Annotated in this window: 51 protein-coding genes (2 of these 51 cut by a window edge); 27 read left to right on the forward strand and 24 right to left on the reverse strand. The window is 39.3% G+C overall.

Features of this window, described 5'->3' with window-relative positions; genetic code table 11:
* The 11 genes from ACE1B6_RS09205 to ACE1B6_RS09255 all read right to left on the reverse strand — a co-directional run.
* On the reverse strand, positions 1-843 hold the 5' portion of the coding sequence (locus ACE1B6_RS09205) for a glycosyltransferase family 4 protein (protein ID WP_413256958.1). The gene continues 171 nt to the left of window position 1, outside the view; only the first 843 of its 1,014 coding nucleotides appear in the window; its start codon is at positions 841-843; its stop codon lies beyond the left edge, outside the window.
* 17 nt (positions 844-860) lie between these two features.
* Positions 861-1,676: an FkbM family methyltransferase gene (locus tag ACE1B6_RS09210; RefSeq protein WP_413256959.1), complete on the reverse strand. Its 816-nt coding sequence runs from the start codon at positions 1,674-1,676 to the stop codon at positions 861-863.
* 21 nt (positions 1,677-1,697) lie between these two features.
* Positions 1,698-2,354 (reverse strand): class I SAM-dependent methyltransferase, encoded by a 657-nt coding sequence (locus ACE1B6_RS09215; RefSeq protein WP_413256960.1) that lies wholly within the window; start codon positions 2,352-2,354, stop codon positions 1,698-1,700.
* Positions 2,355-2,393: 39 nt separating this feature from the next.
* On the reverse strand, positions 2,394-3,488 hold the full coding sequence (locus tag ACE1B6_RS09220) for a hypothetical protein (RefSeq protein WP_413256961.1): 1,095 nt from the start codon (positions 3,486-3,488) through the stop codon (positions 2,394-2,396).
* Between the two features lie 57 nt (positions 3,489-3,545).
* Positions 3,546-4,112 carry a class I SAM-dependent methyltransferase gene (locus ACE1B6_RS09225; protein ID WP_413256962.1) on the reverse strand — a complete coding sequence of 189 codons (567 nt, stop codon included), beginning with the start codon at positions 4,110-4,112 and terminating at the stop codon, positions 3,546-3,548.
* A gap of 42 nt (positions 4,113-4,154) precedes the next feature.
* Complete coding sequence (locus tag ACE1B6_RS09230; RefSeq protein WP_413256963.1) at positions 4,155-5,234, reverse strand: glycosyltransferase family 9 protein; 1,080 nt, start codon at positions 5,232-5,234, stop codon at positions 4,155-4,157.
* Positions 5,235-5,302: 68 nt separating this feature from the next.
* The gene (locus tag ACE1B6_RS09235; protein ID WP_413256964.1) at positions 5,303-6,040 is read right to left on the reverse strand and encodes an FkbM family methyltransferase; all 738 of its coding nucleotides are present in this window, start codon (positions 6,038-6,040) and stop codon (positions 5,303-5,305) included.
* 49 nt (positions 6,041-6,089) lie between these two features.
* Positions 6,090-6,938 carry a glycosyltransferase family 2 protein gene (locus ACE1B6_RS09240; RefSeq protein ID WP_413256965.1) on the reverse strand — a complete coding sequence of 283 codons (849 nt, stop codon included), beginning with the start codon at positions 6,936-6,938 and terminating at the stop codon, positions 6,090-6,092.
* On the reverse strand, positions 6,929-8,083 hold the full coding sequence (locus ACE1B6_RS09245) for a glycosyltransferase family 4 protein (RefSeq protein WP_413256966.1): 1,155 nt from the start codon (positions 8,081-8,083) through the stop codon (positions 6,929-6,931). The genes ACE1B6_RS09240 and ACE1B6_RS09245 overlap by 10 nt, the downstream gene beginning before the upstream one ends.
* Positions 8,067-10,319 carry a CHASE2 domain-containing protein gene (locus ACE1B6_RS09250; protein WP_413256967.1) on the reverse strand — a complete coding sequence of 751 codons (2,253 nt, stop codon included), beginning with the start codon at positions 10,317-10,319 and terminating at the stop codon, positions 8,067-8,069. Before ACE1B6_RS09250 ends, ACE1B6_RS09245 begins: the two co-directional genes overlap by 17 nt.
* 30 nt (positions 10,320-10,349) lie before the next feature.
* The gene (locus ACE1B6_RS09255; RefSeq protein ID WP_413256968.1) at positions 10,350-11,141 is read right to left on the reverse strand and encodes a DUF928 domain-containing protein; all 792 of its coding nucleotides are present in this window, start codon (positions 11,139-11,141) and stop codon (positions 10,350-10,352) included.
* A 136-nt stretch (positions 11,142-11,277) separates the two neighbouring features.
* On the opposite strand from ACE1B6_RS09255, the gene ACE1B6_RS09260 reads away from it, so the two are divergent.
* Entirely contained in the window at positions 11,278-12,174 is an 897-nt protein-coding gene (locus ACE1B6_RS09260; RefSeq protein WP_413256969.1) for an alpha/beta fold hydrolase, read from the forward strand.
* A 74-nt stretch (positions 12,175-12,248) separates the two neighbouring features.
* Here ACE1B6_RS09260 and ccmS read toward each other — a convergent pair whose 3' ends face one another.
* Positions 12,249-12,689: a beta-carboxysome assembly chaperone CcmS gene (gene ccmS / locus ACE1B6_RS09265; protein ID WP_413256970.1), complete on the reverse strand. Its 441-nt coding sequence runs from the start codon at positions 12,687-12,689 to the stop codon at positions 12,249-12,251.
* Positions 12,690-13,190: 501 nt separating this feature from the next.
* Between ccmS and aroC the strand changes: the two genes are divergently transcribed.
* From aroC to argZ, 5 genes are all read left to right on the forward strand, one after another.
* On the forward strand, positions 13,191-14,303 hold the full coding sequence (gene aroC / locus ACE1B6_RS09270) for a chorismate synthase (protein ID WP_413256971.1): 1,113 nt from the start codon (positions 13,191-13,193) through the stop codon (positions 14,301-14,303).
* Positions 14,293-15,147, forward strand: coding sequence for an MBL fold metallo-hydrolase (locus ACE1B6_RS09275; protein ID WP_413256972.1), 855 nt, complete (start codon positions 14,293-14,295; stop codon positions 15,145-15,147). The genes aroC and ACE1B6_RS09275 overlap by 11 nt, the downstream gene beginning before the upstream one ends.
* 81 nt (positions 15,148-15,228) lie before the next feature.
* Positions 15,229-16,554 carry a cytochrome P450 gene (locus tag ACE1B6_RS09280; protein WP_413256973.1) on the forward strand — a complete coding sequence of 442 codons (1,326 nt, stop codon included), beginning with the start codon at positions 15,229-15,231 and terminating at the stop codon, positions 16,552-16,554.
* A 427-nt stretch (positions 16,555-16,981) separates the two neighbouring features.
* Complete coding sequence (locus tag ACE1B6_RS09285; protein WP_413256974.1) at positions 16,982-17,572, forward strand: arylesterase; 591 nt, start codon at positions 16,982-16,984, stop codon at positions 17,570-17,572.
* Between the two features lie 235 nt (positions 17,573-17,807).
* Positions 17,808-19,922: a bifunctional arginine dihydrolase/ornithine cyclodeaminase gene (gene argZ / locus ACE1B6_RS09290; RefSeq protein WP_413256975.1), complete on the forward strand. Its 2,115-nt coding sequence runs from the start codon at positions 17,808-17,810 to the stop codon at positions 19,920-19,922.
* A 99-nt stretch (positions 19,923-20,021) separates the two neighbouring features.
* Here argZ and ACE1B6_RS09295 read toward each other — a convergent pair whose 3' ends face one another.
* Positions 20,022-20,483 (reverse strand): hypothetical protein, encoded by a 462-nt coding sequence (locus ACE1B6_RS09295; protein ID WP_413256976.1) that lies wholly within the window; start codon positions 20,481-20,483, stop codon positions 20,022-20,024.
* Between the two features lie 189 nt (positions 20,484-20,672).
* Here ACE1B6_RS09295 and ACE1B6_RS09300 point away from each other — a divergent pair, with 189 nt between their 5' ends.
* Together ACE1B6_RS09300 and ACE1B6_RS09305 are read left to right on the forward strand one after the other, a co-directional pair.
* Positions 20,673-20,960 (forward strand): type II toxin-antitoxin system TacA family antitoxin, encoded by a 288-nt coding sequence (locus ACE1B6_RS09300; RefSeq protein ID WP_413256977.1) that lies wholly within the window; start codon positions 20,673-20,675, stop codon positions 20,958-20,960.
* A complete protein-coding gene (locus tag ACE1B6_RS09305) occupies positions 20,947-21,462 on the forward strand; it encodes a GNAT family N-acetyltransferase (RefSeq protein ID WP_413256978.1) in 516 nt (171 codons plus the stop codon). Before ACE1B6_RS09300 ends, ACE1B6_RS09305 begins: the two co-directional genes overlap by 14 nt.
* Positions 21,463-21,478: 16 nt before the next feature.
* Here the strand turns inward: ACE1B6_RS09305 and ACE1B6_RS09310 are convergent, their stop codons facing one another.
* From ACE1B6_RS09310 to ACE1B6_RS09320, 3 genes are all read right to left on the reverse strand, one after another.
* Positions 21,479-22,036: an NUDIX hydrolase gene (locus ACE1B6_RS09310; protein ID WP_413256979.1), complete on the reverse strand. Its 558-nt coding sequence runs from the start codon at positions 22,034-22,036 to the stop codon at positions 21,479-21,481.
* Between the two features lie 112 nt (positions 22,037-22,148).
* On the reverse strand, positions 22,149-23,978 hold the full coding sequence (locus ACE1B6_RS09315; protein WP_413256980.1) for an N-acetylmuramoyl-L-alanine amidase: 1,830 nt from the start codon (positions 23,976-23,978) through the stop codon (positions 22,149-22,151).
* A gap of 16 nt (positions 23,979-23,994) precedes the next feature.
* Entirely contained in the window at positions 23,995-24,543 is a 549-nt protein-coding gene (locus ACE1B6_RS09320) for a pyridoxamine 5'-phosphate oxidase family protein (protein ID WP_413256981.1), read from the reverse strand.
* Positions 24,544-24,709: 166 nt separating this feature from the next.
* On the opposite strand from ACE1B6_RS09320, the gene ACE1B6_RS09325 reads away from it, so the two are divergent.
* The gene (locus tag ACE1B6_RS09325) at positions 24,710-26,443 is read left to right on the forward strand and encodes a CTP synthase (protein WP_413256982.1); all 1,734 of its coding nucleotides are present in this window, start codon (positions 24,710-24,712) and stop codon (positions 26,441-26,443) included.
* Positions 26,444-26,684: 241 nt separating this feature from the next.
* Complete coding sequence (locus ACE1B6_RS09330) at positions 26,685-27,107, forward strand: hypothetical protein (protein WP_413256983.1); 423 nt, start codon at positions 26,685-26,687, stop codon at positions 27,105-27,107.
* 385 nt (positions 27,108-27,492) lie between these two features.
* Here ACE1B6_RS09330 and ACE1B6_RS09335 read toward each other — a convergent pair whose 3' ends face one another.
* The 5 genes from ACE1B6_RS09335 to trxB form a co-directional block, all read right to left on the reverse strand.
* Positions 27,493-28,386, reverse strand: a complete 894-nt coding sequence (locus ACE1B6_RS09335) for an ROK family protein (RefSeq protein WP_413256984.1) — start codon at positions 28,384-28,386, stop codon at positions 27,493-27,495.
* Between the two features lie 33 nt (positions 28,387-28,419).
* The gene (locus ACE1B6_RS09340) at positions 28,420-29,304 is read right to left on the reverse strand and encodes an ABC transporter permease (protein WP_413256985.1); all 885 of its coding nucleotides are present in this window, start codon (positions 29,302-29,304) and stop codon (positions 28,420-28,422) included.
* Positions 29,305-29,327: 23 nt separating this feature from the next.
* Positions 29,328-30,488, reverse strand: a complete 1,161-nt coding sequence (locus ACE1B6_RS09345; protein ID WP_413256986.1) for a glycosyltransferase — start codon at positions 30,486-30,488, stop codon at positions 29,328-29,330.
* Between the two features lie 86 nt (positions 30,489-30,574).
* Positions 30,575-31,171, reverse strand: coding sequence for a class I SAM-dependent methyltransferase (locus tag ACE1B6_RS09350; RefSeq protein ID WP_413256987.1), 597 nt, complete (start codon positions 31,169-31,171; stop codon positions 30,575-30,577).
* A 101-nt stretch (positions 31,172-31,272) separates the two neighbouring features.
* A complete protein-coding gene (gene trxB, locus ACE1B6_RS09355; RefSeq protein ID WP_413256988.1) occupies positions 31,273-32,643 on the reverse strand; it encodes a thioredoxin-disulfide reductase in 1,371 nt (456 codons plus the stop codon).
* A 357-nt stretch (positions 32,644-33,000) separates the two neighbouring features.
* Between trxB and ACE1B6_RS09360 the strand changes: the two genes are divergently transcribed.
* The 8 genes from ACE1B6_RS09360 to ACE1B6_RS09395 all read left to right on the forward strand — a co-directional run bounded on the left by ACE1B6_RS09360 (position 33,001) and on the right by ACE1B6_RS09395 (position 42,885).
* Positions 33,001-34,326 (forward strand): class I SAM-dependent methyltransferase, encoded by a 1,326-nt coding sequence (locus tag ACE1B6_RS09360; protein ID WP_413256989.1) that lies wholly within the window; start codon positions 33,001-33,003, stop codon positions 34,324-34,326.
* A gap of 35 nt (positions 34,327-34,361) precedes the next feature.
* The gene (locus ACE1B6_RS09365) at positions 34,362-35,687 is read left to right on the forward strand and encodes a class I SAM-dependent methyltransferase (RefSeq protein ID WP_413256990.1); all 1,326 of its coding nucleotides are present in this window, start codon (positions 34,362-34,364) and stop codon (positions 35,685-35,687) included.
* A gap of 36 nt (positions 35,688-35,723) precedes the next feature.
* Positions 35,724-37,055, forward strand: coding sequence for a class I SAM-dependent methyltransferase (locus ACE1B6_RS09370; protein WP_413256991.1), 1,332 nt, complete (start codon positions 35,724-35,726; stop codon positions 37,053-37,055).
* Between the two features lie 113 nt (positions 37,056-37,168).
* Complete coding sequence (locus ACE1B6_RS09375) at positions 37,169-37,717, forward strand: type IV pilin-like G/H family protein (RefSeq protein ID WP_413256992.1); 549 nt, start codon at positions 37,169-37,171, stop codon at positions 37,715-37,717.
* Between the two features lie 242 nt (positions 37,718-37,959).
* Entirely contained in the window at positions 37,960-38,511 is a 552-nt protein-coding gene (locus tag ACE1B6_RS09380) for a type IV pilin-like G/H family protein (protein WP_413256993.1), read from the forward strand.
* 169 nt (positions 38,512-38,680) lie between these two features.
* Positions 38,681-40,897 carry an O-linked N-acetylglucosamine transferase, SPINDLY family protein gene (locus ACE1B6_RS09385; protein WP_413256994.1) on the forward strand — a complete coding sequence of 739 codons (2,217 nt, stop codon included), beginning with the start codon at positions 38,681-38,683 and terminating at the stop codon, positions 40,895-40,897.
* A gap of 5 nt (positions 40,898-40,902) precedes the next feature.
* On the forward strand, positions 40,903-42,054 hold the full coding sequence (locus ACE1B6_RS09390) for a glycosyltransferase family 4 protein (RefSeq protein ID WP_413256995.1): 1,152 nt from the start codon (positions 40,903-40,905) through the stop codon (positions 42,052-42,054).
* A gap of 18 nt (positions 42,055-42,072) precedes the next feature.
* Positions 42,073-42,885 carry a hypothetical protein gene (locus ACE1B6_RS09395; RefSeq protein WP_413256996.1) on the forward strand — a complete coding sequence of 271 codons (813 nt, stop codon included), beginning with the start codon at positions 42,073-42,075 and terminating at the stop codon, positions 42,883-42,885.
* Positions 42,886-42,926: 41 nt separating this feature from the next.
* On the opposite strand, the gene ACE1B6_RS09400 is transcribed toward ACE1B6_RS09395, so the two are convergent.
* The gene (locus ACE1B6_RS09400) at positions 42,927-43,646 is read right to left on the reverse strand and encodes an MORN repeat-containing protein (RefSeq protein WP_413256997.1); all 720 of its coding nucleotides are present in this window, start codon (positions 43,644-43,646) and stop codon (positions 42,927-42,929) included.
* A gap of 453 nt (positions 43,647-44,099) precedes the next feature.
* On the opposite strand from ACE1B6_RS09400, the gene psbO reads away from it, so the two are divergent.
* The 6 genes from psbO (at position 44,100) to ACE1B6_RS09430 (ending at position 50,097) form a co-directional block, all read left to right on the forward strand.
* Positions 44,100-44,927 (forward strand): photosystem II manganese-stabilizing polypeptide, encoded by an 828-nt coding sequence (gene psbO, locus ACE1B6_RS09405; RefSeq protein ID WP_413256998.1) that lies wholly within the window; start codon positions 44,100-44,102, stop codon positions 44,925-44,927.
* A gap of 525 nt (positions 44,928-45,452) precedes the next feature.
* Positions 45,453-46,229 carry an RNA polymerase sigma factor SigF gene (locus ACE1B6_RS09410; protein ID WP_413256999.1) on the forward strand — a complete coding sequence of 259 codons (777 nt, stop codon included), beginning with the start codon at positions 45,453-45,455 and terminating at the stop codon, positions 46,227-46,229.
* A 321-nt stretch (positions 46,230-46,550) separates the two neighbouring features.
* On the forward strand, positions 46,551-47,813 hold the full coding sequence (locus tag ACE1B6_RS09415) for a hypothetical protein (protein WP_413257000.1): 1,263 nt from the start codon (positions 46,551-46,553) through the stop codon (positions 47,811-47,813).
* A 39-nt stretch (positions 47,814-47,852) separates the two neighbouring features.
* Positions 47,853-48,110, forward strand: a complete 258-nt coding sequence (locus ACE1B6_RS09420; RefSeq protein ID WP_413257001.1) for a hypothetical protein — start codon at positions 47,853-47,855, stop codon at positions 48,108-48,110.
* Positions 48,111-48,205: 95 nt separating this feature from the next.
* Positions 48,206-49,486 (forward strand): histidine--tRNA ligase, encoded by a 1,281-nt coding sequence (hisS, locus tag ACE1B6_RS09425; RefSeq protein WP_413257002.1) that lies wholly within the window; start codon positions 48,206-48,208, stop codon positions 49,484-49,486.
* A 128-nt stretch (positions 49,487-49,614) separates the two neighbouring features.
* The gene (locus ACE1B6_RS09430; RefSeq protein ID WP_413257003.1) at positions 49,615-50,097 is read left to right on the forward strand and encodes a KTSC domain-containing protein; all 483 of its coding nucleotides are present in this window, start codon (positions 49,615-49,617) and stop codon (positions 50,095-50,097) included.
* Here the strand turns inward: ACE1B6_RS09430 and ACE1B6_RS09435 are convergent.
* Both ACE1B6_RS09435 and ACE1B6_RS09440 read right to left on the reverse strand, forming a co-directional pair.
* A complete protein-coding gene (locus ACE1B6_RS09435) occupies positions 50,094-51,635 on the reverse strand; it encodes an FAD-dependent oxidoreductase (protein ID WP_413257004.1) in 1,542 nt (513 codons plus the stop codon). The genes ACE1B6_RS09430 and ACE1B6_RS09435 overlap by 4 nt on opposite strands.
* 217 nt (positions 51,636-51,852) lie before the next feature.
* On the reverse strand, positions 51,853-52,935 hold the full coding sequence (locus tag ACE1B6_RS09440; protein WP_413257005.1) for an ATP-binding protein: 1,083 nt from the start codon (positions 52,933-52,935) through the stop codon (positions 51,853-51,855).
* A gap of 343 nt (positions 52,936-53,278) precedes the next feature.
* Here ACE1B6_RS09440 and ACE1B6_RS09445 point away from each other — a divergent pair, with 343 nt between their 5' ends.
* The 3 genes from ACE1B6_RS09445 to ACE1B6_RS09455 all read left to right on the forward strand — a co-directional run.
* Entirely contained in the window at positions 53,279-54,298 is a 1,020-nt protein-coding gene (locus ACE1B6_RS09445; protein WP_413257006.1) for a hypothetical protein, read from the forward strand.
* A gap of 731 nt (positions 54,299-55,029) precedes the next feature.
* Positions 55,030-57,495, forward strand: coding sequence for a CHAT domain-containing protein (locus ACE1B6_RS09450; protein ID WP_413257007.1), 2,466 nt, complete (start codon positions 55,030-55,032; stop codon positions 57,493-57,495).
* A 5-nt stretch (positions 57,496-57,500) separates the two neighbouring features.
* Positions 57,501-57,671: the 5' end (the start) of a hypothetical protein gene (locus ACE1B6_RS09455; RefSeq protein WP_413257008.1), read on the forward strand. The gene runs 243 nt beyond the window's last position; 171 of the gene's 414 nt are visible here — the first part of the coding sequence; it begins with the start codon at positions 57,501-57,503; its stop codon lies off the right edge, out of view.

The raw sequence follows: 57,671 nt of genomic DNA on the forward strand, positions 1-57,671 counted from the left end.
AGTTATGCCACAAGAGTTAATTGCGTCCTTTAATCCTCCTTGCTCTGACCCAACGATAACACAACCACAAGCAATACCTTCTAAAGCTACAATACCAAAAGGTTCTTGCCATCGAGAAGGAATTACCATAATTTTATGAGCATTTAATAGTTTAGTTAATTCTTGCTCAAGTTTGACACCAACAAATTCTACTTGTTCGTTAATTTTTAAATGCTTTACTTGTTGGCGTAAGCGAGTTTCTTCTATACCAGTGCCAATAATTGTTAACTTCGGAAATAAACCTAAATTTTTAAGATTAGCCACAGAATCTAATAATAAATCTACTCCTTTATCGGAAACTAACCGCCCTAGAAAAACCAATTCTCGATCGCGAGAAACTTCTGGCATTTCATAGAATATATCTTCTTGGTAAGGATTATTAATTACAGTTGACGGGGTAGAAACATGATTTGCGATCGCCTGACTAACGGAAATACCAGTAGCAAATCGCAGCAAAAATTGTTTGAGGCGATCCTGCCAAGCTATTCTACCATCTGGGCGGGTATACCAGTTATTATGAGAGACAACCCAAGGTTTAGGGAAAATTAGCAACGGCCAAATTCCTTTTAAACTAATTGTTGGCTGAAAATATACTTCACACCACTGTATCAACTGTAAGAATTTTTGAGGTTTCGGATAACGAATAACTTCAAAAGGGAAAGATTTTCCATCTGTTGCTGAAGTCTGACAGATTAATTTTACTTCATGACCTAAACTGACAAATTCTTCTGCTAAAATCGTCACTACTGTTTCTATGCCACCGACGCTAGGATAAAATAAAGGTGAATAAATTAAGATTTTCATTTAGTTTATTCCCCTAATCATGATGAAGTATTGATTAATTCTCTGTTAGCGACTAGGCGTAAAATACTTCTAGAGCAATGTTCATTATCTTCAGCAAAGCTAATTTGATGAGTTCCCCAACTCATTAATAACTCTAGTAGCTTTTCCAATGGATATGCTGGATGATATTCTAAAACAAAAGCATCTATTTTACTTAAATGTTTTCGATCCAACTCTTTTAAAATTTCTAATTCTGCACCTTCACAGTCGAGTTTACACAACCGTATTTTAGTAAGTTGAAATTCTTCTATGATGTGATTTAAGGTAAAGCACTGAACTTGAGATTTAGCCAGGGTATTAATACTTGTATTTTTAATAAAATCTGACTGAATTGTATTCATTCCACCTCCTAACCAATCGGTTGAAACAAGTTCAGCAAATCCGTTATACCCACTGATAGCCCAAGGTTTAGCAACTACGCGATCGCTCAACTTATTCAGTTCTAAATTCTCCAACATTGTTTGAAAACTTTCTGTAAAAGGTTCAAAAGCAAAAACTTTTGCTCCTTGATATGCTAGGTAACAAGTAAAAAAACCTTGATTAGCCCCAATATCAATAACCACATCACCTGGGTTAATCGAAAAATGGGGAATATTATAGTCCTTGTTATACCAAGTTTCACCAAACATTTGGTATGAAGGAATATTACATTTGCAGCGAATTCCGGTTTGGCGATCGACTACTATCATTTTCCCTTTTTTGACCACTAAACGTTGCCATAAAATTGATAAGGGGTTGCCATAATTGAGCCAAAATCTTGACCATCTAAACAATAACTTGAATAAAATTTGCATAATTTTTGCCAAAATCTTATATCATTCTACCTTTTGGATTAGTAAACAGAGGGTATCTCCCGGATCGGGATTGGGTAAAATTAACTCCATAATAGCAGTAATTAATTGCGTAGATTTGCGGGAAATCAAAGAACCTTTTGAGGGATAGCCCCATTTGTTGACAATTTTTAAGTTATAGCGAGGCAAAACCCTATTTAAGGCTGGTAAAAGTACTGGATAAATATGAGTCGGATCGCCTTTAGCATCAAAAGACTTAAGATTACCTGTGAGCAAAAATCTCAGCCTACAACCAACTGAATGAATATTGGGAGTAGTGATTAAAAAGTATCCTTTTGGTTGTAAATGCCGATCGACATGATAGAATAGCCGACCGGGATTTTCTAAATGTTCTATAACTTCTATAGCTGTGATTAACCCAAATTTCTGCTCGCCCAAACCTAAGTCATCATAATCTAAATTAGCTGAAGAACAAGTTGCCTTTTTTGTTTGAAATTGTGTAAGATCTTGGTCAATTCCATGTAAACAATAAAATCCCTGACCTGCTAAACGTTCTAACCATGCACCAGTACCACAGCCAATATCAAGAATTGGGGTATCATAACTAAAATTTGGCATTGCTTGAGTCAGCGCCTCATGTAAACCTGGTACGGTTCTTTCTAAAAATTGATTTTCGTTCAAGTAAAATTCTCCTAAATCGGATTGAAACTTGTCTATTAATTACAAGTTAAGACAAGTAAAAAATAATTTAGCCTGTGCTGACAAATTATGATTTTGGTACCAAGTGTATGCTTGGTGAGCGATCGCTTGTCCTCTCTCTAAATTTAGCTTACCAGTAGGACGATCGGCTAGCCAATAGTGTTTTCCAACTACCAAGCCATCCACTTGCAAATCACTATAAAATGTGCCAATAGGAATCAATCCGTGGGCGCAATAAGCGGCAAAAATTGTGGATTTACTCAAGTATTCTGTATGATAATCAAAGAAACCTGCTAAAGAATTTAACATAACTTGACTAATTTCAGTTGTTGTTCTTTTACCCATTTTCACTACTGGTATACCATTGATTGAAGAGAGAGCAATATCAATGGATGGCCCGATATCTAATATTTCCTCAATTTCTAATTCTTGGCAAATACTTTCCAGAGCATTGCGAGATCTCTGATAAACTCGTTGTCGATTGCTACTACCTCCAAATATTACTAAACGCTTGGAACGTGCTTTAAGTGGTGGTACTAATTCTGGTTCGCCAATATTAGAAAATACGGGTAAAGTAGGAATATTGATGTGTTTTCCTCCACTCAATTCACAAATCATTTGGGCGTAGCCTTGTTTGCTGGTGAGACAGCGATCGCTCGATCGAGAAAGGCGCATCGCCAAGTTTTTTTGCAGTGGTGACAACCAAAAAGAACTAGACCAAACTGGCCCAGTAGCATAAACTTCATGAAACATAGTTACTAAAGAGCTATTAAAAGTTGTATTGCGCCACTTTGATAAAGCATTAACTAACCAAAAAGGGCAACCCCTTTTAGCATAACCATAACCAACATAGTGCAGCAAAACTGTTGTAGTCGAATCCTTATTTACAATACTTTGGTCAGAAAGTACAGTTAATAAACTTGAAGCAGAACGTAATTTTAACTGAGCAACAGAAAAGCTGTGAATTTCTCTGTTATTAGACCAAACAGGATCGCCAACAATAAAATGTGTTACTATGCCGAAATCTTTACTGATTTGCTTAGCCAAATTTAAGGCATAATCTCCTACTCCATCAATAGCGGGAGGAAGGCGGGGAACAATAGAGATGATTTGCATTATTTCAAAAATTAATTAGAAATTTATGTTATTTTAACTTGATTATAATGATAATAGTTATTTGCTTTTGGTTACAGTACAAAAATTGTTCATCCATAGTTGAAAATAGCGGTGCTTAAATTCCGTGAAACCTATTGTTCTCACCAAAATTTTTTGCAGCTTTTCTCTTGTATAATATCTTTTATGATCTCTAATTTCAGCTTCACTAACAATTTTTAATTTATACGCTAAAAATTCAAGTACAGGTTGAGCCCAAACCGAAGGAACTGTGATAATCAATTTTCCTCCCGGAACTAAAACTCGATGGATTTCTGATAAAATTTGTTCTTCTTTTTCTATATGTTCCAATACGGCTAGCATGGTGACAACATCAAAACTACAATCAGCAAAGGGAAGATTGCTTTCCAGTCTTAATTGTAAAGTTCTGACATTAGGAATTTGAACGTTCTCGTCCACTTTAAAATCTACTCCAAATCCTTCTTTAATATAAGGCGATACAGCTTGCAAAAAAGCAGCTTTCCGACCACAACCTATATCCAAAATTACAGATGATTTGGGAATATGAGCAATTACCCTACTAATCCGAAATCTTCTTAATATTGGTTCTAAAAATGCTTCTTTCATATTTTCAATTTTGGGCGATCGACTTGTGAAAGAGTTAGTAACTTAATATAATAAATCCCTAACAATTTTTATTATTTCTGAGGGACTATAAATTTCTTGGCGATCGCCCTCCTTGCCAAAAATATGAGATAATCCCGGATAGCCCCACTGTGCGAAATGCTGTTTACTAGAAGGAAAATAATCCCCCAGTAAAACCACGGCAGGTACAGCAAATGCCGCAGCAACGTGCATCAACATACTAGAATTACATACTACTAAATCAGCAGCAGCAACTAAAGCAAAAGTCTCTCTAAGAGTCAGGTCTCCTGCTAAATTTTGCACAAAAGTAAAATCATTTGATAATTGATTTCCTGCTTCCCGGTCTTGCTTACCTCCAACAATCATAACTGCCAAATTATCGATCGAATATAACAATTTCATTAATTCTACATAATTCTCTAACGGCCAACACTTTTCTACGAAGCCTCCCCCAGGCCCAATAATAACCCGCTTTGGTCGTTGCAACTCCTCAAGATTACTTGACCACCGATATTCACCTAATTCTCTTTCCTTGTCACTTAAAAATATTTGCGGTCTACATTCTGGGAGTTCAGTTGCTCCTAAAAGTTCAGCAAAACGCAGAGCCGAACGACCAACTTGTTCATATTCATTAAATTCAACGTACTTTTGCACAGCCGTATGTCCCCCAGCATATCCTCGAACACCCAAACGATACAAAATCCCAGCCCGCATCATTAACAGGGAACCAAAATAGCTCCCTAAAATATCAATACCTATATCGAAATGGCGATTTTTTATCTCTTCGCTTTCAGCTGAAAAAACAATGTAATTAAAGGCATTCCATAAACCTTGGTGTGAGATAAATTTATTGTGCCAAGGTGCGTTAACTGCTAGTATTTCTGAAATATAAGGATTTAATTTCAATGTTTCAACATTCCATTTTCCCACTCCAGCTACAATATAAGCTTCAGGAAATCTTTTTTTCAATGCCTCAAACAATGGCGTAATTACTAATAAATCTCCTAAATCGTTATTTCGTAAAATAAATATTGTTTTAGGTTTTTCTGGTGGCTTATTATCATTGGTCATTATCCGGCTGATTAACCAGATTATCGAATCCATTATATTTCGTTTCCAAGACATAAAAATATTTAATGAAAATTAGTTTTGTTAATCAGAATATTTTAATTTTATTTATGTGTTGACCAAAGACAACCAACCTGGCTATCCCAATCGAATTGGGGAGTTATGCTCACAATACGATGATCTGCCTTTTCAATTAAATTTTGTAATTCTTCAAGGGTATGTTGGTCAAACAAATGATATTCCATGCAAAAGCTTTGAGTACGTTTTAAAAGTTCTGGGTTTTGTAATATAGTCCATTCTGAACCTTCACAGTCCATTTTTAGTAAATCTATTGGTTGCCCTTGAGCTACTTTGGTGAGAGCAATACACTGCACAGGTATGTTACCCCCTTGACTAATTTTTCCAGTTGTAGAGTCAGACCTACTATCCAAAAACACTAGCTCATCTTGAATACCAACAGCATAAGGACATACTTTTATGTGAGTCAATTTTGCATTTTTTTCTAGCCAAGTTAACGCTGTTGGATTTGGTTCGTAAGCATATATATTCGCATCAGGAAATAGTAAGCTGCATAGTTTGCTAAATATGCCAATGTTTGCGCCTATATCTACAATTAATGATGGCTTAAAGTGCTTGGCATAATTAAATATTTGATAGAAATCATCAATAATTATTTCTCGATAACAAGTAGCAGAACCCAGGTAATCCCCAGCAAATATTTGGCAACTTTTTCCGTTCGCTGCAATCCAATAAGGTGGTTGTGCCATCGACATTCTAAAGTAGTGGAACCCAGAACGGAATAATATATTTTTTAAGTATTTCATGTTTTCGATCGTTTTCATTCTTCTTTCCACCTTTTACCAACTATTGATTTAGCAAGCTTTTATCGGGCTAAACTTTTTGCCAACGCTTTTGGGCTTTAGTTATTAAATTAGGTAAATTACTGACCAATTTTTGATTAAAATTGGAGTAATTTATATTGGAGTAAATATATTTTACAGCTAGGATATAATTAGGTTTGAAGTAAATATTGAAACAAATGCTAGCATAAAGTTGGCTTTCAATTACAGCTATATCTTTTTTTCTTGTCAAAATAGTTTGATTAGCATAGTGTTCAATTAATGCACCGGGAATACAACGACTGCGAAAGCCGTGATAGTACAGATAAGCTCCAAACTCTAAATAACTAGAGCCAAATGGAAACCACTCCACCATTCTATGTCCTTGCTGAAAAACTTCCTGGGGGTAAATTGTGGAGCCATCGGCGATCGCCCAATTATCATCAACATTGGTGACTGGCCCACTAACTCCTGACGGATATAATTGAGTTGCTGTTGCAGAAGTTCCACAATATTTCCCATCAATAAAACCAATTTCTCCAGTTGTCCAAATTGATTTTGGATCTGAATAAATAGCTTCTAAGCACTGTTTTAAATGTCCTTCAGGAAGTACATGATCGTCATCCATCGTCCGAATATGTGTACCTTGGCAAGCTAGTGCAGCATAATTTCTATTCGCATAAAGTCCGCGACGAGGGCCGACAATATAGCGACAATTCCAATAGTTTGCTATTTCTGCGCTTTTGGCTGCCATTTCGGGATCGGAATCATCGGATACAACTACTTCAAAAGGTTGAACATTTTGCGATCGCAAACTCTCCAAACAACGTGCCAAACTTTCTGGGCGATTGCGTGTCACCAAAGCTACACTTAAGCGAATTTCCCTAGAATTTATCTGCATAAACTATTAGCAAAAATTTCTGCAATTTTGTCACAGTTGGAGACAGCATCATATTTTTCTTGGGCAATTTTCCTGCCAGCTTCCCCCATAGATAATCTTAATTCAGGATTTTCTACTAACTTAATAATGGCTTGTTTTAAAGCAGTGCGATCGCCAGCTTTAATCGTTAATCCATTTATCCCATTCTGCACTAATTCAGGAACTCCCATCACTGTAGTACCTATACTCGGTAATCCTGCACCCATCGCTTCTATAAATACCATTGGATAGCAATCCTCATGAGTGGGCATCACAAATATATCTGCATTTTGGTACAGTTCCAAAATTTCTGTTGACAAAGGACGAACACCTCGATGAACTCGCAAATTTGGTAACACAGGTAAATTTAAATCTGAGTTGGTCACAATGTCAAGTTCACAAATATTGGTACAACTTTCTAAAAATACATTTAATACATCTTCGCCACCTTTACGTTGGAAGTCATTACCCACAAACAACAATCTAGGTAACTTTTCTCTTGTTGTTCTTCTGGGAATTATCTTAGTGAAAAATTCTAAAGGTACTGGCGGAGCAATAGCTGTTACTTTCTTTGGGGAAATTCCATAATCACTAATTACTGAATTTCTCGCTCTTTCAGACCAAGTGATAATATGAGCAGCATGGGTAAAGCATTTTTTTTCAATTGCAATGATTGGTTGATAGGTAATACTAGCTGGATAAGGATGTTCTTTCGCTAATAAAGCGTGCGTGTAATCAATTGAAACTACAGAAGCATATTTTTTAAATAATGGTACAGCTAGATAGGCAATCGCTTGTGTATGAATATGAATTACATCTGGTTGATAATTTTTTAAGGCTTTTTCTAAACAACGACGAGCAAAAAAGGAATTAGCCCATTCAGTGCGAAATCTATGAAAATCGTAATCAGCTTTATCTGCTCCAGGAAGTTGTTGTTTCAGGAACCAATATATTACTCTCCCTAGCAAATCACTTTTAAAGTAATCAGTTAAATGTAGGGAATAAAACTCCACTTCTGGTATATGTTCTCTAAAAGTTTTTTCTAATATATTTTGATAGGTAGCGTGCCCCATAATATAATGATTCAGGCTCATTACTTCGATCGGTCTTTTAGTTCTCTGGTGCATTTTGCTGATAAATTTCTGATAAGAAAGCTGTTACATCGGCAGGAATCCTAGTAAATCGAATATAAAAATTTCGATCACCATCTGTAGTTTTCTTTAAAACTTTAGCATAAATATCTGCACTAACAGTTAATTCTTCATCTTTATTTACCAAATTAATTTTAATATTCTTAAAAGTTTCTAATATTGACTCACAACGAATTTCCGCACTGTTTTCTGATAATTTAATTAAACTTCCATAATATACAGTACCATCAATGCGTTTATCATCCATCAAGGTATATTGTATAGGTAACTCTGCTTTTAAAGGAACCAGAAGGCTCTTTTCAGTTGATAAATAAAGGCTATGTTTGCCACCTATTCCTCCTACTTCGTAAATACTAATTGGCTCATTAAATCCTTTGGGCTGTACTTCAATCTCTCCATCAATTCGCACAATGGAATCAACTTCTTTTAAAGTAGATTCAGAAATTAAAATTTGACCGCCTACTGTGTAGGATTCAATCCGGGCAGTCAAATTTACATGATGTCCGACTACACCATATTTGGCACGTTTTGCGGAACCAATATTTCCTACTACTACTTCACCTGTGCTAATTCCTATTCCCATTTCGATGCTCGGTAAACCTAGTCGCTCATTTTTTTTGTTTACACTGCCCATTGCTAACTGCATTTCTAGAGCACAAGCGATCGCCCTTTCTGCATCATCCTCTCTTTGCGTTGGCGCACCAAACAAGACCAAAATTGCATCGCCAATAAACTCATCGATCGTACCCTGATACTTCATAATTACATCAGCCATTTCCCCCAAATAAATATTTAGCATAGAAACCACTGTTTCCGGTGCTAACTCTTCGGAAACCGACGAAAAACCCCGCAAATCCGACATTAAAATTGTCACTTTCCGTCGTTCTCCACCCAGTTTAAATCCATCGGATGATTCCAGTAAATTAGCTACTACTTCATCCGTCAAATAGCGGCTAAAAGTTTGGCGAATTTCTCCAGCTGTCCGAGCAATATAAGCAATAATAACGCTTCCTGCTCCTAAAAAAGCAATTACAGGTGGGATTACCGGAATCCACCAACCTTCTAGAAAAGCTAAATAGCCTATTAAGAAAAAACTGCCTATTATTAACAATATACTGGCAGTTCTTTTCACCGAAAATTTCCCGACACCTCCGCGATATCGCCATTGCCAAGTTACAACTGCGCCGATCGTAGCCCCAAGTAAAATCCACAACCACTCTAACCATTCCGGCCAAGTTTTAATTAACGGGCGACCATCTATAACTGCACTTAAAATCATGCTGGTTAAATGAGCATGAATTTCTACCCCGGAAGTTCGCTGGGGAATCCCCACAAAACTACTACTATAAGGAGTATATAACAAATCATTTAAGCTTTCTGCTGTTGAACCAATTAAGACAATGCGATCGCGCATTAAATCACGAGGAATGCGATTTTCTAATACATCTAAAAGCGAAACAATTTTAAAATTGTTAGCTGCACCACGAAAGTTTAAAATTTTCTGATATCCTGCCGCATCAGTGCGAACATAACCACCATCATTAGCTTCAAAAGGTACAAATACTACTTTTCCTAATTGCAAATAATCAGGATTAACTTTAGCTGGTTGCGGAACTATACCTTTTGCTTGTAAATATATTAAAGCTAATTTTAAACCTAAACTTTCTATTGGTTTACCATTCTGGGAAATATACAAAAACTGTCGCCGAATTTTCCCATCCGTATCCAAAGGTAAATCATTAGCACTAACCTGTCCTTTTTCTTTTAAAATTGGTGGCGGATCTATCGCTGGTCCAGTAGCACCACCAACAACTTTTTTAATGCCAATTAAATTGGGTGTAGTCCTATATAACTGTAATAATTTCTCATGTTCAGCTTCATTGCCTACAGGTAAATCTCGATAAATATCTAAACCTATAGCTCTCGGTTGCTGTTGTTTGATTTTCTGCAATAAATCTACTAAAATTTTGTCTTTAATCGGCCATTGTTTTAATTTTCTTAAGTCTGCTTCCGTAATTCCTACAACTACAATTCGGGAGTCTCTACCTTCATGGGAACGCAAGCGAAACATTTGATCGTAAGCTGACCATTCCAAAAATTGAAATAATCCCGCAAAACGTAAAGCAATTACTAATAAAGTAACGCTTGGTGCCGTAATTAAGACTCCCCGCCATTCCCAAATTAGCTGTTTCAGTTTTAGCTTAGAAAACATATTAGATATACCATTGGCGATCGTGAGATCCTAGTCATCTTTTGAGATACAACAATCAATGATTTGCTTTTCGGCGATGCTATTTAAACCTACTGAATTTAGGAGTTCTTTCCACTGATTTTTTAAGTTTTGGTCATCAGGTTTCTCGCGCAGCAACTCAACTAAAATTGTTAAACTGTCATGCCAAATACCTGCGGCTGCATACAAGGCTGGACGATCGCTCGGTGCAGCATTTTCTAATTGATTCACTAGCACCGGATTTAATTCCGTTCGCTCTACCCACCCGTCTACGATAACATCTCCACTCTTTCCGGGAAGTTCTTCATTAGGATTAGGTGGACAGACCATTGTAAAGTACCAATGATACAATTTCCCCACCTCTAGCGGCGCAGGTAATTCATTTTTGGTTAAAGTAAAACTGACAATACCTGAATTCTCAGGAACAGGCAAACTCTTTTGGTAAACTACCTCACCATTTGTACTGTCTCGCAGCTTAAATTCTAGTGCTTGAGCACTAGATTTAGGAACATACCAAAAAAATGTCGGATACCCTGTCGCCGTCAATCCTAAATTATTTTGCGGCATCAAGGAAGTCAAAACTCCTGTACTTTCCAGACAACTTCCTCGCGAAGCGCCTCCCGCAGTGGTGGAAGGTGCGCTTCTGTCTGGTGGCTGGTAACTCTGACTTACTTCCCAGGTGAAATTTTTGACTCTAGTTACTTGTTGATTTTGTCCCTTAACCTCTGCTATTAAGTTGGGAACGATCGCTAATCCTAAACTAAGACTCACCAGCAAAGTCTTTCCAGTGAGAGCCAATTTCATATTCATCCTCAAATTCTTCTCAATATAATGACTCTAGTTTGGCTTAAATTGCTCCTCACTGTCAGCAATTTTTATTGTTTACCGCGATCGCGTAGCGTTGCGTTAGCAGTATCGCATATCAGTTATACTATATTTCATGTGGCCTTCTTTTCTTCCCAATTCCGTCGAGCAACTAACAGAATCTACCTCGATTGCTCTAGCACAAAACATCCAATATCAACCAATTTTCACTCCCTTGAGCGAACAGCCAATTGGTACAACTTATGTCAATTTAGGTAAAATTGGAACCCCTATTTTATTACTTCATGGTTTCGATAGTTCGGTATTAGAATTTCGCCGCCTACTACCCATTCTTGCCGAAAAACAAGAAACTTGGGCGATCGATCTTTTAGGTTTTGGCTTTACAGAAAGAAACCCACAACTTAGCTTTAGCCCTAGTGCGATCGCTACTCACCTCTACCACTCTTGGCAAACTTTAATCAAACAACCTGTAATTTTAGTCGGCGCTTCTATGGGAGGTGCAGCAGCAATTGATTTTACTCTTACCTATCCCCAAGCAGTTAAAAAATTAGTTTTGATTGATAGTGCAGGTTTCTCCACAGGACCCGCGATCGGCAGATTTTTATTTCCCCCTCTAGGTTACTTAGCCACTGAATTTTTGCGGAATCCTCAAGTCCGCCAACGCATTAGTATCAACGCTTATTGTAATCCAAATTTTGCCTCTCTCGATGCTCAATTATGTGCCGCATTGCATTTACAAATGTCCGGTTGGGCACAAGCTTTAATTGCTTTTACTAAAAGTGGAGGTTACGGTTCCTTTCGGGAAAAACTGCAAGATATTCAGCAACCAACTTTAATTTTATGGGGAGAATCTGACCGGATTTTAGGTATTAGTGACGCGGAAAAATTTGCGGCGGCGATCGCTAACAGCAAACTAATCTGGATCGCCAACTGCGGTCATGTACCCCACCTAGAAAAACCAGATATTACCGCCCAACATATTTCCCAATTTATCATGGAAAAAGATAATTAGCCCATACTTCTCTCCTCAGCAGCACTTTCGCCCTGAGAGAATTGCTCATATACTTTTTATAATTTAGCGATCGCTCAACTTTTCAACACTATTTGTTCGCACATCCGTTCTTCTAATTGTTCCAATAAACTATCCACATCTTTATCTTGCGCCACCTCAGCAAAACAATCAGGTGGAGAAGGTTCCGGTTCAAACTGCACTAACTTAATTTGACCATTACCAATGCCAATAATCAAAACTTCTTGCTTCGGATCGTGTGCATCTAAAATGCCCAAAATTTCCTGAAGTTGATTTTCGACCTGGTGATTTAATGCTTCGATCGCATTTCTCGGACAATAAACAAAATGCGGTTTTGGTTCCAGATCGATACCCAAAGTATCTTCACTTTCTCCCCTTTGTAGCATTAGCCCCCAAGCTAAGGCAGCTAATTCTTTTTGATTTTGCTTGACGAATTCATTTAACTGTTGTCGCCAGTTATTCGCCCCCTGATTTGATTGGGTACTACCAAACATCATAATTATTTGCGTTCTGTCATTATCAAGGTGAATTCAAATTTTTTCTCAGACTACACTCGCTCAAGGCTAGAGTAAATATTTCCCAGTTCGAGTAATTTTTGTCTTCTTTCCCAACTTACCACTTGGTCATTTTTGCCCCAACTAATTTCTAGAAATACCATACTCTTATCAAACAGGTGATAGTTTCACAATTAAGTCTTAAGATTTTGCTATCTTCACGGCTATTATCACCTCTAGCAGTCTATGGCAAAACTACCATAAGCAATATTTTTCGTCACCATGTCAAGAAATCAAAATACATGGGAGCTAACCAACTTGGTGAAAATTTTATTACATCATTTATATTAACCCCTATTTCCTCCAGATCGATAATTGAGAGATTATTTTCCCACTGAATTCCCAGCAGTTAGCTAAAATTTAATTAAGTTTAGCGATCCAGGCTGCAACCGACAACACCAATCGCTGATAAGATCGAAGTTTTCCGGCATTCTCAACAACATCATGGGTAACATTTTCGGACATTTATTTCGGATCACTACATTTGGTGAATCTCATGGCGGTGGAGTCGGAGTAGTCATCGACGGTTGTCCGCCGCAACTCGAAATCACTCCCGCAGAAATTCAACAAGAATTAGACAGAAGAAGACCAGGACAAAGCAAAATCACCACCCCTCGTAAAGAAGCTGACAGCTGCGAAATTCTTTCCGGTGTTTTTGAAGATAAAACATTAGGAACATCTATCACAATTTTGGTAAAAAATCAAGATACCCGACCCCAAGATTATGATGAAATGGCAGTAAAGTATCGTCCATCCCATGCCGATGCCACTTACGATGCGAAATACGGAATTCGCAACTGGCAAGGTGGGGGGCGATCGTCAGCCCGTGAGACAATCGGGAGAGTAGCAGCGGGAGCGATCGCTAAAAAAATCCTTAAACAAATCGCCAACATTGAAATCATCGGTTACGTTAAGCGCATCAAAGATCTTGAAGGAATCGTTGACCCCAACACAGTAACGATGGAACAAGTAGAAAGTAACATCGTGCGCTGTCCTGACTCCGAATGTGCCGATCGGATGATCGAACTAATTGAGGAAATTCGACGGCAAGGCGACTCGATCGGAGGTGTAGTTGAATGTGTTGCTCGCCACATTCCTCCCGGATTAGGTGAGCCAGTATTCGATAAACTAGAAGCAGACTTAGCTAAAGCTGTGATGTCCTTACCAGCCAGTAAAGGATTTGAAATTGGTTCGGGCTTTGCTGGTACTTTACTAACAGGCAGCGAACACAACGACGAATTTTATACTGACGCAGAAGGTCACATCCGAACCGTTACCAACCGATCGGGCGGTATTCAGGGTGGCATTTCCAACGGTGAAAATATCATCATCCGAGTAGCGTTTAAACCAACTGCTACGATCCGAAAAGAACAGCGTACTGTAACCCGTGAAGGAGAAGCAACCACCTTGGCAGCCAAAGGAAGACATGACCCTTGCGTACTACCTAGAGCAGTGCCTATGGTAGAAGCAATGGTTGCCTTAGTGTTGTGCGATCACCTTCTGCGGCAACAGGGGCAATGCGGCACCTTGAAATTTGAAGCAGCACATGGAAAATAGCCATTCTTCTGACGAATTTTTAGTTCAATTCTGGGGTGTCCGAGGTAGTATCCCAACCCCTGGAAACCAAACTGCGCGTTACGGAGGTAACACCTCCTGTATCGAAATGCGAATTGGTGGCAAACGCCTGATTTTCGATGGCGGTAGCGGCTTGCACGTTTTAGGGAGAGAACTACTCAAAACTATGCCAGTACAAGCATATATGTTCTTTACCCACTACCATTGGGATCATATTCAAGGCGTGCCAATGTTTATCCCAGCTTTTATTGAGGGTAATCATTTTGAAATTTACGGCGCAGTTCCCGATCAAAAGGGTTCGATGGAGCAACATTTTATGGAACGAGTGCTTCATCCCAACTCCCCAGTTCCACTTAAAGGAATGCAGGCAAACATCGAATTTTGTGATATTTGTTGCGGGGATACTATCAAAATTGACGACATTATCATTGAAACAGGCCCCCTGAATCATCCCAATGGTGCAATGGGTTATCGCGTCAACTGGCGAGGACATTCGGTATTTTATTGCACCGATACAGAACATTATCCCGACCATATAGATGAAAATGTCTTGCAATTAGCTGATAATGCTGATTTGCTAATTTACGATTCCATGTATACCGATGAAGAATATCATAATCCCAAATCTCCCAAAGTTGGTTGGGGTCACTCAACTTGGGAAGAAGGAGTAAAAATATCCGAAGCAGCTGGAGTGAAAAGGTTTGTCAAATTTCATCACGAACCCGTTCACAGCGATGAATTTCTCGATAAACTCGCTGAAAAAATTCTCGCTGCTTCTCCTAATGCTGTGTTAGCTAAAGAAGGAATGATTTTAAAAGTAGTTTAGGAGAATTATCACTTACAGGCTAAGAGTTTACAATTTGAAATATTTGCATTCTACATCTATTTTCCCTGGGGATAAGCAGCGATGACTACTACAACCGATCGTTCTCAGAAGCTACCTTTGCCACCCGGAAATTTTGGTTTGCCTTTGCTGGGAGAAACCATTGAGTTTCTCCGCGATCCTGATTTTATGGAAAAGCGTCAAAAGCAACACGGTTCTATTTTTAAAACCCGGATCTTTGGTGCTGATTCCATTGTCATCATTGGAGCCGAGGCAAACCGCTTTATTCTCAGCAACAACCAATATTTTGCTATTAGTTGGCCCCAAAGCACAAAAGTCCTTTTGGGGCCAAATTCTTTATCCTTACAAGAAGGTAGTCAACACCAATCTCGACGCAAATTACTTTCTCATGCTTTCCAACCAAAAGCCTTAGCAGGTTATCTGCCGGGAATGGAAAAAGTTACCCAAGAATATTTACAAAAATGGGAAAGTATTAGCAATTTAACTTGGTATCCCGAACTGAGAAATTACACTTATGATATTGCCAGTACTTTATTGATTGGCACAGAATCAGGTTCTCAAACATCTTTAAGCAAACTGTTTAAAGATTGGTGCGATGGATTATTTACGATTCCGATTCCCTTACCTTGGACTAAATTTGGTCGAGCTTTGCGTTGTCGAAAAGAACTTTTAGCCGAAATTGAAAAGATTGTATTACGCCGCCAAAAGCAACAAGAACCTGGGAAAGATGCACTAGGTTTAATGTTGCAAGCAAGAGATGAAGAAGGCAACGGTTTTAGTTTACCCGAACTTAAAGATCAGGTTTTACTTTTGCTATTTGCCGGACATGAAACTTTAAATTCTGCACTCGGCACTTTCTGTTTATCTTTAGCACAAAATCCTGAAGTCAGGGAAAAACTCCGTGCGGAAATCAGGCAAGTAGTTGGCAATGATTCTTTGACAATGGAACATTTGAAACAGATGAATTATCTGGAAATGGTAATCAAAGAAGTGTTGCGAATTGTTCCTCCTGTAGGTGGGGGTTTCCGTAAAGTGGTCAAATCTTGTGAGTTCAATGGCTATTCTATTCCTGAAGGTTGGGGAGTACTTTATCAAATAGCTAGAACTCACGAAGATGAATCCGTTTATTCTCAACCGGAAAAGTTTGACCCGGAGCGTTTTTCCCCGGAAAGAAATGAGGATAAAAAGCCTTTCAGTTATCTACCTTTTGGCGGTGGAATGCGCGAATGTTTGGGGAAAGCTTTTGCTCAATTGGTGATGAAAGTTTTTGCTGTGTACTTAGTGCGAGATTATAATTGGGAACTTGTACCTGAGCAAAATTTGGAATTGGTAACTATACCAACACCTCATCCCAAAGATAATTTAAAGGTGAGTTTTCATCGCTTGTAAGTATCACAGTTGAGTCAAGTTGTAGGGTGCGTCAGAAACTTAAATGTTGATACGCTCGATCGAATTTTGGTTCTATCAACTAACAAGTTTTGTTTTTAGTGGGATCGGCGATCGCTCCTAAGCTGATACTATTTAAATAGGGAGTTTTGCAGTCTAAACCCCTTGCGGCAAGGGTTTCAGACAAAAAGTTTAAATGCTTACGTTTTTAGTCCACCCAGAAGTCCATTTCCGAGCTAGCAGATAACTTTCTGGGTTGAAGCTATGTTTGATTTTATTAATAAACGATGGGAAAATGAGGTTGATGTAATAATGGCGATCGCTTTCTTCACTTATGAAAAAATATCGCTGGTTAACCTTCTTTTCCCTAATCCTGTGTTCGTTTTTACTTTTTATTAGTTTTACTAGTTGCAGCAATCAAGTTAATTCTGTGAAAAACTTGAAAGCAGGTGCAGGTAAACAAGTAATAGTTTTAGGTGATAGCATTGCTTCCGGTTATGGCGTAGAAGCAAATCAAGCTTTTCCTAGTGTTTTGAGTCAGGAATTAAGTTTACCAATTGTTAATCGAGGCGTGAGTGGTGATACTACTGAAACCGGATTAAAACGCTTACAAACTGATGTAATTGCTGCTGAACCTTGGCTAGTCATTGTTGAACTTGGTGGCAATGATTTTTTAAGGAAATTTCCTAAGCCGGAGACTGAAAAAAACTTACGGCAAATTGTTACTTCGATTCAAGAAAAGTCAGCAATTGTTGTACTTTTGGGCATGAATTTAGGTTTGTTTACTGATGAATATAAAACCCTTTATCAGCGGGTAGCTAAGGAAACTAATGCTTACTTAATTCCTGAAGTTTTAAAAGGAATTTCGGATAATCCTCGTTATCGCCAGCCGGATTTTATTCATCCTAATGCGGAAGGGCATAAATTATTAGCTACTCGCGTTGCTAAAGAACTCAAGCCTTTATTAGCTAAAGCAACTTGGCCTTCTGCTTTAATGCAGTTTCGCTCGCGGAAAAATTAAATTTTGTAACATAAGATTCTGTTTTCTATGGCTACTTCTGCATAGAGATTTGGGGAATTTTATCGGCAATTAAACTTAGAATAGCGAGTAAAAATTTATCCCTTTTCCTTTAGAATAGAGATTTGGCCTTTAATATGTATGCTCCGCATCTACTCCTAATATTTTTAAGGGGTGGTTTCACTGCGGCTTATGTATAAAGTTTCCAGCCGTAAAGTTGAGCTAGCTAATTTAATTTATGACTGAACCGATTCGCTTCCTGATGTGTCCTCCCGACCACTACGATGTGGATTATGTGATTAATCCTTGGATGGAGGGTAATATACACAAGTCTTCTCGCGATCGCGCCGTTGAACAATGGCGAAAACTGCACCACGTCCTCAAGGATCATGCTTTAGTTGATTTGGTTAACCCGGAAAAAGGTTGGCCCGATATGGTATTTACCGCTAACGCAGGTTTAGTATTAGGTAAAAATGTCGTTTTAAGTCGTTTTCATCATAAAGAACGCCAAGGGGAAGAACCACATTTCAAAAAATGGTTTGAAGACCAAGGTTACACAGTTTACGAACTACCAAAAGATTTACCTTTTGAAGGTGCGGGTGATGCTTTACTCGATCGCGAAGGTCGCTGGTTATGGGCGGGTTATGGTTTCCGTTCTGAATTAGATTCTCACCCCTATTTAGCAAAATGGCTAGATATTGAAGTACTTTCTCTGCGCTTAATTGATGAGCGATTCTATCATTTAGATACTTGCTTTTGTCCTTTAGCTGGCGGTTATTTGCTTTACTATCCTTCAGCATTTGATTCCTACTCAAATCGCTTGATTGAAATGCGGGTTGCGCCGGAAAAACGGATTGCGATCGAAGAAGCAGACGCAGTTAACTTTGCTTGTAATGCTGTCAACGTCGATGACGTGGTGGTGATGAACAAAGTAAGTGACAGCTTAAAGCAACGGTTGAAAGAATGTGGTTTTCAAGTAGTAGAAACACCATTAACCGAATTTTTGAAAGCTGGTGGCGCAGCGAAATGTTTGACCTTGCGCGTTACTGAACCAGTGAGAGTGGAAGTTCACAGTTTAGTATCTGTGGAAAGTCGCACTATTCGCTTTGAAGGTCACTTGTTAGATTCCGGTTTAATCAATCGCGCTTTAGACTTAATTGTAGACAATGGTGGCAGTTTCCAAGTTCTCAATTTCCATTTAGGAGAACAACGCCAAAGTACTTCTTCTGCTGATGTAAAAGTCTCTGCTCCAGATCATGAGATCATGGAAGAGATTATGTCTCAGTTGATCGATCTGGGTGCGTTACCTCCGCCGCAAGAAATTTGTGATGTTAATACGGAACCTGTGACTATTCCAGGTGTTGCGCCAGATGACTTTTACGTTACGACGATTTACCCAACGGAAGTGCGGGTACATTGTGAATGGGTGAAGGTACAAAATCAGCGGATGGATGGTGCGATCGCAGTAAACTTTACTCAAGATGGGCCGATCGCAAAATGTAAATTGCTCAGAGATTTGGAAATTGGCGATCATGTAATTGTCGGAGTAGAAGGTATCCGCACAATTCGCAAAACTGAGTCTCGCGAACAAAGAAATACGCAAGAATTTAGCTTTATGGGAGCGGGTGTTTCCAGCGAACGCCGTGTAGAATTGGTGGTGGAACAAATCGCTTGGGAATTGCGCCAAATTCGCGATCAAGGTGGTAAAGTGGTGGTGACAGCAGGGCCAGTGGTGATTCATACTGGTGGTGCAGAACATCTTTCCCGGTTGATTCGGGAAGGTTATGTACAAGCTTTGTTGGGTGGAAATGCGATCGCAGTTCACGACATCGAACAAGCAATGATGGGAACCTCGTTAGGTGTGGATATGAAGCGAGGTGTTGCGGTTCGCGGTGGGCACCGTCATCACTTAAAGGTAATTAACACGATTCGTCGTTACGGAAACATCGCCAAAGCTGTAGAACATGGCGTATTTAAAACTGGGGTAATGTACGAATGTGTTCGCAGCAATGTACCTTTCTGTTTAGCTGGTTCAATTCGCGATGATGGCCCTTTACCAGATACAGAAATGGATTTGATTAAGGCACAACAAGAGTATGCCAGATTGTTGCAAGGTGCTGACATGATTTTAATGCTTTCTTCCATGTTGCACTCGATCGGTGTGGGTAATATGACACCTGCGGGCGTAAAAATGGTTTGTGTGGATATTAACCCAGCGGTTGTTACTAAGTTAAGCGATCGGGGTTCTATTGAATCGATCGGCGTTGTTACCGATGTGGGATTATTCCTCAGTTTGTTAACCAAACAATTGGATAAATTAACTAGTCCTTATCACATCGCTAAAACTGTTTAATTAAGTCCAATCTTTTAAATATTTCAGCTGCCCTAAATGTTAAATTTAGGGCAGCTTTTTTATTAAATTTGTCTCTGGTTTACCTCAAAAAATTTAACTTTAATTGGGTGGATGCCAACCAGCTTTAACCCAATTTTGACGCACAATAACAGCCAAATTATTATTTAATGGTAATAAAGGTATTTTTAATCCTCGATGAACTGCTTCAGCTAATCCGGCTGATTTTCTTAATTGTCCTATTTGATAAATTGACATTAAAACTAAAAGTTCGTAACGTTCTGCTTCCGTCAATCCAGCATTTTTTCCCTTAGCTTGGAGTTCTCCAAGACGTTGGTTTTGTGCCTCCTCCATTTTTAAGTTAGCTAACTCGATTACTTCTTGATTTGAAAGCTGAGAAACTTCTGAATCAATATTGATTTCTGAAAGATTACTAAAGGTAGGTAAAAGGATTTCTAGCGTATCAGCTAATACTTCTGATATATTTCGTGATGTTGCTTCTCCAAGACGTTGGACAGATGCCACTACACTTTCGGGTAAGTTAATAGTTATTGTGACAGTCATTATGATGGAGTAATAGATTTTGTATATATTATTATAGTTAGTTTGTTAGGTGTTAACAAGCGATCGGTCTATTATTTGCCAAAGCGAAATTTAGAACTTTTACCAAAACTTTTTTTGTTAGTAGGTTTATATAGTGACAAAATGGCACTAAAATAGTTAGACTCATAGTATAAAAGAGAGAAAAAGTCTATGAGTCAACAAAAGCAAAAAGAGGTGCGAGTAACAGCCAGAGTATCAGCGAAAGTCAGAGAAACCTTGCAGGAAGCTGCTGAATTATCAGGATCAACCTTAAACCAATTTGTCGTGCAAGCGGCTTTAAAGGAAGCGCAAAAAATATTAGAAGAACAAAGGGTTATTGAGCTATCTAATGCCGATGCCGATCGCATCTTCGAGTTACTGGAGAATCCCCCAAAAGCATCGGAGAAACTAAAAGCCGCCTTTGAAAAACACGCTATTTTTTTCCGTGAAAATCATTGAATTACTCACAAAAACACATAATCGGACGGACTTTGATTGCGGAAATGAGGTTCTCAATCGTTACTTGCAGCAAACAGCGCGGCAACATCAGCAAAAAGGAATAGCGCGGACATGGGTATTAATTGATAGCGAACAGCCTTCAACTATCATCGGCTATCTGAGTTTAACGCTATGCGAAATTCGCGGCGAAAACTTGCCAGAAAGATGGGTGAAAAAGTATCCCCAGAAAGTACCAGGAATCAAATTAGCTCGTTTGGCTGTCGATCGAAAGTGGCAAAGAACGGGAATTGGAGAAATTCTCATGATAGAGGCAATGAGGAAGGCGTTCGTTGTCGCTGAAACAGCAGGAGGTATAGGATTATTTGTTGATGCTAAAGATGAGAAAGCCAAAAACTACTATTCACGCTATGGATTTGAAAGTTTAGAAAATTCAGAGTTAGAAATGTTCCTGCCTCTCAGTACCATTGAACCGCTGATTCAAGGAGAGAAGGAAAATTCATAAAGCTAAAGGTTTTTTATTATCTACAATTAGTTTGGGATAAATAATTTATTCCCAAAAAAATAGCTGCGATCGTTCCTGATACCCGAATTTCTCCTTGATTAATTTTAGTCATTACTCGATCGATCGGGATTAACACAACTTCCACATCTTCTGTAAGATCTAGGTTTTGTTTTCCGGTTAAATGTACATTCTTTGCCAAAAATAAGTGAATTTTATTTGTATCTTTAATCGGATTATCATACAAACTTTCTAATTTAATCAACTCTTCTGCAACATAACCTGTTTCTTCTTCTAGTTCTCTTCGCGCCGCAACTTCCGCATCTTCTATTTCTGAATCGAGTCTTCCTGCTGGAAGTTCTAACAAAATTTCCTCCGTCGCGTGTCGATATTGGCGCACAAACACAATTTCTTGATTTTCAGTAACCGGGAAAATTAAAACAATATCTGGACGAACAAAAACGAAAAAATCATCAATGATTTCCCCTTTCGGCAATTCTACTTCATCTTGCCGAATTGTTACCCATTTGTTATTAAAAACAAGTTTCGATTTAAGAATTTTCCATTTTTTAATCATTAGATTCTTGGGAAAAGTCCAAAATATTGTTTTTTAACCACAGATGAACACAGATGAATTTAAAAGTTGTTTCCCAGTCCCCAGTCCCCAGTCCCCAATCCCCAATCCCCAATCACTGCTTAAACCATTCAGTAATTCCATCTGCTAATATTGCAGCTAATTTACTTTGTTCTTGGGGATTTGTTGCCCATTCAAATTCAAAAGGGTTGCTCATAAAACCTAATTCTAACAATACTGAAGGGGCGGAATGTGGGCGAGTTAATGCAAGGTTATTCCAAAAGACTCCGTAGGAAGGACGGTTTAATTTTTGCACCATATATTTTTGCAAAAATACTGCTAAACTATGGGCTTGTGGGTGATACCAAAAAGTTCCCACACCTTTAGTATTAAAAGCATCGCCATAGTCGGGTAGGGAATTATAATGTATGGAAAGTGCGATCGCAGGTTGTACGCGATCGATCGTCGCCATTCTTTCTTGCAAAGATAGAGTTGAATCATCCTCTCTTGTCATATAAACTGTCGCACCTCTAGCAACAAGTTCATCCCGTAATAACCGAGATACACTCAAATTAACATCTTTTTCTAAATAACCATTTGGCCCCGCTGCCCCTGGTTCTTTCCCGCCATGTCCGGGATCTAATAAAATAGTAATACCCGCCAAAGGTTTCCCTATTTCTCCTTTCATTCCTCCGGTTTCTGAAGATGTTGTAGAGGAAGTTGTTGGCGAATGTCTTAAGGTTAAAACTAAACTTGTTCCCTCATATTTTAGTTGATAACCCCATTGTTGTCCTGACTTTAAATTAAAGGTATACTGCACTTGATTTGGCGCGACTTGTTGCCAATCTAATCGGGAAATTAACGGGTTATCATCGAGGCGAATAATGTCAGTTTGGGCGGTGGTGTTGTAAAGTGTTAAGGTGAAAGTGCGATCGCCTTGTTGCACGCTTACCGGAACCGGAACTTGTAAGGGGAAAATCACCTGAGTTGCACCTGGAATTTCTCGCGCACTTACGCTGCGAATAATCGATTTTGGTGGTACACTCGCTCTAGAAACTTGCACTTCTGCGGCTTTAATCCAAGCACCATAATCTAATCTTACCCATTCACCTTCTCTACCAGTTATTGTTGCTAACGTGCCTTTTGGTAAAGGTGTTAAACGCGAGTGATCGGTACTTGGCCCAGTCCGGGCAACCCCAGCATCCACAATCACTTCAGCTATTTCTAAATCTGTGGGTGTTAATATAGAAACTTTGCCTTGACCGACTTGCGATATAGTATTTCCATTAGCGGTTAATTGAAATTCAGGAAAACCTAATTCTCCTGCTTCCGAAGCTACCGCACAACCTTCATATTTACTAATCGGATTTAAGCCCCCCTTATCAAGGGGGGTTGGGGGGATCGGTTGATTTTGGTCGGCTAAAACTGCTAAATTAGAAGGCAATTCTACCTTTTTTCCTTGAGGATATAAGGGGATATTTTGATTGCTTAGTTTAACTGAAACTGTGGCGTTTGTGGGTGCGATCGCACTAAAACAAATTAACTCCCCTGGTAATCTAGCAATATCGATCGCAGGTGACAAAGAACCTTCCGCAAAACCTAACCCATTTGGTAAACTTGCTTGTCGAGAAATCCGATTAACTTTAATCACCCGTTCTTGATTTTGATAACGGAAGATAAAGATATTTTCGCCCATCTTTAAAGAAAATCTCGGCGCAAAATGTCCCGCCGGACTTCTTTCAATAGGTTGCCCATTTACTAATACATTTCCGCCAGGAGGTGCAGAACCTAAAAAGAACATTCTATCCGAAGAAGTTTGATATTCAGTCCGTGAAGGAAACGCAATAACTAATGATTGTTGTGCCACAGTAATCTCTGCAAAGGAGTTAAATGTAGTGAAAGCGATCGCAATTCCTAATCCAGCTAATTTTACAGTTTTTCCCATTGGTTAATGCCGATCCTTAATGATTCTCTAAAATTCTGGTTGGTAGTCCATCAATACTAGTTTGATTCTTCTCCCGCCAATAGTCAAAAATTCCCTGTTCTCCCTTTTTAATCGTCCATTCTTTTAGAGTTTGCCTTTCCTCCTTAAACTCAAAAATTGGCACACCGTAACCGCAAGAAGTTTGCGCCGAATCGATATTTAACACAATAATTTGCCGTTCTCCCGGTAAAGAATCAAATAAACTATAAAACTTTGACCATTCAGCATCTTTCGGACTAACTACTTTTCCCTTGCCATAAAGTCTTAAAATCAAAGGTTTTTCCGTAAAACTGCAAAACATGATGGTGATTCGCCCATTTTCATATAAATGCGCCGCAGTTTCATTGCCACTACCAGTTAAATCTAAATATGCCACAGTTTTGGCATCAATACAGCGAAAAGTATCAATCCCTTTGGGTGACAAATTAATTCGACCAGAATTCGGTGCAGTAGCAGTGAAAAATATCTTTTGTTCGATGATGAATTGACGTAAATTATCATCTAACTCCGAGTAAAATTTAGCCATAAAAAACCTCCGCAGAGAATCAGAAAAAAATTAACTAGAATTAACCGAATAAATCTTTGACAAAAGTGCTATCCTGTGTAAGGGGTTGTAGACCATAATCCCAAAGATTGAGATTGTGGCACAATTAACCGGGTAGGTTGGAAGAACGCTCTCGTTTAAGCATTTTATGGCTAAGTTTGTCTTTGTAACAGGTGGCGTAGTTTCTAGTATTGGCAAAGGAATTGTAGCAGCTAGTTTAGGTCGGTTGCTCAAATCGCGGGATTATTCCGTCTCCATTCTGAAACTAGACCCTTATATTAACGTCGATCCGGGAACAATGAGCCCCTTTCAACATGGGGAAGTTTTTGTTACCGAAGATGGCGCGGAAACAGATTTAGATTTAGGGCACTATGAACGCTTCACCGACACATCAATGTCGCGCCTCAATAGTGTGACTACTGGATCGATATATCAGGCAGTAATTAATAAAGAACGTCGCGGTGATTATATGGGGGGAACGGTACAAGTAATTCCCCATATTACTAATGAAATTAAAGAAAGAATTCGCCGAGTTGCCAAAAATACTAATCCTGATGTAGTAATTACGGAAATTGGGGGAACAGTTGGCGATATTGAATCATTGCCATTTTTAGAAGCAATTCGCCAATTTCGGAAAGATGTGGGACGGCAAAATGTGCTTTATATGCACGTTACTTTAGTGCCTTGGATTGCTTCTGCGGGGGAAATGAAAACTAAACCGACGCAACATTCGGTGAAAGAATTAAGATCGATCGGGATTCAACCAGATATTTTAGTATGTCGTAGCGATCGCCCAATTCCCGCAACACTTAAACATAAACTTTCCGAATTTTGCGACGTACCAGAACAATGCGTGATTGCTTCCATCGACGCGAAAAGTATTTACGAAGTTCCATTACTTTTAGAACAGGAAGGATTAGCCCAACAAGCAATAGAATTATTGCAATTAGAACAGCGTCAACCAGATTTAAGCAATTGGCAAACTTTAGTCGATCGCCTTTACAGTCCAAAAAATAGCATTGAAATTGCCATTGTTGGTAAATACATCCAATTAAGTGATGCTTACTTATCAATGGTAGAAGCATTGCGTCATGCAGCGATCGAACTTTCCCTCGATCTCAACTTAAAATGGGTAAACTCAGAAGATATTGAAGTCGAAGGTGGCGAAAAATATCTGAAAAATGTAGATGGCGTAGTTGTACCCGGAGGCTTTGGCAGTCGCGGTGTAGATGGTAAAATTGCCGCAGTAGAATACGCCCGAAATCATCAAATTCCCTTCTTAGGTTTATGCTTAGGAATGCAATGTTCGGTGATGGAATGGGCTAGAAATGTTGCCGGATTAAAAGATGCCAATAGCGCCGAATTCGATCCGAATACACCTAACCCAGTAATTAACCTTTTGCCCGAACAACATGATGTAGTAGACTTGGGTGGCACCATGAGATTAGGGCTTTATCCTTGTCGATTAGCACCTAATACTTTAGCCAAACGTCTCTATGAAAAAGAAGTAGTTTATGAACGCCATCGTCATAGGTACGAATTCAATAATGCCTATCGCAATCTATTTTTAGAAAATGGCTATGCGATCAGCGGAACTTCACCCGATGGCAGATTAGTAGAAATTGTCGAACTTCCCAGTCATCCCTTCTTTATTGCTACCCAATTCCACCCAGAATTTCAATCTCGTCCCAGCACACCTCACCCATTGTTTAAAGGCTTAATTCAAGCAGCTTTTAACAAAGCTAAATCTGGAGAAAGTGCAACTTCTACAACTAGCCAAAGAATCGCTATTTCACCCGGAATAAATATTTCCGAACAAGTGATAGTTGCTGATGCTGATAGAGATCCTATTTTGAATGCCACAACAGAAGTAAAATACTAAACCATGCAAAATGGAAAACTTCAATGAAGAAAGGCTGGAAGAAATAAAGTAAAAGGTGAAAAGGGAAAGGTGAAAGAGAAAATACTTTTTTACCTCTTTCCCTCTCATTCATCAGTGAAGTGAATTAAAAATCAAAAATCTACACTAGCTTAATTCCTTGATTCTCAGCCAAACAAATTTATACGGCTTTCATTTAAAAGCGAGTGAATAGAGGAAATAGCGATCGCGAGGATGAATTTCTGTGGCATATTGGATTAAATTTAGTTACGACAGGAAAGAGTATATAGTAGACCTAGATCGTGTTAGTGGTTTTGCTTACGAACCAAACGCGAGAATTACCTTTTGGCTACCAGATAGCGCCTATCCCATTGTGATTAACCCCCAGGCGCACCCAGAAGTACATAAAAGCTTACTCACCTACATTCAGCACGTTACCGAAATAGCTTTCGAGGCATACTGGGTAAAAATTGACTACGAAAGTAAACAGTTTTTAATTAATCTCAAAAAAATTGGTGCTTTTTCCTCGGAACAAAACGGTAGAATTACTTTTTGGTTGCCAGATAGTACCGTACCTATTGTGATTCATCCTATCACTAACTCAGAAGCATACCAAAAAATCCAAAGTTATATTAAACAATCCACTGGTATATCTTTACCTGAGTAATTATTTAAAAGTAGGGGCGAAGCATTTCGGTAGTAAATCTCTGTTTCTAATCAATAACTTATCTACCGAAATGCTTCGCCCTTTTCACAGCCAACAATAACTTATCTACCGGAATGCCTCGCCCTTTTCACAGCCCAAGAGAGGACTAATAAGTAAGTGTAAATAATAATAGTTATTTAAGAATGGGGTGGGCATCTTGCCCGCCTAGTTTTACTTTATTTATATCTACCTACTTAAATGATATGTAGCGTTTCTCGTTTGGATGCGGTACATTTGGGGGCGGGTTTTGATTGGTATATCTTTCACGCAGCAAGGATTTCAGCTAAACCCGCCCCTACAATATGTATACCTTACTGTTATGAGAACTGCTCTAAATCCCTCACAACTAACCTTGATTATTTAGCATTTGCCATGCTAACTTTGCTGCACCTACCATTCCCGCTTGGTTGCCTAATTCTGCTAATACAAGTTGTAAACCTGTGCGAGAAATCGGTAAAACTCTTCGTTCAATTTCCGCTAAAACTGCGGGAAAGAAAAACTTAGCACTGGCGCTAACTCCCCCACCAATTATAATTGCTTCTGGAGTGAGAATATAAATTAAACTTGCTAAACCTACACCTAAATTTTTACCGTAATTTTGCCAAAATTCCAAAGCTTTGCGATCGCCTTTTTCCGCTAATTCCCCTAACTCTAAAGGTTCCAAACCTGTGAGGCGGCGAATAGCTTGCACTGACACATATTGTTCCAAAGAACCATCATTTCCACTATTACATTTTGGCCCTTCAGGATTCAAACTAATTAACCCTAATTCCCCAGCTGCACCTTGATGTCCTGTAAATAATTTGCCATCTAAAATAATAGCGCCGCCAACTCCCGTTCCCAAAGTTAATAATATTAAATTGCGAAAATTTCGTCCTGCGCCTAACCAAGCTTCCCCCAAAGCGGCACAATTTGCATCATTAGCAATAATGGTGGGTAAACCTGTTTCTTTTTCCAATAATTCAGCTAAAGGAATATCGTTCCAACCTGCTAAGTTAATCGCAATTTTAGCAATTTTTCCCGCTGCATCAGTTGGCCCTGGAGTACCGATCCCGATCGCTTTTACCCCCGCATTTCTCAAAGGTTTTATTGCTGCTACCAATGCTTGAATTACTGCTTCTGGTGTTGCAGGTTGCGGTGTCAGTACAGTTAAAAATTCCTCACATTTACCATCTTCCAAAAACCGACCTAATTTAATGGCGGTTCCTCCTAAATCTATGCCAATTACTTCTGTTTGCATCTGGTAATTTTAAACTTTTGATTTGATTTTACTTTACCCTTGTCTGCGAGATTTAGGATTAAAAAATTCGCTCAATCCTTCACCTAATAAGGATAATCCTACTACTAATGAGGTTAAGGCTAAACCAGGAAAAAGTGCAGTCCACCAAATACCTGTGGGTAATGCTTCCAAAGCTAATTTTAAATCATGTCCCCATTCTGGTACTTCGTCGGGAAGTCCTAAACCTAAAAATCCCAAACCTCCAAGTATGAGAATAGCATCGGCAGCATTAAGAGTAAATAACACGGGAACGTTTTGAATTACATTTAAAAATAAGTAGCGAGAAAGCACTGTCCAAGTATTTGCACCCATTGCTTGTGCTGCTTCAATAAATAGTTCGTTTTTGACACTAACTGTGTGGTTTCTCACAACTCGATAATATTGAGGAATGTAAGAAATGCTAAGTGCGATCGCCGCATTCACCACCCCTTTACCCACCACAAACGCTAAAGTTACCGACAACAATAACCCTGGCAAAGTGTAAATACTATCCATTAAAAATAACAGAATTCGGTCTAATCTTCCCGCCAAATATCCACTAACTAAACCCAAAGGTACACCGATTGATAAACTTAATACTGTGGCAAGAATTACTACTTGTAAAGCTGCTTGCGTACCAAACAAAGTTCGGGAAAAAACATCGTAACCTTGGTTAGTTGTGCCAAACCAATGTTGCCAAGATGGGGGTTCATTAATCGGATTTTTTAATGATTCAGTGGGATCTTGTAACCATCCCCAAGCTTGAAATGTTGGCGCTAAAATAGCAATTAATACAAAGAATAATGTAATGATAAACCCGATCGCCATTAGTTGCATCGACAAACTATGACCTTGGGAAAATCGGAAAACTTGGGGAAACTTAACTTTTGTTGGAGTCATTGCACCAGGGAAAACAACTTAAATTAAATCATACTTGGTAATGCCTGTTTAATTTCCGCAATTTTATCATGTGCTGGCGTAAAATTTGCGTCAAATGCTAACGCCATTTCCAATGCTGCTAAAGCTTCCTGGGGATGCTGCATTTCCCAATAAGTACAACCTATATTATAAGCAGGATACGTAGTTAAAAAACTCAACTCAAAAGGTTCTCCGATATAATAATTTCCAGTTTGACCTAATTGAAGACATTTTTCAAAATAGGCGATCGCACCCAACGGAAACCCCAAAGACTTCACTATCTCCCCCGCCAAATTATTAATTGGTGGATAATTAGGACACCATTCTAAACCTCTTTGACAAAGAATCCGCGCCGTTTCATAATCTTCTTCCTCAAAATACTTTACTCCTAAAAAATGTAGCAAAGTCGGTATCCAGAAAAAATCTTCAGGTGGATTACCATCGATTAAACTAGGAGATAATTTATCTAGAATTTCTGCATAACATTCCGCCGCTTTCTCATTTTCGCCAATAAGTGTATATTTACGTCCAAGACAATCTAACAACCAGAAATTAAGATGAGATTCCGATCGCATTTGTTCTAAAATCGGAATATTGCGCCTAGCAGCCTTTTCCATTACCTTTTCTGATTCAAGATTGCCATAATGAATAATCTTAACTCCTTCCAACCTACCAAACTTTAAATTTCTTTTATCGGCAAATTGCAACTGTTCATGAAAGCGATTAACATACTTTAAATCAGGCAAATTGCGGAAAATCCGACCATGAAAACCACCAATTACATGAGAAACATTAGCTTCCAACCTGATTAAACCATAAGCATTGACCTCCGAAGTTTCCGCAAGTTCCTGTCGCCAACTCTCACTTTCAACAATTAACTCCTCATCCCCATCTAAAACTAAAATCCAATTCCCATCAGCTAAAGAAAGCGAATAATTCCGCGCCGCCGAAAAATCATCACACCATTGAAAATTACTAACTTTCGCCCCCCAACTCTTCGCAATTTCAACAGTATTATCCTCAGAACCAGTATCAACCACAATCATCTCATCCACAAAAGGTTTAGCACTAGCCAAACAGCGAGGCAAATTCTCTGCTTCATTCTTCACAATCATACACAGAGAAATCAAAGGCTTACTGAAAAACTCCGCCGATTCATTAACCATAATTCCTCAAACTACATCCGTGTTCATCTGTGTTTATCTGTGTTTCATCTGTGGTTAAAAACAACTCTTGCCTCTTTGCCAAAACTCTATTCTGCTGTATAAACAGCCGCCATAATAGTTGGCAAAACAATAACTTGTCCCGGTGCAGCAATAAATTCATCAACAAACTCTTCCAAAAAAACCATCCCAAAAGGACACAGTAAATCCTCAAAAACTTCCGCAGTATATTTGCGAACGTGCTCCGGTTCCTCTTCAGGACCCAGGCAATTATTTGGCACAGCAAAATAAGCCCTTCCCCCCGGACGCAACACGCGAAAAGCCTCTTTTATACAACCCAAATCATCATCAAGATGTTCTAAAATTTCCGTACCAACTACCACATCAAAACTATCATCAGGAAGCGGAATTTCCGGCAAAGTTGCTACCACACCTTTAATTTCTGGAGGTAATTGATCGATCGCCACTTCCGAAATATCCAACGCCGTCACATTATTACCAAACTCCGCCAACTTCCGCGCCAAAATCCCCGAACCACAACCCAATTCTAATACCTCATTTAAATGCCCAACCGCCCAACAAATCCTCCCAAAACACCCAGGATATCGCCGCCAAGTATCAACACCCTCTCGTTGCCAAATTTGATTCCAATAATTTGGTTGCAAATTAACATTAGTTTCCGTCATCTTGTTATAGCCGATCGCTACTCTCTACCCATATTAACCAGAAAATAAACTTCTCCCGTCAATTAGCGAGAGAAGTTTACAAACTCGAATCAGCAATCAAACTATAAATATTCCTCAATTAATTGGCGATACTGACTCTTTGGTTTCACACCTTTAAGTTCCGTCAACAATTCCTTATCCTTAAAAAATTGAATCGTCGGAGTTCCTGTCACCCCAGCATTTTCCGCAATCTCTGGATCTTTCTCAATATCCACCTCAATAAAATGAATTTTCCCCTCAAACTCATCTACCACCTTATTAAGAATTGGCTTCAAAGTATGACAAGGACCACAATGAGGCGAAACATACTTAACTACCAACAAGCGATCGCTATCGTGGAACAACTTCCGCAACGCATAACCACCCTCATGGCGAGTTTCATCAATACTAAACTCAGCCGACAAAACTTCCTTGCTTTCCTTCACTTCATCAGGACTATCCGCCTTTTCCGCATCAGGAGTTTTATGGAATTCCTGAATTAAACTATTAGCAGAAAGCCATCTTTCCGCCAACATCGCCGCCATACAACCAGTACCAGCAGCCGTAATCGCTTGGCGAAACTCATGATCCTGCACATCACCCGCAGCAAACACACCTTCCACACTCGTTTCTACCGAATCATGCTTAGTGACAACGTAACCCACATCATCAAGTTCTAATTGTCCCTTAAATAAAGAAGTATTCGGAGTGTGACCGATCGCATAAAACAAACCCTTCACCGCCAAAATACTCTCTTCCTCAGTTTGAGTATTGCGGACTTTCACACCCGTCATGCGATCGCCCTCACCCACCACATCCAACGGCTGAGTATTCCAATGTACCGTAATTTTTGGATTACTCAACGCCCGATCCTGCATCGTCTTAGAAGCACGCATCTTCTCACTTCGCACCAACAAATGCACGCGAGAACCATACTTAGTCAAATAAACCGCCTCTTCCAACGCCGAATCACCACCACCAACTACCGCCAACTCAACCCCATGAAAAATCGGAGTCGCACCATCACAAATCGCACAAGCCGAAATCCCCCGACTCCAATACTGGTGTTCGCTAGGTAAACCCAACCGTTTCGCCGTCGCACCTGTAGCAATAATAATACTGTGAGCTTTAACTTCCCGTTCCTCAGAACGAACCACAAACGGACGTTGACTCAAATCCACAAAAGTCACATCTTCCGTAAACAACTCCGCACCCCAACGTTCCGCCTGCGCCTTCATTCTATCCATTAATTCCGGCCCAGTAATCCCTTCAGGAAAACCCGGAAAATTCTCCACCTCCGTAGTCGTCATCAGCTGTCCACCAGGCAACCCCCCAGCCTGAAAACCTTCAAATACAAACGGTTTTAAATTAGCCCGCGCCGCATAAATCGCCGCTGTATAACCCGCAGGCCCAGAACCAATAATTACCACATTTTCTACACTCGAGCTTGCCATATTTAATTAAACTCATAACGACTACGTTTAATATAGCACACAAAGACAACACAGAAGAAGAGAAAAACGAGCCAGGGACTAGAGACTAGGAAACTTCTTAGTTTTCAGTTGTCTTCCCTACTTCCAGAATTGTTGTAATCTGAGACTAGAAGTGGGAATAATTTATAAATCAATAAACCACAGCTTTTTAAGAAAAGCTCTCTCGTATTTTTAGTGATAAAAACCCAACTAACCAGCAAAGTGCTTAGCCTATAAGGAATCCCAGCCCCCAGTACCCAGTACCCAGTACCCAGTACCCAGTACCCAAGTACTACCACCACAACAGAATTCCCAATTTTCACCACAGGAGTCTAAAAAATGGAAACAAAATCATCAGAAGCCATTGAAAAAATGCGTCAGCATTTTGATGCAGCACCTTATCCCCGAATTCCATTAGATACCTCCCCAAAAGATAATATTAAATTATTGTATTTGCATAACTTTGTAACTGCTTACTATTTAAGAAATCAGCAATCGATCGACACATCAGGTAAAGTAATTTTAGACGCTGGTTGTGGTACTGGCTACAAAGCTTTTGCCCTAGCCTTAGCAAATCCAGGCGCGAAAATAGTTGGAGTTGATCTTTCTAAAGAATCGGTAAATTTAGCAATTCAACGCTTAAAATATCATGGCATTGAAAATACCGAATTTCATACTCTTTCCATTGAAGATTTACCGCAACTGGGTTTAGAATTTGACTATATTAATGCTGACGAAGTTTTATACTTAGTACCCGATTATATAGCAGCATTACAAGCAATGAAAGCAGTGTTAAAACCCGAAGGCATCATTCGGACTAACTTACATAGTTCATTGCAAAGATTTGGCTTTTACAGAGCGCAAAAGATTTTTACAATTATGGGTTTAATGGATGAAGCCCCCGGAGAATTAGAAATTGGCTTAGTCAGAGAAACAGCGAAAGCCTTAAAAAATAACGTTGGTTTTAAAGCTACAGCTTGGAAAGTAGAGTTTGAAACGGATGATGAACGAGTATTAGCCAATTTGTTACTTCAGGGAGACAAAGGCTTCAATATCCCGCAAATGTTTGCCGCATTAAGATCGGCAGATTTAGAATTTATCAGTATGGTAAATTGGCAAGGTTGGGATGTTATGGATTTATTCAAAAACTCGGAAAAATTACCAGCTAAATTAGAAGAAAGACTCCCCAAATTTTCCCAAGAAGAACGACTGCATCTATTTGAATTATTGCATTCTACATATCGTCTACTTGACTTTTGGTGCGGACATCCCCAAGCAGCTAAATCTTTCGTACCTATTGCTGAATGGAGCGATAATAACTGGCAAAAAGCCAGAATTAATTTGCATCCAAATCTAAATGTAGCCAAAGTTAAACAAGAAATAATTAATAGTATTACCAACAATAAAACTTGGGAATTTAGGAGATATTTACCATTTACCAAAGAGCCTTTTACCTACATAGAACCGACAACAGCAGCTTGTTTATTACCTCTGTTTGATGCTCCTCAAACCATAAATAATTTAGTAGAGCGTTGGCAAAGAATAAAAGCAGTAGATCCAGTTACTTTGAACTCCATAGAAACAGAAGTAGCATTTCAGCAAGTTAAACAACAATTAATTAACCTACAGCAGATTGGGTTGTTACTTGTAGAAGCTCAAAATTAAAAACCTTAACTAATAGTAAACGAGGAGCAACAAAAATGGATGAACAATCAGCCGAATTGTTAGAGAAAATTCGTCAACAATTTGATTTCGCCCCTTACCCTAGAGCACCATTAGAACACTACCCCAGAGATATTCAATATCTTTATACTCAAAATTTGGTAACTCCTTATTACTTGAGAAACCAAAAGATTATTAGTACTGAAGGTAAAGTAATTTTAGATGCTGCTTGTGGTAGTGGTTATCACACATTAGGTTTACAAGTAGCAAATCCAGGCGCGAAAATTGTAGGAACAGATATTTCTGAAGAGTCAGTGAAATTAGCCCGTACCCGCTTAGAATATCATGGTTTTAATGACCTAGATTTTTACGTTATTGCTATTGAAGACTTACCGCAATTAGGGTTGAAATTTGATTACATTTATGCTAACGAAGTTTTATACTTAGTACCCGATCCAGTGGCAGCATTACAAGCCATGAAACTAGTGTTAAAACCAGAGGGCATTATTCGGACAAATCTTCATAGTTCTCTGCAAAGATTCAATTTTTATAAAGCGCAAAAGATTTTTAAAATTATGGGTTTAATGGATGAATCTCCCGGAGAGTTAGAAATTAGCTTAGTCCGAGAAATTGTTGCATCCTTAAAAAATAACACAGGCTTTAAAGTTAGTAGTTGGAATAAAGATTACGAAACTGATGACGAATTAATCTTAGCAAATCTGTTACTTCAGGGAGATAAAGGTTTTAATGTGCCACAAATGTTTGCAGCTTTAAGAGCCGCCGACTTAGAATTTATTAACATGATAAATTGGCAAGATTGGAATCTCATGAATTTGTTTAAATCATCGGAAAAATTGCCTGCTTCGCTAGAAAGCAAGTTACCAGATTTTTCTGTTGAAGAACGGTTACATCTATTTGAATTATTCCATTCCGTCGATCGCCTGCTGGATTTTTGGTGCGGTCATCCCAATGAAGGTCAAACTTTTTTACCTCTTACTGAATGGAATGATGCTGATTTGCTGAAAGCAAAATTTAGGTTACACCCTAACATAAATGTATCATTCATCAAACAAGAAATAGTAGATAAGGTTAATAAAAATGAACTTTGGAAATTCAGCCGTTATTTACCATTTAATGAAAACCTGACAAGATATACTACATCTATAGAACCGACAATGGCAGCTTGTTTGTTAGCTCTGTTTGATGCTCCACAAACTATAAATACTTTAGTTGAGCGTTGGCAGAAAATTCAAGGAGTAGATCTAGTTACTTTGAATTCTGTAGAACCAGAAGTAGCATTGCAGCAAGTGAAACAACAATTAGTTAACCTAGAGCAGGCTGGGTTGGTACTTGTAGAATCGTGAAATTGAAAATTTAATTATAAATTAGGAGAAAATGAAATGGATAAACAATCAGCTGAATTGATTGAAAAAATTCGCCAACAATTTGATTCTGCACCTTATCCTAGAGCACCATTAGACGAATTTCCTAGAGATGTTCAGTATCTTTATATTCATAATTTGGTGACTCCTTATTACTTGCGGAACCAAAAAGTTATTAGTACAGAAGGTAAGGTAATTTTAGATGCTGCTTGTGGAACTGGTTATCATACATTAGGGTTACAGGTAGCGAATCCAGGCGCGAAAGTTGTAGGAATAGATATTTCTGAGGAGTCAGTAAGATTAGCTCGTACTCGTTTAGAGTATCACGGGTTTAAGGATGTAGATTTTCAGGTTCTTGCTATTGAAGAGTTGCCAAAACTTGGGTTGGAATTTGATTATATTTACGCTAATGAAGTATTGTACATTCTGCCCGATCCCATTGCCGGATTGCAGGCAATGAAAGCGGTTTTAAAACCTGACGGGATTATTCGTGCTAATCTACACAGTTCTTTACAACGAGAGCATTATTATCGAGCGCAGGAAGTTTTTAAGATGATGGGTTTGTTCGATCGCAACCCCAGAGAAGCCGAATTAGCAGAAGTGCGGCAAACCATGAAAGCACTTAAAGATGATGCACTACTCAAAATGAATACTTGGATACCCGATCGCCAAGACGAAGAAGAATGGTTTTTAATGAACTATTTATTCCAGGGAGACAAAGGTTTTACAGTTCCAGAAATGTTTGCTGCTTTGCGAAATGCTGACTTGGAGTTTATCAGTATGGTCGCTTGGCCGTTTTGGGAATTGACAAGTTTGTTTGTTGAACCAGACGACTTACCCTTTTTCTTAGCAATGAGCTTACCCAGTCTTTCCCAAGAAGAGAAATTACATTTATTTGAGCTACTCCATCCCGTTCACCGTTTACTAGACTTCTGGTGTGGTCATCCTGATGCTACCCCCCCGGTAGTGCCGCCTGGGGAATGGACTGACGCTGATTGGCAGAATGTCACCATTTATCTGCATCCCCAAATGCAAGCTAGCGAACCCAGAGAACTGTTACTCGCCTGCGCCAACGAAATCAAAACCTTCGCCATCAGTCCTTACTTACCTTTTGTTAGTGACTCTACCTTAGTAATGGATAGTGCAGTAGCAGCCTGTATTGTCCCGCTATTGGATGGCCCACAGTCCATAAACTTTTTAGTAGAACACTGGCGTAAAATTAGACCATTGCAACCTGACTCTTTAGAGCCGCAAAATCCCGAAACCGCTTTTGAAACTGTTCAGCAAATATTAACGACTTTAGAGCAGCTAGGATATGTACTTCTGGAACGCAGTCTAGGAGAGGGTTAGAGAAATCTCAAAAAAATTTTTGCTTTGGGTGATATGAAAGTGAATGAATCTGGGTAAGTTCTAAATATAAGGGAAGAAAACAAACCCACCTAGAGCTGAAGGAGAAACTTCAAATGAACGCTACTTTTAAAACCAAATTCTTATTACACCTAAACCAAAAGAAAAACGCATCTGGCGAACAAGGCTTCACACTGATTGAACTGTTAGTTGTTATCATCATTATTGGTATTCTGGCTGCTATTGCATTACCTTCTTTCTTGAACCAAGCTAACAAAGGTAAGCAAGCTGAAGCTAAGCAATATGTCTCTTCTATTAACAAAGCTCAACAAGCTTACTACACAGAATTTGGTACTTTCGTAACTACATCTGATGCTAACGCTTGGGGTAGTTTAGCAGTTGGTATCAAAACTCAAACTACTAACTACAAGTATTCCATCAATGGTACTGGAGAAATAGTTAACGCTAAAGCAGATGCTAGCCAAATTTCTAAAGCTCTGAAAAACTATACTGGTGTTACTGCTTTAGTTGCTCCAGCCGCCAACGCTGATAAAACCTCTCAAGCAATTGTTTGTGAAACTAAAGATGCTGGTGCTGTTCCTGGTGATGGCGCTGTAACTGGTGCAGAAGTAACTTGTCCTGGTACAATGCAAGCACTTAAGTAAGATAGACGTTTTATTCGTAATGGTTTCAGCTTGAATGAACAAATAATTAAATCCAATTGGGTGGTGTACATTGCACTACCCATTTTGCTTTTGCAGTGAAAGGTAATTCAAACTTTGATCTATGATAATGATAAGAAATTAGCAAGAAGTTCAGACTAGAGAAGGAAGTAATTTCTTAAAGTTTATTCTACAATGAAAGGTGAGTAAAAGATAAAAATTTAGATTAGGCAGGAATTAAGTTAATGAATACTACATACAAAACAAAATTTTTGTTTCATTTAAATCAAAAGAAACAAAGTGGAAAAGAAGAGGGTTTTACCTTAATCGAACTACTGGTAGTGGTAATTATTATTGGGATTCTGGCTGCGATCGGACTTCCTTCTTTTCTCAATCAAGCCAACAAAGCTAAACAAGCAGAAGGCAGACAATATGTTACGGCAATTAATAGAGCACAACAAATGTATTACATAGAAAATGGTACATTTGTTAGCACAAGTGATGCTGCCGCTTGGGGTAGTTTAGCAATAGGAATTAGAACACAGACAGCTAACTATAAATATTCAATTTCGGCAATTGGTATCGAAGGTGCAAGTGCTTTTGCAGATGCTAGCCAAATGTCTAAAGCTTTAAAAAATTATACTGGGGTTGTCGGTTTAGTAGCTCCAGTTGCGGGAGCACCAACAACTACTCAAGCTTTGATTTGCGAAACTAAAAACGCCGGAGAAACACCTACTGCTGGTACAGTAGGAGCAACAGAATTACAATGTCCTGGTAATGCTAGTCCGTTGAAGTAGAAGGGAGAGTAATCCTGCGATCGAGTTTTGCATTGCTGGCAAATACATAATTATTAGGGTTGGGTAGTTAAGTCAGCTACCCAATTTTTATTTCCCAAAATACTCTATTATCGAAATTAGCTTGCAAAATAGAAACATACTCCTGAATATGCTAGCAGGATACTAAGTTATGACTTTACCCGCAACCAGTTGGCAACAACAAGCTGAACAATATTTGTTGGCAGGTGACTATGTTCAAGCGGCTAATCTTTATGAACAAGCGATCGCCAACGAACCAGAAAATCTTTCTCATTATTGGTATTTGGGATTAATGTTGCTTTTGCAAGAGAAAGAAGCGGAAGCACAAATGACTTGGTTGTGTGGAATGGAGTCAGGGGAAGAGGAAAATTTTCCCCAATTTACAGCAGAATTAACTCAAGTTTTACAAACAGAAGCAGAAAGACGGGAAGCTTTAGCAGACGATCGCACTGCTTGGCTAATTCGTCAGTATATCCGAGAAGTTAATTCTCTAGATATTAATAATTTACTGCGGTTAATTTTACTAGGGATTAAATTAGGAAGTTTTACTGGAGAAGAATTAAATGATTTAGATGTGATTGAAGTTTTGCGATCGCCAGAAACAACTAATGTAGATTTTTCCTTGCTGATGGAAGTTTTGCAGCAAGTTTTAACAACCGATCCTTTAAATCCAGCAACTTTAGAATTTACCTCAGCTTGTATACCTCATGTTAAAGAACCATATATTTTTATAGATATTTTAGTTGTCAATTCCGTAAAAATTGCTTACTCACGGCAAAAAGCATCTGTAGCAGCAAGTTTATTAGAATTAGCTTTAAATTTAGATAATCAAAACCCGGAAGTATTAATTCAGTTAACTAGCTTTTATCAGGATGCAGGTGAGTATGCCAAAGGAATAGAAACAGCTAAGTTATGCTATTCTTTATTTGCTGGATTGCCAGAAAAAATCTTTGCCAATCATCTACTTATCCGAGGGTTAATGATGGCAGCTGGCAAGTATTGGTTAGAAGCTCGTGCGGCATTTCAGCAACATGAAAATTTACTAAATTCTTTGTTTGATGCTCCAGAGTTAAATCTCGATCCAACTACAGTAGTCAGACTATTTTCTACAACTTATTTTTTACCTTATTTTCGGGATGATTTAAAAAATAACCGCTATTTGCAAAACCAAGTGGCGCGAATTTGCCAACTGAATATTCAAAATAATTTACCAGAACAAACAGCTAAATATGCTCAAATAAAATCCCCAAGAAAAACTAATAAAATTTTAAAAATTGGTTATGTTTCCCATTGTTTAAAAAGACATTCTGTTGGTTGGATTTCCCGGTGGTTGCTGAAATATCACGATCGCGATCGCTTCCAGATTCACGCTTACTTAATTAATGCACAGCAACGCCAAGATCCTTTACAAGAATGGTATATAAACCAAGTAGATAAAGCCTACAAATTTGGTTTAGAAGCAACGGAAATTGCCGAACAAATCTATCAAGACGAAATTGATATTTTAGTGGATTTAGATAGTATAACTTTAGACGTGATTTCGGAGATTACTTCCTTAAAACCTGCACCAATTCAAGTTACTTGGTTGGGTTGGGATGCTTCGGGAATACCAGGGATTGATTACTTTATTGTCGATCGCTACGTTTTACCAGAAACAGCACAGGAACACTATAGCGAAACCTTGTGGAAATTACCAGAAACTTATGTAGCAGTTGATGGTTTTGAAGTGGGAGTTCCTACCTTGCGTCGTGATAGTTTAAAAATTCCTCAAGATGCGATAGTTTACTTTAGTTCGCAAATGGGTTTTAAGCGACATCCTGACACAGTTCGCTTACAAATGCAAATCCTCAAACAAGTACCTAATAGCTATTTTTTAATTAAAGGTTCTGCCGATCGAGCATCAATTAAAAACTTCTTTACGGAAATAGCAGAAGCCGAGGGTGTTAGTAGCGATCGCTTAAGATTTCTCCCCGATGTCGCCTTTGAAGAAATTCATCGTGCTAATCTCGGAATTGCTGATATAGTGTTAGATACTTATCCTTACAATGGCGCAACTACAACTTTAGAAACTCTCTGGATGGGGATTCCCTTAGTTACCAAAGTCGGGGAACAATTTGCTAGTCGGAATAGCTACACAATGATGATGAATGTTGGAGTAACTGAGGGGATTGCTTGGACAGATGAAGAATATGTAGAATGGGGAGTACGCTTAGGGAATGATGCAGCTTTGCGCCAAAATATTGCGGGGAAATTAAAGCAATCTCGGCAAACTTCTCCGTTATGGAATGGAGAAAAGTTTACAGGGGAAATGGAAACAGCTTATCAACAAATGTGGTTAAAATATTGTGATTCTAATCCAAGGAGTTGAAAGATTTGCAACCTTTAAGAATTTTGATTTTAACTAATCTTTATCCACCCCAAGCTATTGGCGGATATGAACGCGCGATCGCAGATTATGCGAAAATATTACATCAGCGAGGACACCAAGTTTTAGTATTAACTAGCGATACTCAAAAACATAAAGTTAACTATATTCGTGACAATTTAGAACCCCCAGTAAAATCGTGCTTTAACCTCACAGGTACTTGGAGTAATGGTAAAGCTTTATGGTTTTCTCCTGAAGAAGTAGTACCGATTAATTCCCAAAATAAAACAATCTTGAATGCAGAAATTCAAAACTTTCAACCCCAAGTTTGTTTAGCCGGAAACATTGACTTTTTAGGCTTAGAACTTTTACAAATAATTTTATCATCGGGAATTCCTATTGCTCACTATGTAATGAATGCTAATCCGGGGTATTTTCCTGAAGAAACTCCTCAAACTCCCGACTATAAATATATTACTTGTAGTAATTGGTTAAAAGAACATTTGCAAACACAAGGCTATCCTACAGAATCAACTCAAACCATTTATCCGGGTGCAGCAGTCACAGAATTTTACCAACCAGAGTTACCCCCACGCGATCGATTACGTATTGCTTATGCCAGTTTAGTTATGCCTTACAAAGGAGCAGATATACTAATAGCAGCCCTTTCTTTACTAGAAACTTTAGGAATAGAATTTACAGCTACTATTGCGGGCGGAAATTTTCAGCCAGAATTTGTAGAAGCCTTACAAGAAATGGTAGAATTAGAAGGATTAACTGAAAAAATTAAATTTCCTGGGGTTTTATCCAGAGAGGAACTAAAACAGCTTTATCGTACCCACAATGTCTTAGTATTTCCTTCTCGATTTGCTGAACCTTTTGGAATTAGCCAAATAGAAGCTATGGCAGCTGGTTTAACATTAGTAACTAGTGCTACGGGTGGAGCAAAAGAAATAGTTGAACATCAAGTAGATGGATTAGTTTTTGAGTCGGAAAATCCTTTAGATTTAGCTGATATATTATCAACTTTACCTCAGTTTCCCGAAGAATGGCAAGCAATTACTCGCCAAGGACAACAACGGGCTTTGTCTGAGTTTAACCAAACTAAAACCGTAGAACAGCTAGAATCAGTTTTTCAAGAATTAATTACTAATAATTAACGGAGAAATTAATCATTTATGTTTACCAAATCTTCCTCTGGATTCAATAGTATTGTCGGATATTCTTTAGTAATTCTTCTTTCCATGTTTGCTATAATTGGGCTGCAATTACCTCAATTAAACAAAATAATCAATAGATCCAAAACTGCCTCTATTGAAGAATTAAAGAGAGAAGTAACCGCAGAAAAAGCCCGACTCGATCTAATGCAAAAAATACCTTCTTTGGGATTTAGCAATTTAATTGCTGACTGGACATTACTAAGTTTTCTTCAGTATTTTGGTGATGATGTCGCTCGCGATCGCACTGGATTTGAATTAAGTCCTAATTATTTTGAAATTATTGTAGACCGCGACCCCCACTTTTTAAAATCCTACCTATTTTTATCTACTAGTGTTTCTTTATTTGGTGGAGAACCAGAAAAAGCTATTGCATTAATGGCAAAAGGCTTAAAATCAATAACACCCGAACAACCAGGCGCTTATTACGTTTGGCGCTACAAAGGAACTGACGAATTATTATTTTTAGGAGACACTAAAAAAGCGGAAAGATCCTTTGCCAAAGCAGCAGAATGGGCTAGCGAATTTTCCGATCCAGAAAGTCAAAATATTGCTACTATTTCGCGAAAAACAGCGGAGTTTTTAGCTGACGATCCCGATATTACTACTGCCCAAGAAGGCGCTTGGGCAATGGTATTAGTAAATTCCTTAAATACTGGTGATGAACGAACTCGCAAGCGAATAATAGAGAGAATAGAAGCACAGGGGGGGAAAGTAATTATTTCACCAGAAGGAGCCGTAAGCGTAAAGCTACCTAAATCTAATTCTAACTAAGTTAGATAGTAAATTCCGGCTCCTTTAGACTTTAAATTAAATTAGCGGATCGGTTCACCATTGCGAAACTGTCCATCAAAACTGCGCCCATTAGCAAACACAATGCTACCTCTTCCGTGAGGTAAAGCATTGCGAAGTTCACCCCGATAACGATTACCTTTATTATCGACACAAACTCCTCTACCATCTAAATCATTATTAAAAAATTCCCCTTGACAGCGTGTACCATCATTACTAGTAAATACACCTCCACCCAGAATTTGACCGCTGACAAATCGACCTTGGTAGCGATCGCCATTTGCGTAAGTAAACACTCCCGTACCATGAAACTGTCCATTCCGAAATTGTCCCCGGTAGCGATCGCCATTCGTGAATATAAATGACCCCGTACCATTTGGTTGACCATTGCGAAATTCTCCTTGATAACGATTATCATCTTCAAAAATAAATTCGCCCATACCATTTGGTTGACCGTTAACAAATTGTCCTTGGTAGCGATCGCCATTGTTGAAAATAAATACACCTATTCCATTCGGCTGACCATTACGAAACTGTCCTCTATAAGAACCTTTATCTTCATAGATACAAACCCCTTTACCGCTGAGCCTCTCACCCTGAAATGCTCCTTCACAGTAAGTGCCATCCCCAAATTTAATGACAACTTGACCAAAGGATGGCAGGGGTTCGATCATATTAGTAATGACTCCCAAAGTAGAAGCTGCTAATACTGCTATTCCTAACTTCTGAATTGGGCTAAACATCGGTAAACAATCCCCCATATTTTCTAACAACAAAATGTTGTAGCGCAATTTTTAATTATTTGTCGCCATACCTTCAATTATGTCATTCGATTTTAGATCTGAGAGTTTTGCTCATCAAAAGCTATCCCTAGCTGGGCTAGGTTAGAGCATATAATTAGTAAAAATTCCCTAAACTTAATCAATCGTAATATATTCTGGGCGCTCTTTGAAAGCAGAAAACAAAAGGAAAAAAATTGTTCTCTCCCCATCCACCCAATACAAACTAACCAACTTCAATTAATAGTTACTTTCCCAGTCGGAGTGAGCGCATTTTTCTGTAAAATGCTGTATGAGATTTAGCCGAGCCAAGCAAAAATCTCAAGCCGAAATAACTGGCTTGATGTTTGATGGCAGTGGCAGTGATTTTCACATTTGAGTTTAAGTAGAGATTGAGGTTAGGTACAGAGGTTGACCATGAGGTATCGCGGTTTTATCGTTGCACTCCTAGCATTATGCTTATGTGTGCTAACTGCTTGTAGCGAAGGCCCAGCAACAGCTACCGAGCAACTGACATACGATCAAATTAAAGGCACTGGTTTAGCGAATAACTGCCCGCAGTTAGAAGAAACAACTCGCGGATCGATCGCACTATCATCCGGTGAATCATACGCAATTAAGGGATTGTGCTTACAACCCACCAGTTTCTTTGTTAAAGAAGAACCAGCTAACAAACGCCAACAAGCAGAATTCGTTCCCGGCAAACTACTGACTCGTTACACCTCCACCATTGACCAAGTACAAGGTCCACTGAAGATTAACTCTGACAGTAGCTTGACCTTCGTCGAAGAAGACGGCTTAGATTTCCAAGCTATTACCGTTCAGTTACCCGGTGGCGAAAGAGTACCATTCCTGTTCACCATTAAAAACTTAGTGGCAACATCCCAGCCCGGTTCAGAAAGCATCAACACCTCCACCGACTTTGAAGGCGAATTTAAGGTTCCTTCCTATCGGTCTGCTGGCTTCCTAGACCCCAAAGCTCGTGGAGAAGCTACTGGGTATGATAGCGCCGTGGCAATTCCTTCTCAAGCCGATCGGGAAGAACTAGCCCGTGCTAACATCAAACGTGCAGAAACAGGCAAAGGAAAAATTTCCCTCCGAGTAGCCAAAGTGGATAGCAACACTGGTGAAATTGCGGGTACATTTGAGAGCGAACAGCCCTCAGATACCGATTTAGGAGCCGCTGAACCTAAAGAAGTGAAAATTCGTGGCATATTTTATGCCAGAGTTGAATCAGAGGCATAAGCCCCAAAAGTGGCACAACACTGCTTAAAAACGTTAATGTCAAACAGCAGACGCTATCAATGAACTTTCAGGGGGCGGGTAATATTAGCAGGAGAAACCAGAATAATGATTTCTGCTGTTGACGATCCCGCTCCTACTTAGAAATACGTAATGCGATCGACCAAGGTTAAATTCTAAATCAATTAATCAATATTTTGCCGCCCATCTATATGTTTCCAATAATCAAAAACTTCAGTAAATATTGGGTTGTAAGACTTTATAGCAGGTGACTAAGGTAAAGATGTAACTTCATACCAGGTAGAGCAGCTACCCTTCTCTGGGGTAACACTCACGGCCAAATAATGTGATAAATTAACAAAGATTTGGGTTTGATTCAGTTTAATTTCCAGTCTACTTAAGCAAATCAGTAAAACAACACATTACCAAATAACCATGTTGTTACAGATCACAGCTTATTGACTGCCAAAGTGATAAAACTGAATCGAAATAATCCTGGTACAGCCTACCTACCCCCGTTACTCCACTATGCCTACCAATCTGTCTCACGATTTAAAAAATGATAGCTTGCAGCTGTTGCAAGAGTACCGAAAAACTGGCTCCGCCACTACTCGTAATCAGTTGGTAAACCTCAACTTCGGCTTAGTAAGAAAGGAAGCACACTACTGGAGCAATCAATGCTCAGAAAGCTATGAAGACTTGCTTCAGGTAGGCTGCTTAGGATTGATTAGAGCCATAGAGCGATTTGAAATTTGCAAAGGCAACGCCTTTAGCTCGTTTGCTCTGCCCTACATTAGAGGCGAAATTCAACACTACCTCAGAGATCGCGGTTCCTCAGTCCGCATTCCCCGCCGCTGGCTAACATTGCAAAGACAAGGCATCACAATTAGCAGACAATTACAAAGCCAGCTGCATCGCCAACCAACAGACGCAGAAGTGGCGGCTGTCTTAAAAATTCCTCCAGAAGAATGGCAAGAAATTAAATTAGCTTGTCAAAATCGCTCTCCCCTGAGCCTAGACGTACCAGTAGGAGATGACGAAGAAGGATCTCGACCCTTAGCAGAACTCGTCCCCGATCCTCGTTACCGCAGTTTTCAGTTAGCTCAAGAAGATCAGATTCGCCTACAACAAGCTTTAGTTAAATTAGAAGAAAGAACTCGCGAAATTTTAGAATTCGTTTTCTTCCATGACTTAACTCAAAAAGAAGTAGCACAACGCTTAGACATTAGTGTAGTGACTGTCTCTCGACGGGTGAAAAAAGGATTGGATGTCCTGAAACAGTTGATGGCAGGAACTAACGATTGAAATTAAACTAAGAATTTCTTTACTTCGGTTACCGATCGCTTCTCGATCGAGAACTTTCAACTAAATGAGTTTAACAAAACCCGGTAAATTGCTTCATTTCCTGTAGGGAAATATCAGTCAAACCGAAATTACCCCTTAGCCAGAGCAATCGAAACAAAAATTTAACTGCAACAAAGATATTAGCACTAAATTTCCCCCAGGCTTTCCCGTATAGTTGGAGAATTGCAGTTTAATATATAACAGTACCAAGCAATCACTAAATGTCCAAAAGCAAAAATAGACATCTATAGTGGAGGCTAAAAAATCTTTGGGAGACAGGCAATGCGTCAATTATCATTTATTGCCTTATTTGGGACGCTGGCTATTTTAGTGGGTGGATGCGGCGGTGGTGAAACTGAAACCGCCACTTCTCCTACACCGATCGCACCAGCAGCTACTACACCTGCAACTGAACCAACACCGCAACAATCACCAACTCAACCATTTTCCAGTCCAATGGTTGAGCCGAAACAACCAGCCAAACCAACACCAGGAGCGGCTGCGCCTAAACCAGCACCAAATGTTATTGTTACTGCACCGCCAGAACTAACACCCCCGACAGACCCAAATCAGCGGACAGCAGAAGTACAAAAAGAAATAGATAAAGCTAACAGAGATCCTTTTGGTTTGCCTCCTTTTGAATTAAATCCACAGCAGCCAAACCAAAATGTTAATAGAACTCCTACTCAAACTCAAACACCAAATAGAACTATTCCTAACGTTGAGGGAGTGCCAGAAGCAAGACCACCAGTTGTCAGCCTTCCTAGCATCCCTACAACCACCCCTACTACCACCGCTACTGCACCTACACAAAGGAACGTTCCTACAGTTACAGGAGTACCCTCAGCACAAGCACCAGTAGTTCGTATTCCCCGGAGAACTCCACCTAGAATAGGACGTGGTTCAACTACAGCACCGGGTAGAGCTATACCGCAAGCACCAGTAGCTAGTGTTCCTACTGCCCCAGGTATAACAAGAAGAACTGCACAACCAAGAAGAGTTAGTCCAAGACCTACTACTCGCCAAACTCAACCTACTCAGGTCGCACGCGCACCGCAACGCACTCAAAAGCCTGCTACTAGGACAGCCCAAAATGCTACTAGGACAGCCCAAAAACCACAACGCACTCAAACACCTAACCGCACGGTAGCAGCTGCACCAAAACCAGCACCAGCACCAACTCCGGCAATTGTGGCTCCCCCTGCACCTCCTGAAATCCCTACCTTACCACCTCCGCCAGATCCTATTTTGGCGAAAGCTGTGGAAGTTTCTGGAGTGGTAATTGTTGGCTCTCAACCGCAAGCAATTGTTAAAGCTCCAAATGAGACAACTAGCCGTTATGTTAGAGCCGGACAGCGGTTGTCAAATGGTCAAGTGTTGGTGAAACGAATTGAAGTTAATGAAGGTTCAGAACCAATTGTAATTTTGGAACAAAATGGTGTAGAAGTTGCCAAAATTGTGGGAGAAAGACCTGTGACAACACAGCCAGGAACACAAGCTGTTACCCCGATTCCAGTGACAGGTAAATCCCAAGATAATGTTTAATTACGGCAAAAAATGCTTGAGATAGGCGAAAAAAAACAATTGAAATACGAAATTGAATTTCCGGGACTGCCTTTAGCTGTTTATCGAGAAATTGCGGCTCATTTGCGCCAAGTTTCTGGAGTGGAAACAGGTTTAACCACGCAGCAGTCTCAGGATTTTGATTACAATCAAAGCCAAGTGGGAAGTTTGTGGATTGATTATTCAGAAATGGTTACTGCAACTGCTGACGATCGCATCAAGCAAATATTGGCTTACTATCAACAAAAATACGGCAAAGCAGTTATCACTAATCATTAAAATATGAAAGGGGAAAGGGAACAGGGAAAAGGGAATTACTTTTTCCTGTTTTCTTTTTCTCCTTAGTTCTTTGACCAATCAGCAATTCTTAAATTATGGGTACGATTCAAGCTTTACGGGGAACCAGAGATATTTTGCCAGAAGAGGTTGCTTACTGGCAAAAGGTGGAAGCAACAGCTAGGGAAATTTTGGGCAAAGCAGCTTACCAAGAAATTCGCACCCCAATTTTTGAGGAAACTGGACTTTTTGAACGTGGCATCGGTGAAGCTACTGATGTGGTGGGCAAGGAGATGTACACTTTTTTGGATAGGGGTGAACGTTCTATTACTTTGCGCCCGGAAGGTACGGCTGGAGTTGTGAGATCTTTTATCGAAAATGGTCTGTTTGCTCAAGGTGGCGTGCAGCGTCTTTGGTATACTGGGCCAATGTTTCGTTACGAACGTCCCCAAGCTGGAAGGCAAAGACAGTTTCATCAAATAGGGGTGGAGGTTTTAGGAAGTGCAGATCCCAGGGCAGATGTGGAGGTAATTGCGATCGCCAATCATATCCTCCAAACTTTGGGTTTAAAATCTCTCCGCCTCGATATTAATTCTTTGGGAAATGCTGAAGATAGGCAACAGTATCGTCAAGCTTTGATTGATTATTTAACTCCCTATAAAAATGAGTTAGATGCTGATTCTCAAGATAGATTAACTCGCAATCCTTTGCGGATTTTAGATAGTAAGGATGAACGGACTAAGGAAATTTCGCTAAATGCTCCCAGGATTTTAGATCATCTGAGCGCGGATTCTCAAAGGCATTTTGACCAAGTATTACAGTTATTGACTGATTTGGGAATTGATTATCAGTTGAATCCTCGATTGGTGCGAGGTTTGGATTATTATACTCACACGGCTTTTGAAGTGATTTCTGATGATTTGGGTGCTCAAGCAACAGTTTGTGGCGGTGGCAGATATGATGGTTTGGTAGCAGAATTAGGTGGGCCAGTTACGCCTGCGGTAGGTTGGGCGATCGGTCTGGAAAGACTAATTATTCTGTTGCAAAAGTTATCGGGGAGTTCGGCGCGATCGCTAGATTTTTATGTGGTTTCTAGAGGCGAAAAAGCTGAACCACAAGCACTTATTTTAGGGCAGAAATTGCGCCAAGCTGGTTTTAGTTTGGAATTAGATTTAAGCGGTAGTGCCTTTAAAAAACAATTCGCCCGTGCTGATAAAAGTGGCGCTGTTAGTTGTTTGATTTTGGGAGATGAAGAAGCGGAAAATCAAACAGTTAAGTTGAAGTGGATGGCAACAAAAGAACAACAAACAATTTCTCAAGTTGATTTGCTAGAAACAGCAGAACAACTGCGAAAGGAAATTGATACTTACAAAAATTAAATAACTTGGTAGTAGAGACGTTGTATACAACGTCTCTACTACAACCAACAGGAAAATTTTTTTGCTATAATCATAGTACATATATACTAAAGCTCAAATATCTTTTAAGATTGGCAGGAGAGTTGGCAATGAAGCTAATCAATATTGATTTAAAAAATGTCGTAGCTGTTGGTTATGAAGACGAACATTTAGGATTGTTGATCGATCGCGGTAATCAAATGGAATATTTGGAAGTTACTGCGCCTGTAGATGCTTATGAAGGAATGCAAAAACTTGCCGAAATAGCGAACGAAGAAGCAGAAATTCCAATGTTGCCAGTTACTTCTACTATGGCATCAGCAATGGGATATGATAAACAAAGAAAAGTCTTGCAAATCGAGTTTAGTAGCGGTTCAGTTTATCAATATGATGATGTAGAAAAGGAAACTTGGGAACGTTTCCTAAACTCTGATTCCAAAGGCAAGTTTTACAACAAGGAAATCAAAGGACATTATCCCAGTCATTGTTTAGATGATGGAACTGTGATGGAAACATATACAGTTGTTTATGCTAAAAATCCGGTAGTAAAAGCCGAAAATTACCAGCCTGTTTCTCAGTTAAAAACTGCTTAATAATCACCACCAGAACCATATTTCCACGCATCAATCCATCGTTGCAGGTAATATTTTGGTACTGGTGGTAATTCTTTTACCCAAGGCTGGATAATTGCACCTAATTGATTTAAGCCTGAATAGACTGCTAAATTAAAGTAATGTACCAACCAATCAATTAAGGCTAATATCCCAACTTGGGGGATAATTTTAATTACTATTTCTGGGTGAGAAAGTTGGGTTTTTAATAAAGCTTTGGTTAAAGCGAAAAACTGCACTACGTCTTGGAGAAAAGGTTTAAGTACTGAATCTCCGAGATTTTCCATTTCGAGAAATACTGCTGATAGTAATTGGTTAATTTGTTCGGGTGCAACTTTTTGATTTATTCCTACACTCATGGTGCGTTGAAATAACCAAGTTACGGCTAAATTTGGTTGATATGGTTGTAATAATGATAAGTCATTTTGAGTTAGACGATCGCACTCCAACGCCTGATGAATCCCATTAGTTAACCTCTGTAAATGACGCACCATTGCACCAAATCCACCAAAACTTAAAGGAGATTGTGCACCGCTACTATCTCCCGCTGGTAAAATGCGATCGAAAAGCATTTTAACCGGACTTTGGCGATAACTGGGAAAGAAACCAAACAATGCTCTGACAAATTCTAACTGCGATAATTCTACTTTCTGATATTCTGGTAAAAGCCGCAAATATTCGCTAAAAAACTCTTCTAAACTTGGACGTTTGGGATCTGCATCCAAGTAAGTAAACATATAAGTTGTTCTCCCATCTCTAGCGGGAAAAGCTTCCCAAAAATATTGGCATTGATTTTCCAAAGGCGTGAAAGAATAGATTAAATCTCCAGTTTTATTCTCAGGAAAACCTTTAGCGCAAGTTCCCACTACTAAACAAACACTATCCGGTTTTTCTCCTTGTCTCGCTTGTTGTACAATGGGAGAAAAATTGCCCATTGCATCAATTAATAATCGAGTTTTTAAAGTTTCACTTGCTTCTACTAATATCCCATCTGGGTGAATCACTGCACCTTGAAAAGGTGAATTTTCCAAGAGTTTACCGCCAGCAGCGAGAAATTTTAATTTGAGAGTCTCTAGGAGATAAACGGGATCGACACCGATATTGAGAATGTCTGTTACCCAGATATCTTTACCACCTAAAAAGCCGACTCTTGCGGGGTTGTATTGAGTTGCGATCGCCTTTTCCAATTCCGCTTCCGTCAGCAGATTTAACTGGACAAAAACCTCTAACTCTTTGCGAGAAATGTTCCATTCTTGATCTCTTCCCCGCAAAATTCCCCGTTCAATTAAAGCGACTCGCCAACCTAAATTTGCTAAAGACGCACCAATTAAAATTCCTAAAGTACCGCCACAAATTACCACATCCCAGTCTAATGTTCCTAATGGTAACTCACTTTGTTTGACTAATTGTGGTATGGGTAATGTATTTTCTTTCAAGGATTGCCAAAGGCGATCGACTCGGCGTAATCCTTCTAAAGCATTTCCGGGAATTTGGCTAAGAATTTCTTCAGTTAGATTCATAAAAAACAGACCGATTGCTAACGCTATTGTACTAAACTTAATTAAGAGTGTGATTGCTCTGTTTCTAGGGCAGATCAATGTGTATCTGCCCTTTTTTCTTAAGAATTATTTATAGCTTTGATAAGTAATTATTTTCAGTTAGCCCAACAAAAAGCATTATAACCGACAAGGTTAGCAGTCGCTACAATTATCTAAATTAACCGTTAGTATTATCTAATTACTTTGGTAAGTAAATGTAGAAAGTAGTACCTTGGCAGTTAGTTTGAAAAGAGACTTCTCCTTCATGTGCTTCAATAATTGATTTAGCGATCGCAGTTCCCAATCCTGTGCCTCCTCGTTTCCCATGAGTTACAAAAGGATCGAATAAATTATCCCTAATCGCTTCTGGTATTCCTGGGCCATTATCGCCTATTTGAATTTCGACAAACTTGGCATTATTATTAGCAGTTACTTCGATACAACCACCATTACCCTTAAAAGCTTCTACAGCATTACTAACTAAGTTTTGCAAAACTCGCATCAATTTATTTTCATCAACATTCACCATTATTTCTGGTACATTAAATTTGAAATTTACATGAGCATCTTTGAAATAAATTCGATTCAGCTTTTCAAACTGATCTAATAATGAAGTTAGCTTAATAGGTTGTTTCTTTAAAACTGCATTACCACCAGCGAATTCTAACGCCTCTTCCGCCATTCCCAACATTCGTTTAACTTGTGCTTGAATGATATCGCACCATTCAATTGTTTCTTCATCAGGATGAGTTTCTTTTAACATGGCGCTGGCTAGTTGAATGCCTGTTACCGGACTTCTAAAATCATGAATAATGGTATTAACCATCTCTCCAATTAAAGCCATTTTCTCTTGATAGATCATTTGATTAACATACTGTGCAGTGGTAGCACGGAGATGACGGATAATATAACTTAACAGTTTGAGTATTACATAACCTTTTGTATTATCTAATATTTCCATTAACTGAGTGCGCGGAATTTTGGCTAAAACTGTGTCTGTGTATGCGATCGCCTGAGCACTGCGCGGTTGTCCATCCAAAACCCCAAATTCCCCAAAAAATTCATTTTGTTTAGCTACAGCAATCACATGATACTTATCACAAGTTGTTCTTTTTCTAAACTCCACTTGTCCTTCTAAAACTAAATATAAATAATCAGGAACATCGTCCTCTTCAAAGACAACCTCTTGTTCGGTATATTTTTCCACAATAGCCATTTGGCATAAATGTGATGCTTGTGCTGGCTCAAAATAGGAAATAAATTGATGCACTTCCAGTTCCATAATAAGTTACCTGCTCTTTAAGGCATACTAATAGCATAATTCTATCCTACGGCAGATGTATTAAATAGTCAGACTCTTTAGCGGATCTTAAAGAAAATTAAGTATTATTTCTTGGTTAACTTGTTACTAAGCTCAAAAATTTATCCGCAAAAATCAGTAACGTTGGGAAATGTCTTAATTTTAATTAAAGTAAAGTTTTGTAAAACAATTTCTTTATAACAATTTAAAGCGTATGTATTGATTTGTTATTTTCTCAACTATCAGGTTAGCTGCTTAGGGCGATCGCCAACTAATATGCTAAACTCGACAACTCAAACTAAATGAAATTTTGGAGGTTAGGGGAGTGCGATCGCTTTTCTTCAGATTGCAAATCCTAAAGTTCCGAGAAATTACCGATGTAGATAAATTTCCTATTTGCTATGAATTTGGATGTCAGGAATGGGGGTTGGGATTTATGAAGGAGCGATCGCTACTTACTTTCACAGTAATTTTAACAATTTTGAGTGCTAGTTCGTTATCAGTTTTAGCACAATCCCAGAGGTTATTTAAAAAAGCTAATTTAGAATTTCCGCAAGTAGATTTCATTGAGTCAGAAAAGCAGTTTTACACGCCAATAATAACATCTGAAAAACAGCAGCAAAATACCAAACTTCAACAAGCTAATGCTGAAGATGTTTCCGCAGTTCTGAACTTAGTACGCGGCTGGGGTTCGGTGGAGAATGTTTTTATTATCGATAACTATGCTATTGTCAGCTATCTAATCGCTCAAAATGGGGCAACTGTTCCCATAAAGAGCGAGAATGGTAAGTGGAAAATTGTTAATGGTAATTGGAGAATGACTATTAATGATAATAGTGCAGAACCAACATTGTCTTGTAGACAAGTTAGTTGTTTAGTTGAAAATGGATTTCCTCGAAATATTGCTACCCAACTGATTAATCGCTTAGAAAATTTCGATCGCACCCAACAACAACAAATCGCAACTTTCAGACAAGCCTGGGCGAAAACTAACCGTAGTATAGCCCCATTTTTAGGATATTGGCGAGATATGGATTGGGCAGCGCGAACCCAACCAACAGAAATAAGTTTTTCAATTTGGCCCTCTTATACTGCTAATAAAGTTTGTGTAGTGGGGATTGCCGAAAATTCTCAATATGTGAATATTGGTACAGTGTCCGGGAAAAAAATTACCACACCAAACAATGTGTTTACCCTAGAAGAATCAACCGGAGAAGGAGAGGTAATTAAATCGCAGACGGAAAACTATTTAGTTAATCCAGCACCGCTTAATACTTGGTATTTTAATGCTGAAACCAAGAAAAAGTTAGAGGATGCAGGTTGCACCAGTAGTCCACCAAGGTAATTGTTCAGGCATTGAAGAAACCCAATTTTCCTCACAATACCTTCACCATTTTTCTGTAGGGGCGAAGCATTCGGGCGACAATTTATAAAACACAACCAAAATAAAACAATCCGAATGCTTCGCCCAGCCCCCACAGACAACCTATATCTACTTAAATATTGCACCAAAACAAGTGGTTTGTAGGGTGCGTCAGACAGAAAAATTTGGGCAAGTAACAGTAATTTTTAGTTCTGACGCACCCTACGAATGATAACTAAACAAATTCAAGAATAGTTAAGTTATTAAAGTTACGATCGCAACTTACTTCTTCACAATTTCCCTGTAGGGGCGAAGCATTCGGGTGACAATTTATAAAACACAACCAAAATAAAACAATCCGAATGCTTCGCCCAGCCCCCACAGACAACCTATATCTACTTAATTCTTGCGCCAAGACAAGGCGAAAATTTGTCGCCAAAACAGGGCGAAACATTTGGAATATAAATTGATGATTCCCCACAAAATTGTCGCCAAGACAGGGCGAAGCATTTGGAAACATAAATTGGTGATTCCCCACAAAATTGTCGCCCAAATGCTTCGCCCCTACAAAAATTAATACACAAATTAAATTGCCAAAAACATCATTTGAATAACAGGAATTTTGGGGAAAGCCAAAACCCTTTTGTTAACTTTTTACCAAAATCTAAAATTCGCTACAATCACAAATAAAGAGCGGTGCAAGGATACCAGCAATGCTGCGGCGATTTTGGCGGAGAATCCAACAGTTTTTTCGGCGCTTATTGGGGATTGGGAGAACAACCTCTCCGCCAAGGGGGAGTGAGGAAAATTCTTTACCACCTGTGGAAGCGAAGACAAGTAAACCCCAGCGGACGGATCTTGAGTATGAAGTGATATTTAGCGAACTGCTGGAAGGGGTGAATCAAGGGTGGAGTCGGGGGGATACTTTTGGCTTTTTAATTGGAAAACGCATTGACGATGCGGAATTAATTGCTTGGTTACATCGCTTTGCGGAAAATTTGCAGGCGACACCGGAACAGCATCAGGAGTTGGCGCGGCGAATGGTGTTGCTGGGTGAAGTTTACGGTAAGGAATTGGGAAAAGTAGCGGGGGAAATGGGTAAGCGGTTACTGGCGCAAGTACCCCAATTAGATGATGTTCCTTCGGGTGAAGTGATCGAGGCAGATGTCACAACAGATGATGCAGAGGTATGGTTTGAGCAAGGTAATCAGCTGTTGATGAAAGGGGATTTTCAGGGTGCGATCGCATCTTATGACAAAGCTTTGGCAATTAAACCTGACGCTCACGAAGCCTGGTATAACCGGGGATATGCGCTAGATGACTTAGGACGAATTGAAGAAGCGATCGCATCTTATGACAAAGCTTTGGCGATTAAACCTGACAAACACGATGCCTGGATTAACCGGGGAATTGCAGCGGGAAATTCACTTCACTATTATTCCCAAGCAGCTACCATTTTACAGATGCAATTTCCCCTATCTCCTGTTGTATTACCTAATCCAACCTTGAATCAGCGTGGTTATGAAGGGAAGTTGTTATGTTATCAAGAAGGGTTGAAACATTGCCCCCAAGAAACACACCCTCAAGGCTGGGGAGAATTAAATCATGCCATTGGCAAAGCTCATTATTTCCAAAGAAAAAACTCTCAAGCCGTCACCAGTTATAATCAAGCACTCAAAACCCTAACTTCAGATGCTTTTCCCGAACTGCATTTAGAGGTTTTGCAAGATTTAATCAAAGCATTGTTAAGCTTAAGGCGAACCCCGGAAGCAGAACAATTAAAACGAGATGGCACAGATTTATTGCGACGTTTAATAGATGAATCGAAAAGCCAGGGGAAGAAAGAACAACTCGCCCTCAAATTTGCCAGCTTCCAACAATTAACCGTTGATATCGCCATCCAATCAGGGCAAATCATCCCAGCATTAGAAACCGCAGAAGCTGGAAAAAATGCCTGCCTCACTTGGCTACTCTATGCCTATAGCGATGAAATTGCATTTCCCAACTATGCCGAAATTCAACAACTTTTGCAGCCCACAACCGCCATAGTTTACTGGCATCTCAGCCCCGCCGCCTTAACTACATTTATTCTTAAACATGGAGAAACCCCAAAAACCTTAGAAACCCCAGAAACCGACTTTCTCAACCGCCTAGAAAAATTTGAAAAATGGGTGAAAGATTGGAATCAACAATACGCCGAATATGGCAAAGGTAAGAAATCCGAAACAGAAAAAACATCCAACTGGCGCGATAACTTACCCGAAAAGTTACAGCAACTAATTGAAATTCTCCACATCCCAAAAATTGAATCCACCCTAACCGGAATCACCCATTTAATCTTAATTCCCCACCGCGACTTACACCGCTTTCCCCTTCACGCCCTGTTTGCCGATAAATTCACTATTACCTATTTACCCAGTGCCAAAATTGGGTTAATCACACAGGGGAAAAACCCAGAAAAACAACACAAACTTTTCAGCGTAGAACATCCCAACAGCCAAGGTTTTAAAGAATTAGAGTACGCCGAAATTCAATCAACCGCAATATCCCAACTCTTTGAAAATCCCCAACGCCTCAGTGACAACGCCGCTACTGCCCAAGCCATCAAAACCGCCCTCGCCTCACCTTACACCATCTTTCACTTCACCGGACATGGAGAATATGACTTTTTCCAACCGAAAAAATCCTATTTAGCCCTCAGCGGCAAAGATACACTTACCCTAGAAGAAATATTCCAAATCCCCCTTCATCCCTTCCGACTCGTCTGCCTTGCAGCTTGCGAAACCGCCATCACAGGCAACCAAAGCATCACCACCGAATACATCGGACTCGTCAGCGGATTTCTCAGTCGCAAAGTTACCTACGTCGTCAGTACCCTGTGGACGGTGGAATCAGAAGCCAGTGCCTTGATAATGATGAAATTTTACAACCTTTTGCGGCAAGGAGAACCCGAACCCGCCGCCCTGAAAACAGCCCAAAAATGGTTACGACAGGCAACTTGGGGTGATATCCAAAGCTTTTATGCCCAAACCTTAGCATCCCTCCCCGCCGATGCAGATAGGAACCTGCGTTTACTCTTAGAAGATGCCCTTAACCGAGCGAATACAATGGAAGTAGACCAACAACCTTTTACCCATCCTTACCATTGGTCAGCTTTTACAATTACGGGTCAAGCCTAAATTCTATGAAACCTTCTGCTAAAATTACCCTTAAAGCATTCCTGGTTGCTTTGTATCAACAAAACACCCCTTTACCAGAAGCACAAACCACAGAATTACACCAAATAAGCGAGGCACTTTCTGATAGAATCGCTCAACTCGATACCTTAGCCAAAAGTGATTCCACCTTCAATGAA

The organism is Floridaenema fluviatile BLCC-F154 (assembly GCF_041929135.1).
GTDB classification, from domain to species: domain Bacteria; phylum Cyanobacteriota; class Cyanobacteriia; order Cyanobacteriales; family Aerosakkonemataceae; genus Floridanema; species Floridanema fluviatile.

What these genes read in the sequence shown, in the direction of transcription:
- ACE1B6_RS09210 (WP_413256959.1), bottom strand. Translation starts at nt 1,676, where the DNA reads ATGCAAATTTTATTCAAGTTATTGTTTAGATGGTCAAGATTTTGGCTC.
- hisS (WP_413257002.1), top strand. Translation starts at nt 48,206, where the DNA reads ATGGGTACGATTCAAGCTTTACGGGGAACCAGAGATATTTTGCCAGAA.
- ACE1B6_RS09440 (WP_413257005.1), bottom strand. Translation starts at nt 52,935, where the DNA reads ATGGAACTGGAAGTGCATCAATTTATTTCCTATTTTGAGCCAGCACAA.
- ACE1B6_RS09240 (WP_413256965.1), bottom strand. Translation starts at nt 6,938, where the DNA reads ATGCAGATAAATTCTAGGGAAATTCGCTTAAGTGTAGCTTTGGTGACA.
- ACE1B6_RS09335 (WP_413256984.1), bottom strand. Translation starts at nt 28,386, where the DNA reads ATGCAAACAGAAGTAATTGGCATAGATTTAGGAGGAACCGCCATTAAA.
- ACE1B6_RS09325 (WP_413256982.1), top strand. Translation starts at nt 24,710, where the DNA reads ATGGCTAAGTTTGTCTTTGTAACAGGTGGCGTAGTTTCTAGTATTGGC.
- ACE1B6_RS09300 (WP_413256977.1), top strand. Translation starts at nt 20,673, where the DNA reads ATGAGTCAACAAAAGCAAAAAGAGGTGCGAGTAACAGCCAGAGTATCA.
- ACE1B6_RS09280 (WP_413256973.1), top strand. Translation starts at nt 15,229, where the DNA reads ATGACTACTACAACCGATCGTTCTCAGAAGCTACCTTTGCCACCCGGA.
- ACE1B6_RS09275 (WP_413256972.1), top strand. Translation starts at nt 14,293, where the DNA reads ATGGAAAATAGCCATTCTTCTGACGAATTTTTAGTTCAATTCTGGGGT.
- ACE1B6_RS09235 (WP_413256964.1), bottom strand. Translation starts at nt 6,040, where the DNA reads ATGAAAACGATCGAAAACATGAAATACTTAAAAAATATATTATTCCGT.
- ACE1B6_RS09430 (WP_413257003.1), top strand. Translation starts at nt 49,615, where the DNA reads ATGAAGCTAATCAATATTGATTTAAAAAATGTCGTAGCTGTTGGTTAT.
- ACE1B6_RS09350 (WP_413256987.1), bottom strand. Translation starts at nt 31,171, where the DNA reads ATGACGGAAACTAATGTTAATTTGCAACCAAATTATTGGAATCAAATT.
- ACE1B6_RS09230 (WP_413256963.1), bottom strand. Translation starts at nt 5,234, where the DNA reads ATGGATTCGATAATCTGGTTAATCAGCCGGATAATGACCAATGATAAT.
- ACE1B6_RS09245 (WP_413256966.1), bottom strand. Translation starts at nt 8,083, where the DNA reads ATGCACCAGAGAACTAAAAGACCGATCGAAGTAATGAGCCTGAATCAT.
- aroC (WP_413256971.1), top strand. Translation starts at nt 13,191, where the DNA reads ATGGGTAACATTTTCGGACATTTATTTCGGATCACTACATTTGGTGAA.
- ACE1B6_RS09365 (WP_413256990.1), top strand. Translation starts at nt 34,362, where the DNA reads ATGGATGAACAATCAGCCGAATTGTTAGAGAAAATTCGTCAACAATTT.
- ACE1B6_RS09340 (WP_413256985.1), bottom strand. Translation starts at nt 29,304, where the DNA reads ATGACTCCAACAAAAGTTAAGTTTCCCCAAGTTTTCCGATTTTCCCAA.
- argZ (WP_413256975.1), top strand. Translation starts at nt 17,808, where the DNA reads ATGACTGAACCGATTCGCTTCCTGATGTGTCCTCCCGACCACTACGAT.
- ACE1B6_RS09345 (WP_413256986.1), bottom strand. Translation starts at nt 30,488, where the DNA reads ATGGTTAATGAATCGGCGGAGTTTTTCAGTAAGCCTTTGATTTCTCTG.
- ACE1B6_RS09310 (WP_413256979.1), bottom strand. Translation starts at nt 22,036, where the DNA reads ATGATTAAAAAATGGAAAATTCTTAAATCGAAACTTGTTTTTAATAAC.
- ACE1B6_RS09415 (WP_413257000.1), top strand. Translation starts at nt 46,551, where the DNA reads ATGCGTCAATTATCATTTATTGCCTTATTTGGGACGCTGGCTATTTTA.
- ACE1B6_RS09255 (WP_413256968.1), bottom strand. Translation starts at nt 11,141, where the DNA reads ATGAAATTGGCTCTCACTGGAAAGACTTTGCTGGTGAGTCTTAGTTTA.
- ccmS (WP_413256970.1), bottom strand. Translation starts at nt 12,689, where the DNA reads ATGATGTTTGGTAGTACCCAATCAAATCAGGGGGCGAATAACTGGCGA.
- ACE1B6_RS09250 (WP_413256967.1), bottom strand. Translation starts at nt 10,319, where the DNA reads ATGTTTTCTAAGCTAAAACTGAAACAGCTAATTTGGGAATGGCGGGGA.
- ACE1B6_RS09375 (WP_413256992.1), top strand. Translation starts at nt 37,169, where the DNA reads ATGAACGCTACTTTTAAAACCAAATTCTTATTACACCTAAACCAAAAG.
- ACE1B6_RS09225 (WP_413256962.1), bottom strand. Translation starts at nt 4,112, where the DNA reads ATGAAAGAAGCATTTTTAGAACCAATATTAAGAAGATTTCGGATTAGT.
- ACE1B6_RS09385 (WP_413256994.1), top strand. Translation starts at nt 38,681, where the DNA reads ATGACTTTACCCGCAACCAGTTGGCAACAACAAGCTGAACAATATTTG.
- ACE1B6_RS09320 (WP_413256981.1), bottom strand. Translation starts at nt 24,543, where the DNA reads ATGGCTAAATTTTACTCGGAGTTAGATGATAATTTACGTCAATTCATC.
- ACE1B6_RS09360 (WP_413256989.1), top strand. Translation starts at nt 33,001, where the DNA reads ATGGAAACAAAATCATCAGAAGCCATTGAAAAAATGCGTCAGCATTTT.
- trxB (WP_413256988.1), bottom strand. Translation starts at nt 32,643, where the DNA reads ATGGCAAGCTCGAGTGTAGAAAATGTGGTAATTATTGGTTCTGGGCCT.
- ACE1B6_RS09395 (WP_413256996.1), top strand. Translation starts at nt 42,073, where the DNA reads ATGTTTACCAAATCTTCCTCTGGATTCAATAGTATTGTCGGATATTCT.
- ACE1B6_RS09220 (WP_413256961.1), bottom strand. Translation starts at nt 3,488, where the DNA reads ATGCAAATCATCTCTATTGTTCCCCGCCTTCCTCCCGCTATTGATGGA.
- ACE1B6_RS09260 (WP_413256969.1), top strand. Translation starts at nt 11,278, where the DNA reads ATGTGGCCTTCTTTTCTTCCCAATTCCGTCGAGCAACTAACAGAATCT.
- ACE1B6_RS09450 (WP_413257007.1), top strand. Translation starts at nt 55,030, where the DNA reads ATGCTGCGGCGATTTTGGCGGAGAATCCAACAGTTTTTTCGGCGCTTA.
- psbO (WP_413256998.1), top strand. Translation starts at nt 44,100, where the DNA reads ATGAGGTATCGCGGTTTTATCGTTGCACTCCTAGCATTATGCTTATGT.
- ACE1B6_RS09410 (WP_413256999.1), top strand. Translation starts at nt 45,453, where the DNA reads ATGCCTACCAATCTGTCTCACGATTTAAAAAATGATAGCTTGCAGCTG.
- ACE1B6_RS09295 (WP_413256976.1), bottom strand. Translation starts at nt 20,483, where the DNA reads ATGACTGTCACAATAACTATTAACTTACCCGAAAGTGTAGTGGCATCT.
- ACE1B6_RS09400 (WP_413256997.1), bottom strand. Translation starts at nt 43,646, where the DNA reads ATGTTTAGCCCAATTCAGAAGTTAGGAATAGCAGTATTAGCAGCTTCT.
- ACE1B6_RS09315 (WP_413256980.1), bottom strand. Translation starts at nt 23,978, where the DNA reads ATGGGAAAAACTGTAAAATTAGCTGGATTAGGAATTGCGATCGCTTTC.
- ACE1B6_RS09380 (WP_413256993.1), top strand. Translation starts at nt 37,960, where the DNA reads ATGAATACTACATACAAAACAAAATTTTTGTTTCATTTAAATCAAAAG.
- ACE1B6_RS09435 (WP_413257004.1), bottom strand. Translation starts at nt 51,635, where the DNA reads ATGAATCTAACTGAAGAAATTCTTAGCCAAATTCCCGGAAATGCTTTA.
- ACE1B6_RS09370 (WP_413256991.1), top strand. Translation starts at nt 35,724, where the DNA reads ATGGATAAACAATCAGCTGAATTGATTGAAAAAATTCGCCAACAATTT.